Origin of the sequence: Pseudomonas sp. NPDC079367 (genome assembly GCF_044542195.1) — a bacterium.
In the GTDB taxonomy this organism is placed as follows: Bacteria; Pseudomonadota; Gammaproteobacteria; order Pseudomonadales; family Pseudomonadaceae; genus Aquipseudomonas.
The window spans coordinates 56797-111627 of record NZ_JBITTW010000014.1 but is presented as its reverse complement, the minus strand read 5'-3'; the positions used below and the strand labels follow the sequence as shown (position 1 = coordinate 111627).

Sequence of the window (54831 nt, the reverse complement as noted above, 5' to 3'; positions counted from 1 at the left end):
ATAACGGCGTTTCTGATCAACCGCGAACGCCGAAATGATCGGCGAGTGATTGAACGAGAACACCATCACCGTAATTGCCAGCCAAAGCGTGTGCAGCAGCGCGGACGGCGCCGGCACTTGCGAGGCGGTGGTGAGGATGCCGCCGTTCCAGTGCGGAATCAGGTACACGGCGAGAAACAGCAGCGCAACGATGAACGGATAGACCATCAGGCTCATGGCCTTGACGATCGCCTGTTCACCGCAGCGCACCACGGCCAGCAGGCCGAGAATCAACACGAACGACAGCAGCACGCGCGGCGGCGGCGTGATGTGCAGTTGGTGTTCGAGGAAACTGGCGACCGTGTTGGTCAGGCCGACGCTGTAGATCAACAGGATCGGGAAGATAGCGAAGAAGTAGAGCAACGTGATCAACGCGCCGGCCTTGATGCCGAAATGCTGCTCGACCACCTCGGTGATATCGGCGCCTTCGCGGCCGGACAGCACAAAACGGGTCAGGCCACGGTGTGCGTAGAACGTCATCGGGAACGCCAGCAGCGCGAGGATCACCAGCGGCCAGAAGCCCCCCAGCCCTGCGTTGATCGGCAAAAACAGGGTGCCGGCGCCAATTGCCGTCCCAAACAGTCCCAGCATCCAGGTGGTGTCCTGGCGATTCCAGCTCGAAAGTTCAGCAGGTGCTGCTGCGTCGAAGCGCTTTTCGAGGCTATTGGCCTGATCATTCATCCGGTCGGATCTCCGCATTCCGGTCACTTGCCACTCGGTCAGGACGCGTCGGAAAAAACCGACAGACATGCTCCGGCCGAAACAGGGGCGCGATTCTCCGTGATAAATCAACACAAGCAAAGACTTAGCTGAGGAATGGTTGTGCGGAGCAGATTGATGGGTAGTCGTTTTCAGCAATGTTTTTGCCGTTTTCAGCCACGTTAAATGTCGTTTTCCGACTCCGCTTACAAATTCCACGTAGTCCGCTTCATACACGGAATCCGACATATTCCGGACCAACCACCTACCAGAATCCCGCCGTTGATCTAGCGTGATAGAAGCCACAACCCAAGGAGGCTGTCATGCCACTGGTTCGTATTGATATCCAGCGAAACCCCGACCCCATTTTCGCCAGACGCATCGGCGAACAGATCTACGCCGCCCTGCGCACCTGTATTGATGTGCCGGAGCACGACAATTTTCAGATTCTCAACGAGCACGACAGCCAGCACTTCGTGTATGACCCTCACTACCTCGGCATCCCGCGCACCGACGGCGTGGTGTTCATCCAGATCACCATCAGCGAAGGCCGCAGCGTGGAGAAGAAACAATTGCTGTTCAAAACCATTGCTGAAAGTCTGCATGCGCAATTGGGCATCCGACTGGAGGATGTGTTCATCAATTTGCTGGAGGTAAAGAAAGAGAACTGGTCGTTCGGCAATGGCGTCGCGCAATACGTCACATAAAATCTTGAACCAACTTGAAACATTACCAGCAATAACTTTCAGACTAATCCTACAAATTAGAACGCGATTAATTTAGCGACAAATTAATACAAAAAACACAGATCACTTAGTTTGTTACAAGCAGCTACCTCACTCTTGAGCTACTTTCAAATCTCTGCCTATATTGCCTGCGCTTGAACCTGAATGACCACACTCTGTATTCACGCGAACTGATAACGAGGATGACTCATGATTAAACACAACAAAATCCGATTACTATTTGCAGCGCTGTTGATACCCATTGCGAGCGCCCAGGCCGACATCCGCGATCTAGGCTCCTCTCCCCGCTGGCTGACCACCAAGGTGTACATCGAAGGCGCTCCGCAGACTGACGTGAAAGAGAAATACCCTGGCGTCGTTGGAATATCGACTTGGGACCCCGAAACAAACCGCTACGAATTCTTCTATACCGACACTGGCGAATCCAAATACAACAACGGTGGTGGCGGTTATTTCTTCGTGACCGGCGATCAGAAAAAGCATGTTCTGGTACCGGACATCGGCCCAACCAAATCTATTGTCCGACGCCTGGAGACCCTGAATAAAAACGAATTTACCTATTCTCGCGAAGTGCCTCGCGACATGATTGAAAGCAATCCACCTGTACGCATTCATGTAGTTCACGCGCCCTATACCGGAAGCGTAAAAACAAACTCAGCCCTGCCGAAGTAACTACTGGAATTCAATATGAGAAAGACATTCAAGTCACTGCTGTTATCCACGGTACTGATGGCCGCTAGCCTAGTCGCTGTCAGCAGTGCGCAAGCCACCACGGCCCCGGTCAAAGAAGCCGCCACTCATAACACCATGATGCTCACGGTGTTTCTCAAACATGATCAGTCGCGCCCGCTCGGCGAACTCAAGGCACAACTTGCCCAGCAAGGCTTTTATAAAACCTTCCCGCCAGCCGGCGTCGAAGTGGTGAGTTGGAACATCATGATGGGCATCGGGCAGGTCGTTACCGTGCGCTTCCCGGCCTCTCGACTCGCAGAAGTGAACCTGGCGCTGGAAAATACCGCGTGGGGGACCTACCGCACCGAGTTCTACCCCACCTATGATTTCAAACCGATCGCCCTGGCCGAACAGAGCAAAGCGCAAGCTGCCCAATGAGATCGCCCGCACACCGGATCACCGGTGTGCGGGTTCTTGCTTCTTGCTTGAAGCCGTCCAGAATCAGAGCATCACCGCACGAATGCAACGATTGCCAAGCCGCTGCGGATTCAGCACTCTGAGCCGACGTTCGCGACCTACCCGCCGCCAATCACAGGAGCCGCGCAATGCCCGCAACCGTTCTGGTACTGGTTGAAACGATCAATGACTATCTGCCGATTCTCGAACATCAGGGGTTCCATCTGATCCTTGCACCCACGCCCGCCGAGCGGGCGCAGGCCATCTTCACCCATGGCAGTCGCATCGACGCTGTGCTCACTCGTGGTCCGCTGGGCCTGACTGCCGACGAGATCAGCGCCCTGTCCGCCTTGAAAATCATTACGGTAATCGGCGCAGGCTATGAACAGGTCGATCTACAAGCCGCCAGCGACCGTGGCATCACTGTCACCAACGGCGCCGGGGTCAACGCCTCGTCGGTGGCCGATCATGCGATGGCGCTGCTGCTCGCGCTGGTTCGCGATATCCCGCGCTGCGATGCAGCTGTACGCCGCGGTGAATGGCCGAAAATCATGCGCCCATCGTTGGCGGGCAAACGTCTCGGAATACTCGGGCTGGGCGCAGTGGGCATGGCGGTCGCCAAGCGCGCTGAACTGGGCTTCGACATGCAGATCAGCTACCACAACCGCCAAGTGCGCAGCGACGTCCCTTATTCTTTCTGCTCGACACCGACCGATCTGGCTCGAGCTTCGGATTTTCTGGTGGTCGCCACGCCCGGTGGCATTACAACGCAGCATCTGGTGACGCGAGCAGTGCTCGATGCGCTCGGGCCAAATGGATTCATCGTCAATGTCGCAAGAGCCAGTGTGATCGCTACGACAGACCTGATTACCGCACTTGAACAACGGCGTATCGCCGGCGCCGCCCTGGATGTGCTCGATCACGAGCCGGAAGTGCCCGATGCCCTGAAAAGTCTCAGCAATGTTGTCCTGACGCCACATGTCGCGGGACTCTCCCCTGAGGCTACACAAGGCACGGTGGAACTGGTTGGCAAGAACCTGATGGCGTTTTTCTCCGGGCAACCGGTGCTGACGCCCGTCGCTTTGCCGCCAAGACTGAGAAACCAGCGCGTGCACTAACCGGCGCGGCCTTCCCAGGTCTGCGCCGATCCTCGCCCATTCCCAGAGTTGATTATCCGGCAACACGCTGACCTATAAGACCGACCCGCACTTGTGAGCACCCGAGCGCGCCATTAGATTAGCCAATGATGTCTGGCCTCCAAAATAAGCAGAAGGGATAAGCATGGCGCTTACTGACCAGTCCACCCGGATCCGCTCTGGCGAAGAACTTGATGCCAGCCTGATCGATCCGTATCTCAAGGCGCACATCCCGGGCCTGACCGGCAGCCCACAGATCAGCCAGTTTCCCGGCGGTGCCTCGAACCTGACTTACCTGCTCGAATACCCGGAACAGGAGTTTGTCCTGCGCCGACCGCCGTTTGGCCACAAGGCCAAATCCGCCCATGACATGGGCCGTGAATTCCGCATCCTCAATCAACTGCGCGACGGCTTCCCGTATTGCCCGAAGGCGTACGTGCACTGCACGGACGAATCGGTGATGGGCGCCGAGTTCTACGTGATGGAACGGGTCAAGGGCATCATCCTGCGCGCCGAACTGCCGCCGGAACTGGGCCTGGACTCAGCGAAGACCGAAGCACTGTGCAAAAGCTTCATCGACCGTTTCGTCGAACTTCACCGCGTTGATTACAATGCCTGCGGCCTCGGCGATCTGGGCAAGCCCGAAGGCTACGTCGCGCGGCAGATCAAAGGCTGGAGCGAGCGCTACGAAAAAGCCCTGACCCCGGATGCGCCGCACTGGGAAGCCGTGAAAGCCTGGCTTGCCGACAAGATGCCGGCCGACCACCCGACATCGAGCATCGTCCACAACGATTACCGCTTCGACAACGTCATCCTCGACCCGGACAACCCGATGCAGATCATCGGCGTGCTCGACTGGGAACTGACCACCCTCGGCGACCCGCTGATGGACCTGGGCAATACCCTCGCCTATTGGATCGAAGCCGGCGACCCGGCGCCGGTGCAATTGATGCGCCGCCAGCCAAGCCATGCACCGGGCATGCTGACGCGCCGCGAATTCGTCGACTACTACGCCGAGCGCTCGGGCATCAGCATCGACAATTTCGATTTCTACTACACCTACGGCCTGTTTCGCCTGGCCGGCATTGTCCAGCAGATTTACTACCGTTTTTACCATGGCCAGACCCAGGACAAACGCTTCGCGCAGTTCATTCACATGAACAAACTGCTGGAGCAGATGAGCCTGCAGGTGATTCAGAAATCCAGCCTCTGATCCGGGCAATAACAAGACTTTTTACAAGGGAATCCCATGTCCAAGACTCAGTTGTTCGACCTCGACGGCAAAATCGCTTTCGTCTCTGGCGCCAGCCGTGGCATCGGCGAAGCCATCGCCAAACTGCTGGCCCAGCAAGGCGCCCACGTGATTGTTTCGAGCCGCAAGCTCGAAGGCTGCCAACACGTCGCCGACGCCATCACCGCCGCCGGCGGCAAGGCGACTGCCGTGGCCTGCCACATCGGTGAAATGGAGCAGATCAGCCAGGTCTTCGCCGGGATCAAGGAACAGTTCGGCCGCCTCGACATCCTGGTCAACAACGCCGCGACCAACCCGCAATTCTGCAACGTGCTCGACACCGATCTCGGTGCGTTCCAGAAGACCGTCGATGTGAACATTCGCGGCTACTTCTTCATGTCGGTAGAGGCCGGCAAGCTGATGCGCGAAAACGGTGGTGGCAGCATCATCAACGTCGCGTCGATCAATGGCATCTCGCCGGGGATTTTCCAGGGCATTTATTCGGTGACCAAAGCGGCGGTCATCAACATGACCAAAGTCTTCGCCAAGGAATGCGCGCAATTCGGCATCCGCTGCAACGCCCTGCTCCCCGGCCTGACCGACACCAAATTCGCCTCGGCCCTGGTCAAAAACGATGCGATCCTGAAACAGGCACTGACCCAGATTCCGCTCAAGCGCGTGGCCGATCCGAGCGAAATGGCTGGCGCGGTGCTGTATCTGGCCAGCGATGCGTCGAGTTACACCACGGGTGTGGCACTGAATGTGGATGGCGGGTTCCTGTCCTGATTTCCACGGCAGATTGCTAACCCGTGTGGGAGCGAGCCTGCTTGCGAAAGCGCCGCGTCAGTCAGCTGGTTTCGACTGATACCACGCCTTGGCGAGCAGGCTCGCTCCTACAGGGTCACAGCAGGATTCCAGGCCTCGTGCAATCGAGCAATCGCGATTCTTATTGTGTAATGCAACGGGTAGTGGTGATCTGGCGTGTCACCTGCCCATCCACATACATGTCCCCAACCACCTCAGTATTCTCCAGCACTTCACACCGGCGTTCCGGCGGTGGCGGCGGCGCGGCAGGCGCAGGAGGCGGCGCACTGGCACAACCGGCCAACAGCACAGCAAGAAAAGCCAACGGCAAGACGCGTTTCCCAGGATTATTCATAGGACGATCCGCGGTAATGAGAGACAAACTCCCGCAACCCAACCGGCCGCGGAAGACCTGACCACTCATTCTTTATAGCTGAGCGCCTTGTTAGCGCCAGTGGATGGAGGTGATTGGGGGATTGGCTGTCGGTTTTGCGGGGATTTTTCAGCAGAAGGCTGGATTGAGATCATCGTTGCCGGCAAGGGCCTCATCGCGAGCAAGCCCGCTCCCACAGAAAAGCAAAAGCAAAGCTCATCCGCTCTTCACCACTCAAAACAATGAGCGTGAGCTCGAGTACCGCTTTTGATCTTGATCTCAGAGCCCGTCGGCAGGCTGAGTGGAGAGATTGATCCCGGAGCGAAAGAACCCCGAGCCTCAGCGAGCGAGCCGACGTCAGAGCATGGCCGGCCCAAAGGCCGCCAAGACCAAAGCGCGCTAAGCCAGATCCGGATCTCGCGAGGAGCGCAAAGAATTGCTCTCAAGCTCATACCGCAACTCACCCACCAGCGCTTCAAGCGCCTGCGGCGTTCGCAGCGAAGCCAGATCCAGGCCACTGATCACCAGATCCACCTGCCCGGAATCCGGGTGATACAACTTGACCGTCAGCGAATGGTCACCATCGACCGAACACTCACAAGCGAGCGGCGCAAAACTGTGCTCGAGCCGAGCGCGCAACTGCGCAAGATTCATCATTGACGTTGTTCCTATGGCTGCTTCAAGGGGGCGCGATCGCAAGCCCGAAATGGCTTACACCGCACCCCACCAGCCTAAGAACACAGCGCCTGCGCCAATACATGAATTTGCACCTATGCAATTAGTGCATTTGCACCCTTAGCGCTGCCCCTTGGTGCTCCACTCTCCGGAAAACAAGCCCCGCTCACGAGCCCAGACAATCGCCTCGCTGCGGCTGTGCACGTCGAGCTTCGAATACACCGTGGCCACGTGATTGCGCACGGTATTGGGCGCCAGTTTCAACCGCGCCGCGATCTCCTTGTCCGCCAGCCCTTCACAGATCAAACCCAGCACATCGCGCTCGCGCGCCGTCAGATCAGTGAACGAAGCGCTGGGCAGCTGCGGCGAATTGATTTTCTTCACGTTGGCCAGTTTTTCGATCAGCGTGCGGCTGAACCACGAAGCATCCTTCATCACCTCTTCAATTGCCGCTACCAATTCAAGCTCTGTGCGCTTGCGCTCGGTCATGTCCATCAACACCAGCAGATAGCAGGACGTGTCATGGATGTTAACCGTGTCAGCGGACACCGCGCATTCCAGCAACTCCTCGTCCTTCTTGCGCACCGGCACGTCGACGCGATCCACCCGACCGTTCTTCGCCAGGGCCGACAACAGCCGCGTGCGGGCGCCGTCATCGTGAATGAAGCTCAACTGCGTGACAGTCTTGCCGAGCACCTCGTCGCTGTCGTAAGCGAGGGTATCGAGGAACGCCTGGTTGACGTCGATGACCTCCTGCTTGTCAGCCGTACAGATCAGAATCGGCACCGGCGTCAGGCGAAACGCCTTGGCAAACCGCTCCTCACTCTGACGCAAGGCCAGTTCGACACGGCGCCGTGGCTCCATATCGACGAAAGAGAACAACATGCAATTCTCGTCATTGAGCAGCAACGGTTGCCCGGCGACGATCACCTGTTTGCTGCCCCCGTCCGGAAGGCTCAATTGCGCCTGCATCTGCGGGATGGTCGCGACATCGCGCAAGCGCTGAATCGCCAGATCGCGCTGATCAGCCTGTTCGAAGATGTCGATTTCATAGGCTGAGGTGCCAATCACCTGATCGCGCGTATAGCCGGTCATTTCCAGAAAGCCCGGATTGACCTTGATGTAACGCAGATCGCTGAGCCGGCAGATCACCGCTGGCGCAGGGTTGGCGTTGAAGGTTTTTTCGAAACGCAGTTCGGCGTTGGCCCAGTCGGTGACGTCACTCATGATCAGCACCAGCGACTCGGGCTGCCCCACGCGGTCGGTCAGTACCATGCTGCGCACACTATGTACCCAGACATGCTCCGGATCGGCCACGGACGAGACTTCGATCAACACATCATTGAACACCTCGCAGCGCGCCACGCGGCTGATCGGGTAGTTCTCGGGCGGCAAGACATGATTGTTGCGATAGCGCAGCGTGAAGCGCTTTGCGTACTCGTCGGCGTTGGTGCCCAGATCACCGATGGTGCTGACGCCATGCATGGTCAACGCCGCTTCGTTGGCCCAAAGGATGCTTTGGTCGAGCTCCAGCAGAATCACCCCGTCCGACAGCCCGGCGATGATCTGCTGCAACTGGCGACGGTTGGTTTCGGTAGTCAGGACTTCCTGGCTCATTGGATCTCCACACTGTGATGCGGCTAGGTGATGAGTACGACCGCAGCGGCTCGGGATCGTGCGGCGCCCCTGAAATCGCCGAAAACCCTATATCGGGTGTAGAGCTCAGTGGGGTTGGGTATCGCCTGCGGCAGTGTCAATGCTGACGACCACCGACATCCCCGGACGCAGACGTTCCTCCTCGTGCTGATCCGGGTCGATGGTGATGCGTACCGGCACGCGCTGAGCGATCTTGACGAAATTGCCAGTGGCATTGTCGGCCTGAAGCAAGGCGAATTCCGAACCGGTGCCCGGCGAAATATGCTGCACATGCCCGGTGAATCTGCGGTGGTTCAAGGCGTCGACGGTGAAGCGCACCGGCTGCCCGACACGCACGTTGGCCATCTGCGTTTCCTTCATGTTGGCGATCACCCATTTCTGATCCGGCACCAATGCCATCAACTGCGCGCCGGAGTTGACGTAGGCGCCGAGGCGCACGCCGATCTGCCCGAGCTGGCCGTCGCGCGGGGCGACGATGCGCGTGTTCGACAGGTCGATCCGCGCCAGTTGCACCGCCGCTTCCGCGCTGGCCACGGCGGCCTCCAGCGAGCCGCGATTGACGATCACCGTTTGCAGATCCTGGCGGGCAATTTCCAGATTGGCCTTGGCCTGCGCCACCGCCGCCGTGCTCTGCGCATTGGCAGCGAGGGTCACGTCGAACTCGCGTTTGGACACCGAACCGTCGCGCACCAGTTCCTGATTACGCCGCAGATCGGCCTCGCTCTTGCGCAACTGCGCCTGGCTGTCGGCCAATACCGCCTGGCGCAATTTGATCGTTGCCTCGGCGCTGTTGCGCTGCTGCACGACGTTGGCCAACCCGGCCTTTTGCACCGCCAGTTGCGCCAGGGACTGGTCGAGGCGTTGCTGATAAATGCGGTCGTCCAGACGCACCAGCAGATCCCCGGCCTTGACGTACTGGAAGTCCTGCACCGGCACCTCGAATACATAACCGCTGAGCTGTGGGCCAATAATCGTCACCTGCCCGCGAATCAAGGCGTTTTCAGTGGTTTCCACAGCGCTGCTGAACGGCGGCAATTGCCAGGCATACAACACGATCAGCACGCCAACGATAGCGATCGCGGCAAAGCCCAGCGAAGAAATGATCCGCACCCGTAGCGAACGTGGTGCGGTGTTGGCTGATGCAGGCGGCGCCTCCCCTTCAGGTGTGGCGGCGATGGCGTTGGTGGTTGTGGTGGTCGGTTCGGTCATGAAGAAGTGGCACCGCTGGGTGGTACGGAAGGTGTCGGCTCAATGGCTTTGGTGGTGCTCACCAGCCACAACGCACGAATCGAAAGCCAGATCATGGTCAGGACGGCAATGACCGCAATCAGCATGAAGACATCGTTATAGGCCAGCACGTTCGCTTCGCGTGTCGCCGCATTGGCGAGGCTGCGAATGCCGGCCAGATTGCGCAGGCTCGGGTCGGCGAGCAACGAACCGAAGGCCGAGCCGCCGCTCTGCACCCGCGCGGCCACCAACGGGTCGGACATCACCAGATGATCGACGATGTGGCTGGAATGGTACTTCTCCCGCACGATCTGAAAAGTGCCGAGCAACGCCGCGCCGAGCAGTCCGCCGAGGTTGTTGCAGATCCCGAACAGTACGGAAAAACTCACCAGGTTGCGCGGATTGGTCAGCACGTTGCGCGTGCCGAAGACCATGGTCGGGCCGAGAAAAAACGTACTGCCGAACGCCAGCAGGAACTGGCTGAAATACATGTTGGCGGGACGGGTCAGGTTGTTGGAAAAGCTGTCCATCACCGAACCGGTGGCCATCAGCGCCAGCGAGATGATCAACGGCATCAACAAGTGTTTCGGGTCGATGGTCAGCGCGCTGGTGGCAAGCCCGGCAATGCTGCCGATCAGCATCACCACGTACAGACTGTGCAACTGCTCATAGCCCATGTTGAGGTTCTGCATGAAGCCAACCGCGCCGGTCGATTGCTCCGAGGTGACCATGCGAATCAGGGTCACCGCCAGCGCCAGGCGGATCATCGTTCCGCTGCCGAGCCAGCGGGTCATCAGCATCGGGTTACTGCGGTTGTGCTCGATGGCCAGCCCCATGATGATCAGCGCGATCGAGCACGCCAGCGCCACGCCGATCCAGTCCGCCTCCAGCCACCAGTCGATCCGCCCCAGCGACAGCACTGCGCACAACAATGCCACCCCGGTGGCGAGGATGGCGAAGGTCAGGAAGTCGAGTTTTTCAAAGGTTTTGAAGCGGTCACCGGGCGGAAGCTTCAGCAGCAAGACACAGCCCAGTGACAGCAGGGCCATGCCCAGTTCGAACAGGTACAAGCCGCGCCATTCGGCGATCTGCAACAGGTCTTCAGAGAACAACCGCGCCAGCGGTAACGCCAATTGCGAAGTGCCGAGGCCGAGCACCAACGCTTTGAGCCGCCACTTTGCCGGGAACGCCTGGACCATGTAATACAAACCCAGCGAACTCAACGCGGCACCGACCATGCCGTGGGCAGCACGCACCGCCACCGCAGAATTCAGATCGTTGACGAACAAATGGCCGAAGGTCACCAGCGCGTAGAGCACCAGGAATACCTCGGTGAACGCCCGCAACCCGAACTGCTGGCGAAACTTCACCAGCAGCAGGTTCATCGACACGTTGGTCATCACGTACGCCGCCGGCAGCCAGGCCATTTCCGCTGTGGTCGCGCCGAGCGAGCCTTGCAGATAAGGCAGGTTGGCTACCACCAGTGAATTCCCCAGCCCACCGGTTACCGCCACCAGCACACCAACCGCCGCGTAGGCCAGGCGCTTGGGCGTGGAGTGCAGCGGCGTCGAAGGAGAACCGGGCAGGCTGGGCTTTTCGTGGGGCTGCCAGTTGCGCGGGGCGTATTTATCCATGGTTCGGCCTGGTGCTGGGGGTGGAGGAAGTTTGCCGCAATTTCACGAGCAACACACACTCCATGGCATTGAAAATACCCCTGCGGGAGCGGGCTTGCTCGCGAAGGAGTCAGGTCATACGACTCGTCTATGGCTGACATACCGCTTTCGCAAGCATGCCCGCTCCCACAGGGTTTCGTACGCGGCTCGCATATCAGCGAGTGCCGGGTCTTGCCGTAAAAGGTCACGTCTGTAAGAGAACGCGCCGATTTGCAGGGTCGTCGTATAACTTCCAGTTGACATTCCCTGTAAATCTGGGAAATATCCGCATCGATGTTGTACGACGACGTATGACAAATAATAAAAACAACAACGATCCAGGGAGCATCACAGTGAGCCCACTCGCCCGCAATTCCGTCCGCCCTTCACGTTTTGCCAGTTTCAAGCCGCGTTCGACCCTCAGCCTGCTCGGCTGCAGCAGCCTCGCCCTGGCCTTGCCGATGAGCGCCGGTGCTGAAGGCTTTCTGGAAGACAGCAAAGCCACGCTGAACCTGCGCAACGCCTACTTCAATCGTAACTTCGTCAACCCGGCCAACCCGCAAGGCAAGGCTGAAGAGTGGACACAGAGCTTCATCCTCGACGCCAAATCCGGCTTCACTCAAGGCACGGTCGGCTTCGGCCTGGACATCCTTGGCATGTACTCGCAGAAGCTCGATGGCGGTAAAGGCACCGGTGGCACGCAGTTGTTGCCGATCCACGATGACGGCCGCCCGGCCGACAACTTCGGTCGACTCGGCGTGGCGCTGAAAGCCAAGGTGTCGAAGACCGAACTGAAAGTCGGCGAATGGATGCCGGTGTTGCCGATCCTGCGCTCCGACGATGGCCGCTCCCTGCCGCAGACCTTCCGCGGCGGCCAGATCACGTCCACCGAAATCAACGGCCTGACCGTTTACGGCGGCCAGTTCCGTGGCAACAGCCCGCGCAACGACGCGAGCATGGAAGACATGTCGATGAACGGCCGCGGTGCATTCACCTCCGATCGCTTCAACTTCGGCGGTGGCGAATACAGCTTCAACGAAAAACGCACCATGGTCGGTGTGTGGTACGCCGAGCTGACTGATATCTATCAGCAGCAGTATTTCAACCTCAGCCACAGCCAGCCGATGGGCGACTGGACTCTTGGCGCCAACCTCGGGTTCTTCACTGGCAAGGAAGACGGCAGCGCCCAGGCCGGCGACCTCGATAACAAGACCGCATTTGCCCTGCTCTCGGCCAAATACGGTGGCAACACTTTCTACGTCGGCCTGCAGAAACTCACCGGCGATGATGCCTGGATGCGTGTTAACGGCACCAGCGGTGGCACCCTGGCCAACGACAGCTACAACGCCAGTTATGACAACGCCAAGGAGCGCTCCTGGCAGTTGCGTCACGACTACAACTTTGCCGCACTCGGGGTGCCTGGCCTGACCCTGATGAACCGCTACATCAGCGGTGATAACGTGCACACCGCCACCACCGATGACGGCAAGGAATGGGGCCGCGAATCGGAACTGGCCTACACAGTGCAGAGTGGGCCGCTGAAAAGCCTCAACGTGAAATGGCGTAATGCGACGATTCGCCGGGACTTCAGCACCAACGAATTTGACGAGAACCGGATCTTCATCAGCTATCCGATTTCGCTGTTGTAACGGGTCCGAAAATCGCGCATCTCCCTGTGGGAGCGGGCTTGCTCGCGAAAAGCGGCGTGTCAGTCATGAATGTGTTCACTGATACGCCGCATTCGCGAGCAAGCCCGCGCCCACAGGAGAATCGCATTGCAGCGCAGTCGACGACGGAAATTGAATCGCCCCTTCCGTCATCTACACCAAAAGTCGCGTTGACAAGATCCGGAAACCCTACCGATACTTCAGCGCAGTCATACGACAACCTACAACAAACCTAATAACAATGTGTTCAGGGATTGCCATGACGTCTACTTCTACCCCCCGCGCTCCTTTCAATCGCCTGCTGCTGACCGGTGCCGCCGGAGGCCTGGGCAAAGTCCTGCGCGAACGCCTGCGCCCTTACGCCAACGTGTTGCGCCTGTCCGACATCGCCGCACTCACCCCGGCCGTGGATGAACACGAAGAAGTCGTGCTCTGCGACCTCGCCGACAAGCAAGCCGTGCATCAACTGGTCGAAGGCGTCGATGCGATCCTGCACTTCGGCGGCGTTTCGGTGGAGCGTCCGTTTGAAGAAATTCTGGGCGCCAACATCAGCGGCGTCTTCCACATTTACGAGGCCGCACGCCGCCATGGCGTCAAGCGCGTGATCTTCGCCAGCTCCAACCACGTCATTGGTTTCTACAAGCAGGACGAGAAGCTCGACGCCACGTCTCCACGCCGCCCCGACGGTTACTACGGCTTGTCCAAGTCCTACGGCGAAGACATGGCCAGTTTCTACTTCGACCGCTACGGCATAGAAACTGTCAGCATCCGCATCGGCTCTTCGTTCCCCGAGCCGCAGAACCGCCGGATGATGCACACCTGGCTGAGCTTCGACGACCTCACGCAACTGCTCGAACGCTCGCTGTACACACCGAATGTCGGCCACACCGTGGTCTATGGCATGTCCGCCAACAAAGACGTCTGGTGGGACAACCGCTATGCCAACCACCTCGGTTTCGAAGCCAAGGACACCTCCGAGGTGTTCCGCGACAAGGTCGAAGCGCAGCCGATGCCGGCCGACGATGATCCAGCGCGGATCTACCAGGGCGGCGCCTTTGTTGCAGCAGGGCCTTTTGGCGCTTGACCGCTCGACTTGATCCCCCTCCAATAAAAACCATGGGAATGAGTATGCAAGCCGAATTGATCGTCGACGCCCGCAATGCGGTCGGTGAAAGCCCGGTCTGGGTGCCGCAGGAAAACGCGCTGTACTGGGTGGATATCCCCAACGGCGGACTGCAACGCTGGAGCGCCGACACCGGGCATGTTGCGTCGTGGAAAGCCCCGCAAATGCTCGCCTGCATCACGCCCCACCGCAGCGGTGGCTGGGTGGCCGGCATGGAAAGCGGTTTCTTTCGCCTGCACCCGCACAGCGACGGCAGCCTCGACAGCGAATTGCTCGCAACCGTCGAGCACAGTCGCCCCGACATGCGCCTGAACGATGGCCGCTGCGACCGTCAGGGGCGTTTCTGGGCCGGCAGCATGGTGCTGGACATGGGCCTCAACGCGCCTGAAGGCCGGCTCTATCGCTACAGCGCTGGGGAGTCTGGCGTGATCGAAGCGCAACTCGACGGCTTCATCGTGCCCAACGGCCTCGGCTTCAGCCCTGACGGCAAAACCATGTACCTGTCGGATTCGCACCCCAACGTGCAACTGATCTGGGCTTTCGATTACGACAGCGAAACCGGCACGCCATCGAATCGCCGAATCTTCGTCGACATGAATCATTTCCCCGGCCGCCCCGATGGCGCCGCCGTGGATGCCGAAGGTTGCTATTGGATCTGTGCCAACGACGCGGGACTGATCCACCGCTTCGCCCCGGACGGGAGCCTGGATTTTTCACTGCAAGTGCCGGTAAAGAAACCGACCATGTGTGCCTTCGGCGGCAGCGACATGAGCACCCTGTTCGTCGCCTCGATTCGCCCCGGCGACGACCATGATCCGCAATCCCTGGCCGGCGGCGTGTTCGCCCTGAAGCCTGGCGTCAAGGGCCTCGCCGAACCGCAATTCAACGATTTGCTTTAGACCCTCTGCTGCACCGCTGCGCCCTGAACACAAAAATAACAAGACTGGAGACTCACCCCCATGAACTTCAAACGCACCTTGCTCGCCGCTGCACTCCCGCTGATGTTCACCTTTGCTGGTGGCGCTCAGGCAGAAATGAAACTCAAATTTGCTGACATTCACCCCGCCGGTTATCCAACCGTAGTGGCCGAAAAATCCATGGGCGATACCCTGACCAAGGAAACCAACGGCGAGCTGACGTTCCAATACTTCCCGGGCGGCGTGCTGGGTTCGGAAAAGGAAGTCATCGAGCAGATGCAGGTCGGTGCTGTCCAGTTGTCGCGCGTCAGCCTGGGGATCGTCGGCCCGGTGGTGCCGGACGTGAACGTGTTCAACATGCCGTTCATTTTCCGCGATCAGCAACACATGCGTAACGTCATCGATGGCCCGGTGGGCGACGAGATCCTCGATAAAATCACCCACTCCGAATTCGGCCTGGTGGCTCTTGCGTGGATGGACGGCGGCACGCGCAACATCTACACCAAAAAACCAGTGCGCAAGCTCGAAGACCTCAAGGGCATGAAAATCCGTGTGCAGGGCAACCCGATGTTCATCGACATGATGAACGCCATGGGCGGTAACGGCATTGCCATGGACACTGGCGAGATCTTCAGCGCCCTGCAGACCGGCGTGATCGACGGCGCTGAAAACAACCCGCCGACCCTGCTCGAACACAACCACTTCCAGAACGCCAAGTTCTACAGCCTGACCGGTCACCTGATCCTGCCAGAGCCGATCGTGATGTCGAAAATCACCTGGGAAAAACTCACCCCGGATCAGCAGACCCTGGTCAAGAAAGCCGCCAAGGCTGCCCAGGCTGAAGAACGCGTGTTGTGGGACAAGAAGTCCGCTGCCAGTGAAGAAAAGCTCAAGGCCGCCGGTGTCGAGTTCATCGAAGTCGACAAGAAACCCTTCTACGACGCCACCGCTCCAGTACGGGAAAAATACGGCGCGAAATACGCCGACCTGATCAAGAAAATCGAAGCCGTTCAGTAACGCCCCCCGCTCGTACTTTTGAAATAGGCCCGGCGCACCTGATGACTCAGGCGCGCCCGGTTACGGTGGAACCCGATGAAGAATTTGCTGCTGCGTATCAACGACAAGATCTACATGACGTGCATCTGGGTCGCCGGCCTTTCCGTCCTGGCGATTTCCCTGATGATTCCCTGGGGCGTGTTCGCCCGCTACGTGCTCGGCACTGGCTCGAGCTGGCCTGAGCCCACGGCGATTCTGCTGATGATGGTGTTCACCTTCATCGGTGCTGCCGCCAGTTACCGCGCCGGTGCGCACATGGCCGTGGCCATGCTCACCGACCGTATGCCAGCGCAGCTGAAATCCGCAGCGGCGATTTTCTCCCAACTGCTGATGGCGGCAATCTGCATCTTCATGACCATTTGGGGCGCCAAGTTGTGCATGTCCACCTGGAACCAGTTCATGGCCGCCCTGCCCGATCTGCGGGTTGGCGTGACCTACCTGCCGATTCCGCTGGGCGGCTTGCTGACGCTGATTTTCGTCCTGGAAAAACTCCTGCTCGGTGACCAGAGCAAACGTCGGGTCGTGCAGTTCGACCTGGTTGAAGAAAGTGAAGGTGCCGTTTAATGGACGCTCTGATTCTGCTGGGCAGTTTTATCGTGTTGATCCTGGTTGGCATGCCCGTCGCCTACGCGTTGGGCGCCGCCGCGCTGATCGGTGCATGGTGGATCGACATTCCATTCCAGGCGGTGATGATCCAGGTTGCCTCGGGGGTAAACAAATTCTCGCTGCTGGCCATTCCGTTCTTCGTACTGGCCGGTGCGATCATGGCCGAGGGCGGCATGTCCCGCCGTCTGGTGGCGTGTGCCGGGGTGCTGGTCGGTTTCGTGCGCGGTGGCCTGTCACTGGTCAACATTGTCGCGTCAACCTTCTTCGGTGCGATCTCCGGCTCTTCGGTGGCCGACACCGCTTCGGTGGGTTCAGTACTGATCCCGGAAATGGAACGCAAGGGCTACCCACGAGACTTCTCCACCGCCGTGACCGTCAGCGGTTCGGTGCAAGCCCTGCTGACGCCGCCAAGCCATAACTCGGTGCTCTACTCGCTGGCTGCCGGCGGTACGGTGTCGATTGCTTCGCTGTTCATGGCAGGTATTGTGCCGGGCTTGATGATGAGCGCGTGCCTGATGGTGCTGTGCCTGATCTTCGCGAAAAAGCGCAACTACCCCAAGGGCGAAGTGATCCCGATGCGCCAGGCGCTGAAAATCGTCGGCGAAGCGCTGTGGGGCATGATGGCCATGGTGATCATTCTTGGCGGCATCCTCTCGGGGATTTTCACCGCCACTGAATCGGCAGCCATCGCGGTGCTGTGGTCGTTCTTCGTGACCATGTTTATTTATCGCGATTACAAATGGAGCGAGCTGCCCAAGCTGATGCACCGCACCGTGCGGACGATTTCGATCGTGATGATCCTGATCGGTTTCGCCGCCAGCTTCGGCTACATCATGACGCTGATGCAGATCCCGGCGAAGATCACCACGCTGTTTCTGACCCTGTCGGACAACCGTTACGTGATCCTGATGTGCATCAACGTCATGCTGCTGTTGCTGGGCACGGTGATGGACATGGCGCCGCTGATCCTGATCCTTACACCGATCCTGATGCCGGTGATTCTGGGGATCGGAGTCGACCCGGTGCAGTTCGGCATGATCATGCTGGTCAATCTGGGGATCGGATTGATAACACCGCCGGTGGGAGCCGTGCTGTTCGTCGGTTCGGCGATCGGCAAAGTCAGCATCGAAAGCACCGTCAAAGCGCTGCTGCCGTTCTACGCCGTGCTGTTCATGGTGCTGCTGCTCGTCACCTACGTGCCGGCCATTTCGCTGTGGCTGCCGCACCTGGTGTTGTAAACCGCTGAAAAGATCGCAGCCTCCGGCAGCCCTACAGAACCGCAATCTATTGTAGGAGCTGTCGAGTGCAACGAGGCTGCGATCTTATAATCGTCACGCCCGCAACAACATGTACCCCGCCACCACCAGACAGACACTGGCAAATCCCACCTGCAACGCCCGCGCCGGCACCTGCGCGCACAGCCTGCGGCCGATGATCATGCCGACGATGCTGGCGACAATGAAGGCTGCGCCCTGGTTGTCGATGCGCACGCCCGCCTGAAACGAGCCGATCACGCCGATCGCTGAAATCAGACTGATCACCATCAAGGACGTGGCGACGATACCGCGCATTTGCACATCGGTCAGTTGCTTGAAGGCCGGGACGATCAGGAACCCGCCACCGACGCCGAGCAATCCCGAGACCACACCGGTAATCGCCCCCAGAGCAGCCAGCGTGGCGGTGCATTTGGTGGTCCAGTCGAAGCGCCCGGTCTGCTCGTTGAGCATGCAGTTCTTCTGGCCCCAACTGGCATGGCCGTGATCGCTCGGTCCCGCTTGCTGACGCTCTTTACGCAACATTCGCCAGGCCACCAGGACCATCAGCAGGCTGAACAGGATCATCAGAACCTTCTCCGGCAACTGATGTGCAAAGTAGATCCCCAGCGGCGAAAACACCGCGCCCAATGCTGCGATCAATAACGCCGCACGGTAACGCACCAGACCACGTCGCAAACCGTCAATGGCCCCGATCGCCGCCGCGCTGCCGACCGCAAACAGGGCCACCGGCGCCGCTTGCGTCATCGTCCAGCCGAGCCCGAGCACCAGCGCCGGCACCGCGAGAATCCCGCCGCCCGCGCCGGTCAGGCCGAGGACCAACCCCATCACCACGCCAAACAGACTTGCCAGCAACATAGGGGTTTTCTCAGTCGATCCTGGACAGACGCGTCAGCCACTCGCGGCCCTTGAGCATGCCGTGCCAGTAGAACCACGGCAGCAGCGTCGCTTTCAGCCACCATGCCGAACGGCGGGCCACGGTCGGGTCCAGCGGGAAAGTCGGCAGCAGTTTGCCGCCATAGCCGAACTCGGCGAGGATCACCTTGCCCTTCTCCACCGTAAGCGGGCACGAGCCGTAGCCGTCGTACTTGAGCGGCAGCGGCTGTTGTTTGCGCGCGGCCAGCAGGTTCTGCGCAACGACGACCACCTGCTTGCGCACCGCCGCCGCGGTTTTCGCGTTGCTGGTGCCGCAGATATCGCCCAATGCAAACACGTCTGGATAGCGCGGATGCTGCAGGCTGTGCGGATCGACTTCGCACCAACCGCCGGCATCGGCCAGCGGGCTCTGGGCGATGAAATCCGGCGCGACTTGTGGCGGCACGACGTGCAGCAGATCGAAGGTTTTTGCCACGCGGCTGACATTGCCGTCGGCGTCCTTGACGTCAAACCACGCGGTTTTCGCCGGGCCGTCGACCTTGACCAGATTCGAGTTGAACGCCAGTTGCGCGTCGTACTGTTCGATGTACTTCATTAGCGGCGGCACGAAGGTCGGCACGCCAAACAGTGCGGCGCCGGCGAGATTGAATTCAACATTGATGTTGTGCAGCACCGCGCTTTTGCGCCAATGGTCGCAGGACAGGTACAGGGCTTTTTGCGGCGCGCCGGCGCATTTGATCGGCATCGCCGGCTGGGTGAACAGCGCCCGGCCGTCGCGCAGTTTCTGCACTTGATCCCAAGTGTATTGGGCGTGTTGATAGCTGTAGTTGGAAGTGACGCCGTGCTGACCGAGGCTTTCCTGCAAGCCTTCGATTTTCTCCCAAGCCAGGCGCAGGCCGGGGCAGACGATCAGGTTCTGATAGCTGACGGTGCGTTGATCGTCGAGGGTGAGCTGGCGGCTTTGCGGGTCGATGGCGCTGACGCTGGCCTGAATCCAGGTCGCCTGTCGCGGCATGACTTTGCTCATCGGTCTGACGGTGTCTTTCACATCGAAAGCGCCGCCGCCGACCAGCGTCCATGCCGGTTGGTAGTAGTGCTGTGAGCTCGGTTCGATCACGGTGATGTTGAGATGCGGGTCACGCTTGAGCAGGCTGGCGACTAGACCGATGCCGGCCGTCCCGCCGCCGATGACCACGATGTCTGCACTGATGGATGGGCCCCAGTGTTGATCGTTCATTGCTTGTTCCTTTTGCTGCACGCAAGGGTTTCAGTCTTCACACCTCAAAGCAGTGTGGGAGCGGGCTCGCTCGCGAAGGCGTCGTGTCAGGCAAAGAATGTTCGACTGACACGCCGCTTTCGCGAGCAAGCCCGCTCCCACGACTGAAAAGGTGTGATAGCTGGCATTTATGGCTGTTCCCAGCTTTTAAGAACCGCTCCGCAATAAAGCCCCGAGAGGGTTTTCATCACCTGGATTACTTCGTGACTGGCCAGGCCGTAGAAAATGTATTTGCCTTCCCGGCGAGTCGCGACCAGCCCTTCGTCGCGCAAGATACCCAGTTGCTGGGACAGCGTCGGCTGGCGTACGCCGGTCATCGTTTCCAGCTCGCCGACGTTGCGTTCGCCTTGAGTCAGTTGGCAGAGAATCAACAAGCGATCCTCATTGGCCAGCGCTTTGAGCAGCGCGCAGGCTTTGGACGCCGAGGCGCGTAGTTGGGCGACTTCACATTCGGTCAGACTGGATTGCATTTGCACGAGGCCTTGAAGGTCACTTAAGCTGCGAACATTATGTTTTTACATAAACTGTTGCAACCCGAAATTCCCCAGCACAGGTTTCTGCCATGCCCGCCCTGATTGAAGCGTTTCTCGACCCCGCCTCCTCGACCTACAGCTATGTGGTCTACGAAGCCGACGGCGGGCATTGCGCAGTCGTCGACCCGGTGCTCGATTACGACGGAGCCGCCGGGCGCACCGGCACTGTGCAGGCGGACAAGATTGTCGCGTTCGTGCGGGCACACCGCCTGCAGGTGCAGTGGTTGCTGGAAACTCACGCTCACGCCGATCACCTGTCAGCCGCGCCTTATTTGCGTCGGGAGCTTGGCGGCAAGATCGCCATTGGCGAATCGATCAGCAAAGTGCAGAACGTGTTCAAAGCGCTGTTCAATCTCGAGCCGGAATTTCGCGTCGATGGCTCGCAGTTCGATCACCTGTTTGCACCGAATGAGTCGTTCATGATCGGCAATCTCAAGGCCACTGCCCTGCACGTGCCCGGCCATACCCCAGCGGACATGGCCTATCTGATCGACGGTGAACAGATCCTCGTCGGCGACACGCTGTTCATGCCCGATGTCGGCACCGCACGCTGCGATTTCCCCGGCGGCAATGCGCAGCAATTGTTCAAATCGATCCAGAAGCTGTTGGCTTTCCCGGCCAGCGTGACGCTTTACGTCTGCCACGATTACCCGCCCGAGGGCCGCGCCTCACAATGCCGGACCACGGTCGGCGAACAGCGCAAAAACAATATTCATGTACACGACGGCATCGATGAAGCGGCGTTTGTCCAGATGCGTAACCAGCGTGATGCCGGGCTTGGAATGCCGACGTTGCTGCTGCCGGCCATTCAGGTAAATGTGCGCGCGGGAAACCTGCCAGCGGCCGAAGACAACGGCGTTGTGTACTTGAAAATCCCGCTCAACAAACTCTGACACACGACATCGCAGCCGGTCCGCTTCATCCCCCGCGTGTCACCAGCTTTCGGTGGCAATCGGCCGGAGTCAGCACTGCGCCGGCCGCCGAACGCACCGCTATGGTTTCGACGGGCTCGGCCCGCTCGTTGTCGAGCAACACCGAATGCTCCTCGCCTTGCGCGAACAGGAAGCGCTCGCCCCACTGGCGCAGGCTGACGACGATCGGAAACACCGCGCGGCCCATGTCGGTGAGCACGTATTCCTTGTAAGCACTGCCGTCGGACGCCGGTTGAATCTGCAATACACCGAGCTCGGCGAGCATTTTCAGTTTGACCGAGAGGATGTTCTTCGCCAGGCCCAGTCGCTTCTGGAATTCGCTGAACCGGCGTACGTCATCGAACGCATCGCGAATGATCATCAAGGCCCAGCGATCGCCGATCGCTTCAAGGGTCCGGGCGACGGGGCATTCGCTCTGAGCCAGTAATTGCTGTCGGGCCATGTTGCTCCTGGGGTGGTCGCTGAATGTGGTTGCATTTAACAACTCGAATGGATAAAGATCAATGCATCGGTCTCGTTTCAAAACCACATTACGAGGATGCAAGGATGCCCTGCCAGACGCAAACCCTGATCACTGCGCACACCGCAGCTGACAGCACAATGATTGGCCTGAGTCGCCTACAGACGTTTCTCTTTGCAATCACCTGCGCCATGGCCGTGGCCAACGTTTACTTCGCTCAGCCGTTGCTCGAAACCATGGCGCAAAGCCTCGGTGTTTCATCCGGTGCAATCGGCGTTGTCGTCACAGCCACACAAGCCGGGTATGCCCTCGGCCTGTTGTTCATCGTGCCGCTGGGTGATCTGCTCGATCGCAAGAAACTCATCGTCAGCCAATTGCTGTTGTCGGCGGTGGCGCTGTGTGCAGTCGGCTTGGCCGAGAGCTGGGGCGTGCTACTCGGTGCGATGGCGTTGGTAGGTCTGCTGGCGGTGGTGGTGCAAGTAGTGGTCGCCTGCACCGCCAGCCTGGCGAGCCCGGATGAGCGTGGTGCAGCCGTGGGCACCGTCACCAGCGGCGTGGTGCTCGGCATCCTGCTGGCGCGTTTCGCCTCCGGGGTAGTTGCCGATCTGGCGGGCTGGCGCGCTGTCTATCTGGTCTGTGCAGCACTGATGGTCGGCATGGCGCTGCTGCTATGGCGTACCCTGCCCGCCACGGCGAAACCTCCCGCGCAGCGCGGTTACTGGCGATTGCTGCGCTCGGTGTTTCAATTGTTTTTGACTGAGCGCGTATTACGCATCAGAGGCACGTTCGCCCTGCTGATCTTCGCCGCATTCAGCGTTCTGTGGACATCGATGGTGCTGCCACTCAGCGCGCCGCCACTGTCGCTGTCGCATACGCAGATCGGCCTGTTTGGTCTGGCCGGGGTGGCGGGCGCGCTTGCCGCTGCGCGGGCCGGGCATCTGGCGGATCGGGGTTTGGGCAATCGCACCACCGGCATCGCCTTGGCAGTGTTGACCCTGTCCTGGCTGCCTATCGCGCTTGTCGAGCATTCGCTGCTGGCGATGGCCGTTGGCGTGATCCTGCTCGACTTCGCCGTGCAAGCAGTGCATGTGACCAATCAGAGCCTGATCTTCGCCGCACGACCCGACGCCCAGAGCCGACTGGTCGGCGCTTATATGTGTTTTTACTCGGTAGGCAGCGGCTTGGGCGCCATCGCGGCGACCTATAGCTACGCGCTGTTTGGCTGGGTGGGGGTGTGCACACTGGGCGCCGGGATCAGCACTGTTGCGTTGGTGTATTGGCTCTGGCTGGCGCGGGGTTGTTTGCGCGACTGAACGCCTGTGGGAGCGAGCCTGCTCGCCCCCACAGGTTTTTACCAAGGGAGCTACTTGCCCTCCTCGGGCTTTTCGGTCTGCATTTGCACCGACGGCTTGCTCTTGTCGCTGTCCTTGTTGGGTGCGTCGTTGGAGTCAAAGCAGCCGCTCAACAGAAACATTGAACAGAGCCCCAGACATGCACAGATTTTTTTCATGACGATCTCCTGTCAGCAGTGGTATCGCTACCCGGTTCAAGCTTGACCTTGATCCATCCGGATTGATGTTGATCAAACGCCTTGAATGCGGAAATCGCATCAGTCAACGGCTCATCCTGAGTCAGCACTTTCCCAGGATCGACGCGCCCGGCCAGGGTCATTTCGATCAGCTTGGGAATGTATTTGCGGTGATGACAGTTGCCCATGTTGATGCGTACGTTCTTGTTCATCGCCTCGCCGATCGGGAAGCTGTCGAACCCGGCGGGATAGACCCCGATGATGGAAATCGTGCCGGCCTTGGCCACAGCCTTCACCGCCCATTCCAGCGCTTGCGACGGCGCGTCTCCGGGTTGCCACTGCGCAGGGTGATGATGGCCGTGATGGCAATGGTTAGCGTCGATGCCCACGGCTTCGATCACGCGATCCACGCCAATTTCCGCCGTCAAGCGAGCGATGGTTTCAACTGGATCTTCTTTTTCGAAGTTGATGCACTCGGCACCCAGCGCTTGAGCGCGAGCGAGGCGATCATCCAGCCCGTCAATGGCGAACACGCGACCCGCGCCCATCAGCTTCGCGCTGATAATCGCAAACAGTCCGACCGGCCCACAGCCGAACACTGCCACCGTGTCGCCGTCCTTGATTCGCGCCATGTCGGCGCCAAACCAGGCTGTAGGAAATATATCCGACATGGCGATTGCCTGGTCGTCGGTGATGGCATCCGGCAGTTTGATCAGGCCGATGTTGGCAAATGGAATTCGCGCTTTTTCGGCTTGCAGGCCATCGAACGGCCCGGTGGTTTTCGGCCCGCCGAAGAATGAAGTGCCAGCGGTTTTTCCGTTGGGGTTGGCCACATCGCACTGGGCGAAATAGCCGGCACGGCAGTACGAGCAATTGCCGCAGGCAATGGTCGAAGGAATCAGCACGCGGTCGCCAATCTTGAGATTACGCACGTCTTCGCCAAGCGCTTCGACGATGCCCACGCCTTCATGTCCGAGAATCGTACCGGGCTGCATGTCCGGCGCGCTGCCACGAATGAAATGCAGATCGGTGCCGCAAATAGCCGATGCGGTGAGCCTGACAATGGCATCGGTTGGCGCTTGAATGGTTGGCTCGGGCACATCGTCCAGCCGAATATCACCGACGCCATGAAATACAACAGCTTTCATCGTTCACCTCCAATTTTCCGGATGGCGCTAATCCGCGTTCTCAGCCCTTGCTGTGCTCCGGCGACGAAGGCCCTTCCTTGACGCCGCGCGGGCCAGCGATGCCCCACACGATCAGGCCGAGCACCGGGAACACGATCAAGCCGATCGCCCAGGCGGCTTTGACGCCGACGCTCTTGTTGCTGCGAAACACGCTGACAATCGCCCACAGGTCGACCAGCAGAATGATCACCGCCACGGCGATGGAAAAATAACTCGCTGCCTCGTTCATTTCGCGATCCTCCAATGACTGGTAAGGATTGGGCTTTAGGGGCGATTGAGCGTTCAAAAAAATTGCCGGCGAACATCACCGGCGGCTCAACCTTTTCCTGAATCCTGCGGGATCACCGAAATCTTGCCGTTGCGTTCGATGATTGCGAATTTGATCTGCTCAATCGTTTCAATGCCTTGGCTGGAGCGGGCCGCCTCCATGATATCCGCCTCGACCAGCCGCGCATGGCGCAGCCGTCGGTGCAACAGCTTGCCATTCTCGACAATGATCGTCGGCTCGCCATCGATTAGCCGCGACACCCAGCCGGAACGTTGCTTGAGCAGGGAAAAACCGACATCCACGGCGATCAGCGTGATGATCACCAGAAACGCGTTGGTCAGCGAGAAATCATCGCCCAGCAATGCTTGCTGGGTGGCTTCGCCGATGATCATCAGCAAGACGAAATCAAACGTCGTCAGCTCGGCCAGCGAACGCCGGCCGGCAATTTTGAACAGCACCATCAGTGCCAGATACATCGCGAGTGCGCGCAAGACCGAATCCATGGGTCACCTATGGATAAATGAATTGATTGAGCTTCACGTCGCTCGAGCCGGGCATGCGGATATGGCTGCGAAACAGGCCCAGTCCGTCGCCGCGCAGCGTCAGGTAAAGCGTTGCCTGGCCCTGCGCATCCGCCTGCAACCACAGGCGCATGCCCTGTTTTGAGCTACGCATGCGCACTGGCGCCGGCTGCAGCGTTTCAATGCTGAAGCCATCGAGCAGTTCGCCGCCGATGTCCAGTTCGACGGTGGCTTCAGGCGCCACATGCACGCTGAGTTTCAGCGGATTGGTCGAGCCGTTGCGGTGGAACATCTCGTATTCGACCTGAACCCTGCCATCGGCGCTGCGGGCGTCCTGCGAACTCAGCACACCACGGGAAAACAGCCCCAACAGGCCCAAGAGCATGCACACCACCAACAGGTACCAACCGATGTGTTCGAAGCGCCAGACCTTCAGTTGATAAGCCATGTCCTCCTGTACCGGGAACTGCCTGCTACGCAGATCGGGATGGTCAGTATCATCCTTCATTGGCGCCACCCTCCTTCACCGCGCAAGGCACGACGGTGAAAATCCGGCAGTTGCTGCAAGGCGAATTCCGAGGCTCGGGTCTGCACTTCGCTGCGTGACCCGGGAAACCATTGCTGGGTGCTGAACAGAAAATGTCGCTGATCGAACTGAAATGCCCAGGCGAAACATACCGTTCCCGCTTTGATCCCATCCATATCGTCGGGACCGAGAATGCCGGTGGTGGCGACTGCTACATTGGCCGTGCTGTCGCGCAGCGCACCGATGGCCATTTCACTGGCGACTTCAACGCTGGTCAGGTTGAAGGTTTCCATGGTCGCCGGGCTGACGTGCAGCAAGCGCTGCTTGGCCTGCGGCGAATAGACCACGTAACCGCATTCGATCAGTTTGCCGCTGCCGGGCACTTCTGACAGCAGCATGACGATTTCCCCCGCCGTACAGGACTCGGCGGTGGTGATCATCAACGACTGTTGACGCAGGTATTCAATCGTTTCCTTGGCAATGGACATGGCGTGCTCTCGAAGCTGTTATTGCCGGTTGACCGTGCGCTGCGCTGATCATTCCGCTGGATTGGATGAGCGTATGAAGCCTCTTGCAGAGAAAGTTTTCCGCCCTGTCCAGCGCGATCACCTACCCTCATAGACTGTGTGAACCACTTGAGTCCGCCGTCCCCATGCGCTGTTCATTCAAGCCACTGTTTTTCATCCTGTTCCTGCTGCTGATACCGGGCAGCGCTGCGCTGTGGGCGGCGGACCTTGCAGCGCCGGCCAACTCAGGCGCAGCGCCGTTGCCGGTGATTTCGCAAAGCGATCTGCAAGCCCTGCAACAACGCCTCGATGGGCTCAAGCAGCAGATTTCGGCTGCAAACAACTACAACCAGCTCGAAGGTCCGCAGGATCGGGTCCAGGCGTTCATTCTCGATGTCGACCGATTGTCAGCTGCGCTGTTGCCGCAGCAGGCGCAACTGGCCGTGCAACTGGGCGTGCTCGGCACGGCGCCAGACGCCGAGGTGGCCGCCGAGCAAGCCGATATCGTCGCGCAGCGGGCGGCACTGGCGGAGCAGAAAAGCAAGGTCGATGGCACGCTCAAAAGCCTCGCCGCACTGAAACAGAATGCCGCCGATCTGATCACGCAAATCGCGGGCATCCGTCGCACGCTGCTGGAAAGCGAACTGACCTTGAGTACCCGCAGCGTATTGAGCCCGAATTTCTGGGCGCCACTGGCCAATCCAAGCGAGGACGACCGCCAGCGGCTGCGACTGTTCGTTGCGCAGGTGAGTGACGTCTGGGCCACGGTCTGGGCGCCGGGCGAACGTTTTTTTACCTGCGTACTGGTGCTGTTGGCGCTGCTGGTCTGGACGCTCGGCCGGCGTTTGGCTGAGCGCGGGCTGACCTGGTTCTGCATTCACCGGGTGGCGGAAGGCCGCCTGCGCCGCAGTGCCTTGGCATTCGCCTCAGCCATCGCGACCTTCATCACCACCGCCATCGCCCTGAAACTGCTGTTCTACGCCTGCACTCGCCACGAAGCCCTGCCGCCGGTGTTGGAAACGTTTTCCGAAGAGTTCGAAAAAGTCGTGTATGCCTGCGTACTGATCACCGGGCTCAGCCGCGCGCTGCTGTCGACCGAGCATCCGTCGTGGCGCCTGCCGGCCATTGCCGATCCGGTGGCGCTCGCCCTCAAGCCTTATCCGCGAATCCTCGCCTGCTCTCTACTGGTCTTGGTGACGCTGGTACAGGTTGGCAACGCCACGGGCATGAGCAGCCACATCGTCATGGCCGGGCGCGGCGTTATTTCGATGGTGGTACTGGCGATCATCGGCACGATGTTGTTGCGCGTCGGCAACGTGCGCAAGGCGCTGGTCGCGGCCAATGACGCCACGGCGGTCAACAGCGTGTTCGCCGGGCTGATCTACAGCGTTGCCAGCGTTTCGATGTTTGTCTCGGCCATCGCGTTGCTGGCGGGGTATGTCTCGCTGGCGCGGTTCATCAGTTATGAATTGGTGTGGGGCTACATCGTGCTGTCGGGCTTCTACCTGCTGATTCAGCTGGTCAAGGACGCCTGCGAACACCTTTTTTCGCCCAAACACGCGAGCGGCAAAGCACTCAAGCAACTGCTCGGCATCAGCGATCGGCGCCTCGATCAGATTTCGATTCTGCTGTCCGGATTCAGTCGCGCCGGACTGATGTTGATGGCCCTGATTTCATTGTTCGTCGGCGGCATCGGCACCACGCTCGGCCAGTTGCTGACCAACATCATGTCGATCCTCGGCGGCGCGGGTTTGCGCAAGCTGAACATCGTGCCGGGGCATCTGCTCAACGCGCTGCTGGCGCTGCTGATCGGCATCTGGCTGATCCGCGCATTGAGCCGCTGGCTCGACAATGAATTTTTGCCCAAGACCGACATGGACCCGGGCATGTGCGCGTCGCTGAGCACGCTGTTTTCCAACATCGGCTACGCCTTTGTGATTCTGCTGACGCTGTCGTCGTTGGGTGTGCAGTGGACCAACCTGGCGTGGATTGTCAGTGCGCTGTCGGTGGGCATCGGCTTTGGCTTGCAGGAGATCGTCAAGAACTTCGTCTCCGGCCTGATTCTGCTCACCGAGCGCCCGGTCAAGGTCGGCGACCTGATCAGCATCAGCGGCGTCGAGGGCGATATCCGGCGGATCAACGTGCGCGCCACGGAAATCCAGCTCAGCGACCGCTCGATCGTGATCGTGCCCAACTCACAACTGATCTCGCAGAATCTGCGCAACGTTACCCTCGGCGGCAGCGCTCAGGGCGTGGCGTCGCTGGAGCTGGTGTTTCCACTGGATATCGATCCTGAGGAGGTCAAACAACTGCTGCTCGACATCTATCACGAGAACGAAACCATCCTCGACAAACCCGGGCCGTTCGTGCGTTTCAGCAAATTGTCCCCGGACGGCATCACGTTGACGGTCACCGGTTATGTCGGCAGCCCAAGGATCGTCGGGCTGACCAAAAGCGACCTGTTGTTCGAAGTGCTCAAGCGCCTGGGCGCCGCTGGAATTGTTCTGGCGAAGCCGCCAGCGACGTGATTCGGTTACCGCTCGCCCGAACTGTCGATGCCGATCGTGCTGGTGCGTGGCGTCAGCTCGAACGGCAGGATCACGTGCCTGTCTGGCAGCGGCTGTTTTTCGATCAGGGCAATCAGCATCTCGACCGCTTTTGTTCCAAAGGCCTCGGCCGGTTGCGAGATGGTGGTCAGCGGCGGATCGCAGTACGCGGCCATGGGAATGTCGTCGAAGCCGACCAGTGAAATGTCCTCGGGCACCCGCAGCCCCGCTTGCCGGATGCGCTTGAGCGCGCCGATGGCCATTTCATCGTTTTCACAGAACAGCGCAGTGGGTCTGTTGGTCAGCGCAAGCATCTTTTCCGCTCCGGCGAAACCGGCTTCAAGGCTGAAGTTGCCGTGACAGATCAGTGCCTCGTCGAAGGCGATAGCGCCTTCACGCAATGCCGCTTCGTAGCCCTCCAGACGATCACGCGTCAGCGGGCTGTTCTTCGAGCCTTTGATCAGGCCGATGCGTCGATGCCCCAAAGTGATCAGGTGCTCGGTCATGGCTTTGGCAGCGGCGACGTTGTCCAGGCTGATGGTCGGATAACGCCCTGCCTTGATCACTTCACAAGCGTTGACGAGCGGCGGCAGATCGACGTCTGCCGGCGCGTTTTCAAATGGATCGTAGGCGCGCAACTGGATCACACCGTCGGCTTGATGGGCGTACACCAGCTCGGCGAACTGCCGCTCCAGCTCTTCCCGCCCTTGGGTGTCGCAGAGCAGCAAGCGATAGCCGGCGGCCTGCGCCGCTTGCTGCGCGCCGCTGATCACCCGGGCGAAAAAGGTGTTGGCGATGGTCGGCACCAGAATCACCAGATTGCCGGTGCGCCGCGAGCGGAATTGCACCGCCATGAGGTTCGGCCGATAGCCCGCCTGCTCCACCGCGGCCATCACGCGCTCACGGGTTGGCGCGAGGACGCGCTCGGGCGATTTCAGCGTCCTCGACACCGTCGCCACGGAAACGCCTGCCAGCCGAGCCACTTCGCGAATATTGGACAAAACCACCTCGTTGTTTAACACCGATCAGGCGCGGAGCTTACCGCAGGCGACGACCGATCGAAATGCTGTCAATCATCCGCTCTCGTTTGACACCCGGCTGTTTCGCGCCTAGATTTTGCTCCACGATGTAACCGGTTACATCATTGATCAGAATCGCATCCAGCTACCGAGACGACTGCCATGTACGCTGCCGCAACAAAAATAAGAATGGGTTTTGTCGGAGGCGGTGAAGGCGCCTTCATCGCCCGCGCCCACCGGCAAGCTGCCGGCCTGGATGGACGCTTCGAACTGGTCTGCGGCGCGTTCAGCCGCGACTGCGAGAATAATCAGCGCACCGCTGCTGCACTGGGTGTGCCCGCCGAGCGTTGTTACGACGATTGGCAAACACTGCTCACCGGCGAGGCCGCACTGCCCGCCGAACAGCGCATGCAACTGCTGATCATCGTCACGCCCAATCATCTGCACGCACCGATTGCCCGTGAAGCATTGAGCGCCGGTTTTCACGTGTTCAGTGAGAAACCCGCGGCGCTTAACCTGGCCGAGGTGCAAGCGCTGCATTCGGTGGTCATCAATAGCCAGCGCATTTACGCGCTGGCGCACACCTACCTCGGCTATGCGATGGTCTGGCAGGCCCGCGAGATGGTCGCCAGCGGCGTGCTCGGGCGCGTGCGCAAAGTCATCGTCGAATACCCGCAAGGCTGGCTCAGCACCGATGTCGCCGGGCAAGGCAACAAACAGGCCGGCTGGCGCGACGACCCGGCGCAATCCGGGATCGGCGGCTGCATCGGCGACATCGGCACCCACGCATTTTCCCTGGCCGAATTTGTTGCCGGTCAGCCGATCCAGTTCATCAGTGCAATGCTTGGTTCGCATGTCGATGGCCGGCAGTTGGATGACGATGTGGCGTTGCTCTTCAAGATGAGCGACGGCGCCAGCGGCGTATTGCTTGCCAGTCAGGTTTGCGCCGGTGAAGAAAATCCGCTGAAGATCCGCGTCTACGGGGACAAGGGTGGGCTGGAGTGGCGGCAGGAAGAGCCGGCCAGTCTGATTCATCGGCCATTGAATGAATCGATGCGCGTGCTGCGATCCGGGGTCGGTCAGCCGTGGTTGTGTGCCGCCGCAAACCAACGCATGCGCCTGCCTGCCGGGCATCCTGAAGGTTATCTGGAGGCCATGGCCAATCTGTACGGCGATCTCGCAGAGGCAATTCTTCACGACACCGGACGCCATCAGGCGCCGGGTGTACCGGGTATCGAGACAGGCCTGCGCGGCATGGCTTTCATCGAAACCGCCATTGCCAATCACCTGGGCAACGCAAAGTGGAGCGAGATCCCGGGCCAACTGACAGGAGCCACGAACAATGATGAATGATCAGCAGACCGCTACGGGCCTGAAAGGCCCGGGCATCTTCCTCGCACAGTTCATCGCTGATGAAGCGCCCTTCGACTCGCTCGCCAACATCGCCAAATGGGCGGCGTCGCAAGGTTACAAAGCCATCCAGGTACCGACCCTCGGCACGCGGTTCATTGATTTGCAGCGCGCTGCTGAAAGTCAGGATTACTGCGACGAACTTATCGGCGTCTGCGCCCGCGCCGGTGTAGTCATCAGCGAGTTATCGACGCACCTGCAAGGGCAACTGGTCGCGGTGCATCCGGCATTCGACAGCCTGTTCGACGACTTCGCCCCAGCGGCACTGCGCGGCAAACCCGGCGAGCGCACCGAGTGGGCCATCGAACAGCTGAAACTGGCTGCCCGTGCCAGTCAGCGCTTGGGAATCACCGCCCACGCAACTTTTTCCGGCGCCCTGCTCTGGCCCTACGTCTATCCGTGGCCGCAACGCCCGGCTGGATTGGTCGAGCAAGGCTTCGCTGAACTGGGCAAACGCTGGCTGCCGATACTCGACTGCTTCGAAGAGGCTGGCGTTGATCTGTGCTACGAAATCCATCCTGGCGAGGACCTGCATGACGGCGCGTCGTTCGAGCAGTTTCTCGAAGCGGTGAATCATCATCCTCGCGCTGCGATTTTGTATGACCCGAGCCATCTGTTGCTGCAGCAGATGGACTACCTCGGCTTCATCGATCGCTACCACGACCGCATCCGCATGTTCCACGTCAAGGATGCCGAATTTCGCCCCGATGCGCGTTCCGGCGTCTACGGCGGTTATCAGGGCTGGGTCGAACGCCCCGGGCGCTTCCGTTCGCTGGGCGATGGCCAGATCGATTTCAAATCGATCTTCAGCAAATTGTGCCAATACGACTTCAACGGCTGGGCGGTGCTGGAGTGGGAATGCTGTCTGAAAGATTCCGCGCAGGGTGCGGCTGAGGGTGCGGCTTTCATCGAGCGGCACATGATCCGCAAGACCGCCAAGGCGTTCGACGATTTCGCCGGGGTCAGCGCTGACGCCGCTTCCAATCGGCGCCTGCTCGGCCTGGCCGACGACTGATTCAGCCGCGTTTACCGACATAAAAACAATACGGTGATCTGAAATGAACGTAATGAATGCGCGACTCAGCGTGATGATGTTTTTGCAGTTTTTTATCTGGGGTGGCTGGTTCGTCACCCTCGGCACTTTTCTGGCTACGACGCTCGCTGCCAGCGGTGCGCAGGTCGGCATGGCGTTTGCTACGCAATCCTGGGGCGCGATTGTGGCGCCGTTTGTCATCGGCCTGATTGCCGATCGGTTTTTCAATGCCGAACGCATTCTTGCGGTGCTGCATCTGCTCGGCGCGGTGCTGCTCTATCAGCTCTATCGCGCAGCGGACTTCAGCGTGTTTTATCCCTACGTACTCGCCTACATGATGGTCTACATGCCAACGCTGGCACTGGTCAACGCCGTGGCGTTCCGCCAGATCAAAGATCCGGCGCTGGAGTTCTCGCGCATTCGCGTGTGGGGCACGGTGGGCTGGATTGTCGCCGGCGTGGTTATCAGCTTCGTATTCGCCTGGGACTCGCAACAAAGCATCGTGGCGGGAGGCTTGCGCAATACTTTCCTGATGTCCGCCGTGGCGTCGCTGCTGTTGGGGCTTTACAGCTTCAGCCTGCCGAACACTGCGCCGCTGAAGAACGCCGCAGGCGCATCAAGCCTCAAGCAGATGCTCGGCGTCGATGCGCTGGGTTTGCTCAAGGATCGCAGTTATCTGGTGTTCTTCCTTGCCTCAATCCTGATCTGCATCCCACTGGCGTTCTATTACCAGAATGCCAATCCGTTTCTGGCCGAGATCGGCGTGCCCAACCCAACGGCAAAGATGACCATCGGTCAGGTGTCGGAAGTGCTGTTCATGCTGCTGTTGCCGCTGTTCATCCATCGTTTTGGTATCAAGATCGCCCTGCTGGTGGGCATGGCGGCATGGGCGTTGCGTTATGTGCTGTTTGCTTTCGGCAATAACGACGATCAGGCATTCATGTTGCTGATCGGCATTGCCCTGCACGGCGTGTGCTACGACTTCTTTTTCGTTTCCGGGCAGATCTACACCGACGCAAAGGCACCGGAACGCTTCCGCAGCTCAGCGCAAGGCTTGATCACCTTGGCCACGTACGGGTTGGGCATGTTGATGGGTTTCTGGATTGCGGGGCGGATCACTGACCACTTCACTTCGAGTGCGGGCCATGACTGGAGAAGCATCTGGCTGTTTCCTGCCGGTTTTTCCGTGGCGGTATTGCTGTGTTTCTGGGCAACGTTCAAGGGTCGCAATCGCGACAAGGCCGTACTGCCGACGACGATTTAACTGAAGATCGTGGCGCTTGAGCCAAACGAATGCCGCTTGTGTTTGAGGCGGCATTCGCTGTCGATGCTCATTGTTGCACTCAAGCTGTACGGCGTTCGAGCAGGCGGTCGGCACCGCCTTCAGCGACCAGGTTACCTTTCAGGCGATCGGAGCCGTCGGCAGCGACTGCATCGCTGAACAATGGATCGGTTTCGGTCGCGGCTACGGCGTCACTGAACAGTGGGTCGGTTTCAGTGGCAGCGAAGGCATTCAGTGCAAAAACCGAGAAAGCGATACCGAGGATAGTCTGGCGTTTCATGATGGTGTGCTCCGAGGTGCAGTGGTTGGGAATGGAACCGATCTTACGCCGCACCGTGGATATGAGAACTTCATTGACTTAATGGTTGTTATTGACGCAATCAATAGCTGGTCGAGCATGAGCCACCATCGGGTCGATATTCGTGATATTGCTTACGTCTCCAAGCGAAACGCCTTACAAAGTCGAAAAGCATACAACCGAAAATCTTATATTTGACAGCCTTATGCACACGAAAAAGACCCGTCCAGTCGAAACCGAAACGGGTCTTTCCTCACTCAGACAACCTTTGCAAGTCGTCAAAGTGATCTCGCAGGAACTCGTAAAAGCGCAAGGCTTTCAACAATCCCCATTACAAGGCTCAGCGTTCGCAGCAAAAGCTTCAAACGTTTAGGCCTCCAGGGCTGGCGGCCAAACCTGCAGCAAACTTACCGGACCATGCGTGCCTTCAGCCGACTGGTTAAGGTGGCTGGTGAAGCACATGGCTTCGATCGCAAATCGAGGCCAACCAAAAACCGCCCCGCGAAGGCGGTTTTTTTTCGTCTGCATTTTCTTGCGAAACCCTTCTCCCATCACATCACCCAGCTCGAGCTCCCCTCCTCACCTGCACAAATCTTCTAAACACTCTCCAGCTCCACGCGGTATCGTAAAAACGCCCCTGCTCAACCGCCCCTGGAGTACTCCCATGGACAAACGCAACTGGATCTCCCTGTCCCAGGATATCGATACCGGGATCGAGTCGATTCGTGCGCATTTCCGTGGGCATGCTTACGATCCGCACTGGCACGACAGTTTTCTCGTCGGCGTTACCGAGCAAGGCGTGCAGCAGTTCAATTGTCGACGTGTGCGTCATCGCAGTACGCCGGGGCATGTGTTTTTGCTCGAGCCGGGTGAAATCCACGACGGCCATGCGCCGACCGAGGATGGCTTTACCTACTCGATGCTGTACCTCGATCCGCACTGGCTGGAGCGCGAACTGCACGCGCTGTTCGAAGAGGCGCCCGCCGACAGCCAGCCAGGCTTTGCCGACACACTGAACCACGATCCGCGCCTGTCGACTGCGATCGTGCAAGCCTTCCACGCGTTACATGACGGCGATCTGCGCATCGTCCGGCAGACTGCGCTGGATGGCCTGCTGGCGTCCCTCACCCGCCATCTCGACTGGCGCAAGCGTCAGGACTTCGATCCGCGCCTGCCACTGGTTGCGCAGGTTGCGCGCGACTATCTGCATGCCCACACCTACGAAGACATCGGCCTCGACCACCTTGCGCAAGCCTGTGGTGTCGATCGTTTTCGCCTGACCCGCGCGTTCAAGGCCGCTTTCGGTCTGGCACCCCACGCCTACCTGATCCAACTGCGCTTGGCCAAGGCACGGCAATTGCTCGCGCGCGGCGAGACGCCAGCGCAGGTGGCCAGCGTGCTTGGTTTTGCCGATCAGAGTCATCTGGGGCGCTGGTTCCGCCGCGCCTATCAATTGACCCCGGCGGACTACCGCAGACGCTGCTCAAATCTTCCAGACTGAGGCCCGCCCGCTGACGATCATGGTGTCCTGTTTCGACTTTCAGGAATTTGCACCATGGCTTCTTTACTGCCCTTTCTGCTGTTTGCTTTCGTCGCCTCGATCACGCCGGGGCCGACCAATATTCTGGTGCTGAGCCACAGTTCGCGGCGCGGACTGATTGCCACGCTGCCGATCATTTTCGGCGCCTGTGCGGCGGCGGCGCTGATTGTGCTGGTGGTCGGGCTCGGCGCTGGCGAAACCCTGTTGCGCTTTCCGCGCGTGCAGCAAGCCATGGCTTGGGCTGGCGTGCTCTGGTTGAGCTGGCTGGCGTGGCAGATCTTTCGCAGCCAGCCGCCATCGCTGGACCCGAATGCCGCCCAGGAACAAGGCTTGAGCGTATTCGGCGCGGCGCTGCTGCAACTGGTCAACCCGAAGGTGTGGATGATGGCTGTGGCCGTGGTCAGCGTATTCGTTGGCGGCGGCGACAAGACGCTACGCCTGCTGGTGTTGTCGCTGGCATTTCTGCTGGTGTCGCTGCCGTGCATGACGCTCTGGGCGCTGCTCGGCGTCGGCAGCGCGCGGTTGCTCGGTTCACCGCAAGCGTTCAAGCGAATGAACGCGGCACTGGCCTTTCTTCTGCTGCTTTCGGCCTGGTTGGCCGTGTTGGTCTAATGCCCGGTCGCCTGCCGGTATTCGCGCGGTGTAAACCCGGTCGAGGCCTTGAACTGACGGGTAAAAGCGCTGTGATCGGTGTAGCCGCATTGCAGCGCAACCTCGGTGATCGGCAAGTCGCTGTGCAGCAAGCGATGCGCATGCTCCAGCCGGACTTTCTGAATCATCTGCCGTGGCGTCAGGTGAAAAACGCGTTTGCAGTAGCGCTCCAGTTGCGCCACGGAAATCCCGGCGATGCGCGTCAGTTCACCCAGCGTCACCCGCCGGTTGAAGTTGCCGCGAATGTATTCATCGACAGCCGCCAGGCGCTCGAAAGCCGGATGGGTTTCGCTGGCTGACTGCAGATCCACCGAGATCCCCACCAGGCCGATGATCGTCCCGTCACGGTTGTGGATCGGCCTCTTGTGGGTCAGGCACCAGCCCGGCTCGCGACTGCCATACAGATGCAGTTCGAGCTGATCCTCCAACACGAAACCTTCCTCCAGCACTTTGCGATCCTGTTCGGTGTATCCCGGGCCCAACTGCGCCGGGAAAACCTGCGCACTGGTTTTGCCGAGCAACGGGCGCAGGTCCTTCAAGCCACAACGCTGCACCAGCGTGCGGTTGGCCAGCACATAGCGCGCTTGCAGATCCTTGATGAAGATCGCCGCATTGGGGATCACATCGAGTATCGGCAACAGTTGCGCGACACCCGCGACCATCTCTTCGAGAGTCTGCGCACGCAAGCCGTCAGTGCCCTGGCACAGGATCGAAAACGCTGACTGCATCAAAGACTCTCCTCGAACTGAACCACCACAGACGCCACTCGCCAGCAGATTGCAGCAACGTCGCCGCCCTGTCGAGGCCGTGCATTCATCGGCGCCATTGTGCTGAATTCGTCATCGATCCCGGCATAAAACATCAATCGCCATCGGCGTCGAGCGGTGCAAAGTCTGGTCGTCCCCGTGACACAACTGCCTATCCAATAACTCACAAGAAGGCGATGCCATGTCAGGCCAAGGCAAGTTCAAAAAACAGCTTTCATTGATCGACCTCACCTTTATCGGACTCGGCGCGATCTTCGGCTCCGGCTGGTTGTTCGCCGCCAGCCATGTCTCGGCGATTGCCGGGCCGGCGGGGATTTTCTCCTGGCTGCTGGGCGGTTTCGCCGTGTTGCTGCTGGGCATCGTCTACTGCGAACTGGGCGCCGCATTGCCCCGTGCCGGTGGCGTGGTGCGCTACCCGGTTTACTCCCACGGCCCGCTGCTCGGCTACCTGATGGGCTTCATTACCCTGATTGCGTTTTCCAGTCTGGTAGCGATCGAAGTGGTCGCCTCGCGCCAATATGCGGCGGCGTGGTTTCCCGGCCTGACCAAGGCTGGCAGTGGCGACCCGACGATCCTTGGCTGGCTGGTGCAGTTCGGCCTGCTTTGCGTGTTTTTCCTGCTCAACTACCGCAGCGTGAAAACCTTCGCCAAGGCCAACAATCTGGTCAGCGTATTCAAATTCATTGTGCCGCTGCTGGTGATCGGCGTGCTGTTCACCTTTTTCAAACCGGAGAATTTCCACGTTCAGGGCTTCGCTCCGTTCGGACTGTCCGGCGTCGAAATGGCCGTCTCCGCTGGCGGGATCATCTTTGCCTACCTTGGCCTGACGCCGATCATTTCAGTGGCCAGCGAAGTGAAAAATCCCCAGCGCACCATTCCCATCGCGCTGATTCTGTCGGTGCTGCTGTCGACCCTGATCTACGTGCTGCTGCAAATGGCCTTCCTCGGCAGCATTCCGACAGAAATGCTTGCCAACGGCTGGGCCGGCATCAGCAAGGAATTCGCCCTGCCTTATCGCGACATCGCCCTGGCGCTTGGTGTCGGCTGGCTGGCGTATCTGGTGGTCGCCGATGCGGTGATTTCGCCGAGCGGCTGCGGCAACATCTACATGAACGCCACGCCGCGCGTGATCTATGGCTGGGCGCAGACCGGCACCTTCTTCAAGGTCTTCACCCACATCGATGAAAAGTCCGGCATCCCGCGTCCGGCGCTGTGGCTGACCTTCGCCCTGTCGGTGTTCTGGACCCTGCCGTTTCCATCGTGGGAAGCGCTGATCAACGTGGTCTCCGCCGCGTTGGTGCTGAGCTATGCGGTAGCGCCGGTGTCGGTGGCGGCGCTGCGCCGCAATGCGCCGGACATGCCGCGCCCCTTCCGGGTCAGAAGCATGGGCCTGCTCGGGCCAGTGTCGTTCATCATCGCGGCGCTGATCGTCTACTGGTCGGGCTGGAACACCGTGTCGTGGCTGCTCGGCCTGCAAATCCTGATGTTTGTCATCTACCTGTTCTGTGGCCGCTTTGTGCCCACCGCGCACTTGAGTCTGGCGAGTCAGGTGCGTTCATCGGCGTGGCTGATCGTGTTCTACGCGGTGACCATCGTGCTGTCGAAACTCGGCACCTTCGGTGGTCTGGGCATCCTCGCCCATCCGTTCGACACCATCGTCGTTGCCGCTTGCGCCACCGGTATTTACTACTGGGGCGCAGCGACCGGCGTGCCTGCCCATCTGCTGCGTCTGGACGACGAGGACGAAGAAAGCGAAAGCCCCGCGGCCTCGCCCACCGTCAACGCCCGACCTGCCGGTGCCTACTGAAATCATCCAACGGGATCTCTTCATGAAACGAGTACACGTCATTGATTCCCACACCGGCGGCGAACCGACGCGGCTGGTCATGAGCGGCTTCCCCGAGTTGCCCGGCAAGAGCATGGTCGAGAAACGCGACGCCCTGCGCAGCCAGCACGATCAGTGGCGCCGCGCCTGTCTGCTGGAACCACGCGGCAACGATGTGCTGGTCGGCGCGCTGTATTGCCCGCCCGCCTCGGCGGACGCGACCTGCGGGGTGATTTTCTTCAACAACGCCGGCTACCTGGGCATGTGCGGCCACGGCACCATCGGCCTGATCAACTCGTTGCAGCATTTGGGGAAAATCCAGCCGGGCCTGCACAAGATCGACACGCCGGTGGGGCAAGTCAGCGCGACGCTGCACGACGATGGCTCGGTCACCGTGGGCAACGTGCCGGCTTACCGTCATCGCAAACAGGTGCCAGTGGACGTCCCCGGTTTTGGCCGCGTAGTCGGCGATATCGCTTACGGCGGCAACTGGTTTTTCCTCGTTTCCGAGCATGGCCAGACATTGACCATGGACAACGTCGAGCACCTGACGGCGTACACGTGGGCGATGCTCAAGGCGCTGGAAGATCAGGGCATCTCTGGGGAAGACGGCGCGGTCATCGACCACATCGAACTGTTCGCCGATGACGATCAGGCCGACAGTCGCAACTTCGTCATGTGCCCCGGCAAAGCCTACGACCGCTCGCCGTGCGGCACCGGCACCAGCGCCAAACTCGCCTGCCTGGCGGCCGACGACAAACTGCAACCGGGCGCGCCGTGGGTGCAGGCGAGCATCACTGGCAGCCAGTTCGAAGGCCGTTTCGAATGGGAGGGCGAACGCATTCGCCCGTTCATCACCGGCCGCGCCTTTATGACCGCCGACAGCACCTTGCTGATCGACGACAGCGACCCGTTCGCGTGGGGCATCTGAGCCGCCGCGCCGACCTTTCACCTCGAATCAAACGAAATGCCAAGGAGTTGAATCATGAGCGACAACATCTTCACCGGTTGCATGCCGGCCCTGATGACCCCGTGCACCACCGAGCGCAAACCGGACTTCGACGCGCTGGTGACCAAGGGACGCGAGCTGATCGATGTCGGCATGAGCGCCGTAGTCTATTGCGGCTCGATGGGCGACTGGCCGCTGCTCACCGAAGCCGAGCGCCAGGAAGGCGTGGCACGGCTGGTGGCTGCCGGGGTGCCGACCATCGTCGGTACCGGTGCGGTGAATACCCGTGAAGCGGTTTCCCACGCAGCGCATGCGGCGAAAGTCGGCGCGCAAGGCTTGATGGTCATCCCGCGCGTGCTGTCCCGTGGCGCTTCGGCGACGGCGCAAAAGGCTCACTTCGCCGCCATCCTGCAAGCCGCACCGAACTTGCCGGCGGTGATCTACAACAGCCCTTATTACGGCTTCGCCACCCGCGCCGACCTGTTTTTCGAACTGCGCCGTGAGTACCCGAACCTGATCGGTTTCAAGGAATTCGGCGGCGGCGCGGACCTGCGCTACGCAGCTGAGAACATCACCTCAAAGGATGACGACGTGACGTTGATGGTCGGCGTCGACACGCAAGTGGTGCACGGTTTCGTCAACTGCAACGCCACCGGCGCCATCACCGGCATCGGCAACGCCCTGCCCCGCGAAGTGCTGCAACTGGTTGCGCTGAGCAAGCAGGCCGCGCAAGGCGATGCCAAGGCCCGGCGCCAGGCGCGGGAGCTGGAGTCGGCGCTGGCGGTACTGTCGTCGTTCGACGAAGGTTGCGATCTGGTGCTGTATTACAAGCATTTGATGGTGCTCAACGGCGACAAGGAATACACCCTGCACTTCAACGAAACTGACGTGCTGAGCGACTCGCAACGGCGCTATGCCGAGAAGCAATATTCGCTGTTCCGTCATTGGTACGAAAACTGGTCGGCCGAGCAGAACTTCGCCTGACTACTACCTGCCGCGAGTCAACACGATTCGCGGCAGGCCTCGTTGATTTTCACAGGAAGACACCATGACTCTGACGGGCAATATGCTGATCGGCCAGCAAGCCGTGGCGGGCAATCGTCCAGCCTTTTGCGGGATCAATCCGGCGACTAACCAGGCACTCGAACCGCAGTACGCCGGGGCGTCAGCCGAACAGGTCGAACAGGCCAGCGCCCTGGCCTGGGCGGCGCAAGACGCCTATCGCGAAACCAGCCTGAGCACCCGTGGCGCATTCCTCGACAGCATTGCCGAGCACATCGAAAACCTTGGCGACGAACTGATCGAACGCGCCCACGCCGAAACCGGTTTGCCGCGCGCACGCCTTGAGGGTGAACGCGGGCGCACTTGCCAGCAATTGCGCCTGTTCGCTCGCACGGTGCGCGCCGGTGAATGGCTCGACGTGCGCATCGACAACGCGCAACCGCAACGCCAACCGTTGCCCCGTTCTGACTTGCGGCAACGGCAGATTGCCCTGGGGCCTGTGGCGGTATTTGGCGCGAGCAACTTTCCGCTGGCGTTTTCCGTGGCCGGTGGCGATACCGCTGCAGCACTGGCGGCCGGTTGCCCGGTGATCGTCAAGGCGCACAGCGCCCATCCCGGCACCAGTGAACTGGTCGGCCGCGCAGTGGCTCAAGCGGTCAAGGCCTGCGGTTTGCCCGAGGGCGTGTTTTCCTTGTTGTTCGATTGCGGGTACGAAGTGGGTATTGCGCTGGTCGGCGACTGGCGCATCAAAGCCGCCGGTTTCACCGGCTCGCGCAGCGGCGGGCTGGCCTTGATGAAAGCCGCGCAAGTGCGGCCGGAGCCGATTCCGGTGTATGCGGAAATGAGCTCGATCAACCCGGTAGTGCTGTTTCCTGCCGCGCTGGAAAATCGGCCGCAGGCGTTGGCCGAAGGATTTGTCGCGTCGCTGACATTGGGCGCCGGGCAGTTCTGCACCAACCCGGGGTTGCTGATTGCCCGTCACGGCCCAGCGCTCGATAAGTTTCTCAGCGCGGTGGCTGATCTGATCCCCCGCAGCCCGGCGCAAACCATGCTCACACCCGGCATTTTCGGCGCCTATCAAGCAGGCGTGACGGCTTTGCAAGACAATCCTGGTGCACGCGCGGTAGCGGCTGGCCAACCCGGCAACGGCCCGAATCAGTGTCAAGCGCAAGTCTTCAGTACCGACGCGGCGGATTTTCTTGCCGATCAGCGTTTGCAAGCCGAGGTCTTCGGCGCTGCATCGCTGATCGTGCAATGCAGCAGCGAGGAAGAAATTCGTCAGGTCTGCGCACACCTTGAAGGCCAACTGACGGCGACGTTACACATGGATGACGCCGACCTTGCTTTGGCGCGCACGTTGCTGCCTACCCTGGAACGCAAGGCTGGGCGCCTGCTCGTCAACGGCTGGCCGACCGGCGTGGAAGTCTGCGAGGCGATGGTTCATGGCGGGCCTTACCCGGCGACCTCGGATGCGCGCAGCACCTCGGTCGGCACTGCGGCGATCCTGCGTTTCCTGCGGCCGGTGTGCTATCAGGACTTCCCCGACAGCTTGCTGCCGACGGCGCTGCAACAGACCAATCCACTGCACCTGCGACGTCTGCTTGATGGCCATCGGGAAGCGACACGCCATGGCGAATAACCCTTCGCACGACGTCGCCGTGGTCGGCGCTGGAATCATTGGTGTGGCTTGCGCACTGCGCCTGGCGCGTCAGGGTTTGCGCGTGGTGGTCATCGATCAGCAGGAACCGGGGCATGGCGCTTCGTTCGGCAATGCCGGGCATCTGGCCACCGAGCAGGTGTTCCCGATTGCTGACGCGTCGATCCTCAAACGCTTGCCGGCCATGCTGATGGACCCGATGGGGCCGCTGCGCCTGGACTGGAAATATCTGCCGCGCGCCCTGCCGTGGTTCACCCGGTTGCTGCTGAATCTGCGGCCTGAGCCTTTCCAGAAAACCGTTGCAGGCCTGCGCGCGCTCAATGACAGCAGCCTGGATGCGTGGCAGCGCTTGCTCGGTGATATCCAGCGCGCGGATCTGCTCAGGGTTGACGGCTCGTTACTGGTCTTTGAAAAACCCGAATCCCGGCAAGCCATCGAAGCCTTGCAGGCACGACTGCATCAGCAGCAGGTACCGGTCGATTACTGGCAGGCCGGGGCGATCCGCGAAACGGCGCCGCAGCTGAGCGAACAGATTCAGGGCGGACTGTTTTTCCCGCGCACCGGGCACTTTCTCGACCCGTATCGGGTGGTGTGTGCGCTGGTCGAGGCGGCTCGCAGCAGCGGCGTGAGTTTTCTCAAGCAACGGGTTCAGGGCGGCTACGTGCAGGAAAACGGCGTTCTACTGGTGACCGGCAACGGCGGTGTAACGGCCAGCCGCGTGTTACTGGCTTGCGGTGCGCATTCGGCGAAACTCACCGCCGCGCTGACCGGCAAGCAGGTACCGCTGGACACCGAGCGAGGCTATCACCTGATGCTGCCACACGAGCATGATCGCCTGCCCTTCCCCGTCACCTCGCTGGAACGCAAGTTCATCATGACGCCGATGGGCGAAGGCCTGCGCCTGGCCGGCACGGTCGAGTTCGCCGGGCTGGAGCGGCCAGCAAACATGGCACGCGCCTGGCAGTTGCAGCGCCTTAGCCAAGGCCTGTTTCGCAAGGATCTGAACGCTGATGGCGCGACGCCGTGGATGGGGTTTCGACCATCACTCCCGGATTCGCTGCCAGTGATCGATCAGGTCTGCGACGGCAAGGTCTTGCTTGCCTTCGGTCATCAGCATCTTGGGCTGACCCAGGCGGCGGTCACAGCTGAGATGATCGGGAAAATGGTTTCAGGCGCCACCCTCGCGTTGCCCAATACCGAGCCCTACCGACTGGCGCGTTTCTAAACGTGCTTCAGCGCGTCGCCGTGATGCATGGCCAGATGGCCGGTCTTGTCGCTCTTGACCTCGTACTGCGGCGCGTCTTTCGAGGCCGGGCGGTGGCGGCCCATGAACTCGGTGTCGCGGGTGTGCACCTTGACCACTTTGCCGTGAATCTCGCCGGCCTCGGAATTCCAGCGCACCGCATCGCCGACCTTGAATGAGCTGCTCATCATTGCGTCCTCGCCTCTGGCTTGTTGGTTTATGGAGCCGTGCGCGCTGGAGAAATTCCGCATTTCTGCGAGGCGACCATCGGCAGGCAAAAAAATCGAACGGCGAAAATTGTCCGCACCTCCAACGTGCACGAGCCGTAAAACCGTAACGAGGAGGTGTGAGATGAATAATGATCAAGGCAAGCAAGGTGACGATCCACTCCCAACCACACCGGATCCGCTGAGTCCGGGGCGTACCGAGGTGGATCCGATGAAGGAGCGCGGCATCGACGAACTGCCCGACAACGAAGGTGAAATCCCGCTGGATAATGACGATGCCGGATTGGACCCCGAGCAGGTGCGGCAGGAAACCGATAACGCCGAGATGGACGATCAGCCCAATCCGCGGTGAGCCTTCAATCGCAGCCGTCGCCCTACGGCTGCCTTTGGCTTATGCGTCAACGGCAGAATCAGGCAAGCATTTCACAGAAATGCACTACCTCGCGCTCGGACCCCCGCGCAACAATGAGCGTCCGACAACCCATGGAGGATGCTCACATGCTGGTACAAGCTTACGGCGCCCACGCTGGCGACAAACCTCTTGAGCCGATGCAGATCAACCGCCGAGCCCCGGCGGCGCATGACGTGCAGATCGATATCGCCTTCTGCGGCATCTGCCATTCCGACCTGCATCAGGTGCGCGCGGAATGGGCAGGCACGCAATTCCCCTGCGTCCCCGGCCATGAAATCGTCGGCCGCGTCTCAGCGGTTGGCAATCACGTCAAAGACTACAAGGTCGGCGACCTGGTCGGTGTCGGTTGCATCGTCGACAGCTGCCAGCACTGCGACGACTGCGACTCCGGCCTGGAAAATTACTGCGACGGCATGATCGGTACTTACAACTTTCCGACCCCCGACGCACCAGGCTGGACCCTCGGCGGATACTCGCAAAACATTGTCGTGCACGAGCGCTACGTGTTGCGTATTCGTCATCCCGAAACGCAACTGGCCGCCGTCGCGCCGCTGCTCTGCGCTGGCATCACCACTTATTCGCCGCTACGCCAGTGGAACGCCGGCCCCGGCAAGAAAGTCGGCGTGGTCGGCATCGGTGGTTTGGGGCACATGGGCATCAAACTGGCCCACGCCATGGGCGCCCACGTCGTCGCATTCACCACTTCCGAATCCAAGCGTGAAGCCGCCAAGGCACTGGGCGCGGACGAAGTGGTGGTGTCGCGCAATGCCGAGGAAATGGCAGCACACGCCAAGAGCTTCGACTTCATCCTCAACACCGTCGCCGCGCCACACGATCTTGACGCGTTCCTGGTTCTGCTCAAGCGTGATGGTGCCTTGACCCTGGTCGGTGCGCCTGCTTCGCCGCATCCTTCGCCAAACGTGTTCAACCTGATCACCAAGCGGCGGACCATTGCCGGCTCGATGATCGGCGGCATTCCCGAGACTCAGGAGATGCTCGATTTCTGCGCCGAGCACGGCATCGTTTCCGACATCGAATTGATCCGTGCCGACCAGATCAATGAGTCCTACGAGCGTATGCTCAGGGGCGATGTGAAATATCGCTTCGTCATCGACAACGCAACCCTCGCCGGCTAATCGCCAACGTCCATCGGCAGCGACGTGCTGCCGATGGCTTAAGGGATTCCATCGGCGCGATTTGACAGCGCCAGCGTTGCTCGCCAGAGTCGCACCCCTTTTTCCACCGTTGGGTGAACAGGGGTCGCCGTTGAACCAACAGACATTGTCCATGCGCCTTGAACGCGTCGCTGCCCATGTGCCGGTCGGCGCACGGCTGGCCGATATCGGCTCCGATCACGCTTATCTGCCGGTAGCCCTGATGCGCCGGGGCCTGATTACAGCGGCGGTGGCTGGTGAGGTCGCGCGCACGCCGTTCCATGCAGCGCAACGCACCGTCAATGACAGCGACCTGCACAGCCACATCAGTGTGCGCCTGGCTGATGGTCTGGCAGCGATCAAACCTGAAGATGCGATCACCACCATCACCCTGTGCGGTATGGGCGGCGAAACCATTCGCGATATTTTCCAGAGCGGCAAAGCTCACCTCAATGGCCACGAACGGCTGATCCTGCAGCCCAACGGCGGCGAGCAAGCGTTGCGTCAGTGGTTGATGGATAACGGCTACCGCATCGTCTGTGAGGAGGTGCTGCACGAGAACCGCTTCGACTACGAAATCATCGTTGCCGAGCGTGCCTCTGATCCGGTGACTTACGATGCCAGGGAACTGTTTTTCGGCCCCCTGCAGCTGCAGATGCGCACCCCTGCCTTTGTGCGAAAGTGGCAACGCAGGCTGAGTCAGCGGCAGAAGACGCTGGGGCAGTTCACGCAAGCGCAACAGGCGTTGCCCGAGGACAAAATCGGGGCGCTGAGGCAAGAGGTGCAGTGGATCAGCGAATTGCTTGGGTGACTGTGGCGACGTCTTCGCGGGCAAGCCCGCTCCCACAGGGGTTTCGGGATTGGCGTGAAATTTTGCTGCAGCACCTGCCAACTGTGGGAGCGGGCTTGCTCGCGAAGGCAATGTCAGTTGCCATCGTTGGTGACTGTGCCGCCGTCTGCGCGGGCAAGCCCGCTCCCACAGGGGTTTCGGGATTGGCGTGAAATTTTGTTGCAGCACCTGCTCGCTTCCACAGGGCTAGTCGAACTCTGGTTTCCGTTTGAAAAATGAAAAGCCTGCTGTTGAAAGCAGGCTTTTTCGTGGGCGGTGTCTTACTTCTGTTGCGTCAGCGCTGAGTAGCTGTTCATCAGGTTGCGGTAGTTGGGGATGCGCTGCGACAGCAGGTTGCCCAGGCCTTCGATGTCGTTGCGCCAGTCACGGTGCAGCTCACAGGCCACCGAGAACCAGTTCATCATCTGCGCGCCGGCCTGAGTCATGCGGCTCCACGCGGCTTGCTGCACGGTGGTGTTGAAGGTGCCGGAGGCATCGGTCACCACAAACACGTCAAACCCTTCTGCCAGTGCCGACAGGGTCGGGAACGCGACACACACATCCGTCACCACACCGGCAATGATGATCTGCTTGCGGCCGGTAGCCTTGATCGCCTTGACGAAATCTTCGTTGTCCCAGGCGTTGATCTGGCCAGGGCGAGCGATGTACGGCGCGTCCGGGAACATCTCTTTCAACTCTGGCACCAGCGGGCCGTTCGGGCCTTGTTCGAAACTGGTGGTGAGGATGGTCGGCAGGTCGAAAAACTTGGCCAGATCCGCCAGTGCCAGCACGTTGTTCTTGAACTCGTTCGGCGAGAAGTCCTGCACCAGTGAGATCAGACCGGTCTGGTGATCAACCAGCAGCACGATAGCGTCGTCTTTGTTCAGGCGGTTGTAGGTTGGAGTGGTCATGGTGTACGTCCCTTTTCAAGATTGAAGTTTTGTTGTTGCGTTCAAGTTGGGTACAGATTACTGACGCACAGCAAAGGGATAAATCGGCTGAAAAGCGTTTCACCGTCTACTTGAACAGGACAATCACTACAGCCCCACCCAGATTCGATACACCGCAGTACAAATGAAGTACCTCAGCCCCCATTTATCAACTCCTCGCAACTTCCTAAAGTCGCCTCCAACAGCCACCCGCCATCCCGACGGGGCCGGCGACAGAGGAAACCATCATGAGCACATCGAAAAAAGTAGTTGTCATCACCGGCGCCTCGCAAGGCATCGGCGCAGGTCTGGTCGAAGGCTTTCGCGCCCTTGGCCATCAAGTGGTCGCAACCTCGCGCTCGATCAAAGAGTCGAGTGACCCGGATGTTCTGACGGTCGCTGGCGACATCGCCGATCCGCAAACCGCCGAGCGAGTGATTCGCGCTGCAGTAGCCCGGTTCGGTCGTGTCGATACGCTGGTCAACAATGCCGGAATCTTTCTGGCCAAGCCGTTCACCGCTTACAGCCAGGCGGACTATGCCCAAGTCGTGGCGACCAACATGAGCGGCTTCTTCTACATATCGCAACTGGCCATCGCCGAGATGGAAAAACACCGCAGCGGCCACGTCGTCAGCGTGACCACCAGCCTGGTTGATCATGCAATCGATGGCGTGCCTTCGGTATTGGCATCGCTGACCAAGGGCGGCATCAACGCCGCGACCAAATCCCTGGCGATCGAGTACGCCAAGCGCGGCATTCGGGTCAACGCGGTGTCGCCGGGCATCATCAAGACGCCGATGCACGCCGAGGACACCCATCAGGCCCTGGGCAGCCTGCATCCGGTCGGCCACATGGGGGAAATCGACGACATCGTGCAAGCGATCCTCTACCTCGACGGCGCAAATTTCGTCACGGGCGAGATCCTGCATGTCGACGGTGGTCAGAGCGCCGGCCATTGAGCAAAACCGGCAATGCCGCCGGTGGATACCGGCGGTGTCGCTGGTTGTGGTACACAGAGGATGAACGTCCGTCGAACCTCGGTGCGAGCCACAATGAAACGCCATTTTGAAGACTTGCAGTTAGGCAGTATCGAACTGTTCTGCCTGGCTGCCGAAGCCGGCAGCTTCACCGCTGCCGCGCAACGGGCCGGGGTCACGCCGGCGGCTGTCAGCCGGTCGATTTTGCGTCTGGAACAACGCCTCGGTTCGCGACTGTTCGCCCGCACCACGCGCAGCATCCGCCTCACCGACGCCGGGCGCAGCTTCTTCGAACAATGCAGCCAGGCCTTGACGCAACTGGTCGAAGCGCAGCAGGAAGTCATGGGCGCGCAGACCTCGCCGTCGGGGCGACTGCGCATCAGCCTGCCTACCACCTACGGACATCACCGCATCCTGCCGCTGCTGCCGAAGTTTCGTGCGCTGTACCCCGAGGTCACGGTCGACGTGCATTTGGGCAATCGCAATATCGACTTCGTCGAAGAGGGCTACGACCTGGCGATACGCGTTCGCGCGCAACCGGACTCGACCCTGATCGCTCGCCTGCTGGAAGATGCCAGCCTGGTGGTGGTCGCCACCCCCGAATATTTGCAAAGAGCCGGCACGCCACAGACGCTAAAGGATCTCATCGGGCATGAGTGCATCCAGTTCGAATTGCCCAGCAGTGGTCGGCGGATTTCCTGGCTGTTTCAGGAAAACGGCCGAGACCTGGAAGTGATTTCCGACGGCGGCTATTCCTGCTCCGACGATGTGCTCGGCGGTGTGACGCTGGCCAAACACGGCGCCGGGCTGTTTCAGACTTATCGATTCATCGTCGAGCAGGAACTCGCCGATGGCCGCCTGATTGAAGTGCTGCAGCCGTACGCCGGGCGTTCACGGCCGTATACCCTGCTCTACCCGCACGGCCGCTATGTGCCGCAGCGGGTGCGGGCGTTTGTGGATTTTCTGCTGGGATTTCGTGATGAATGGGCTGGCTCTTACAGTGCGTCGTTGCTCACTGCGCCGGATCGTACTCGTTAACGTTCGGCACCTGCGCATGCAGGCGCCCCAGCAGTTCGATCAGCGTATCGACTTCCGCTTCCGACAAGCCGCTGAGCAAACGCCGCTCACGCTCCAATGCCACTTTCAGCACACGTGCATGCAGTGCCTTGCCGCTGGCGGTGAGGCTGACCGTATTGCGCCGCGCATCCTTCGTGTCGACCTGACTGCGGATATGCCCGGCTTTCTCCAGCGCCTGCAATGAGCGGCTGACCGCGCTCTTGTCGAGGCCGATGGTTTGCGAAATGCGGTTGGCGGTGATGTCGTTTTCCACCGCCAGCATCGAGAGCATGCGCCACTCGACCACGCCAATACCGAAGTGCTTGCGATAGCACTGCGAAGCGCCCGCCGAGAGCTTGTTGGAAAGGAAATTCAACAACGCGGGAACATAACGAGACAGGTTCAATTGCGGTTCTGCAGACATCGAAGATTTACCCGAAAACGACGAAACGCCAGATTATTGGTTGACACCGCAACTAAATAATCAGAGGATTTCCCTGCCGAACGTTGCGGGCGATTCTGGCTGAATGATAGGCCGTCGCTCGCGTCATAAAAATAATTATCAGGTGTTGGTCATGAATCCTTTCATTTGCGCGGGCGTCGATTGGCCAAATTCGGCGATCACCTTGCCGCCGCCTGCCCCCGGCTGATCCTTCCCCCCGCTAATCCCACGAGTCTTTTTTCAGCAGCCACTTCAGTGTGGAGGGACAGGTCATGCTCAACGTCATCGTCACCGGCAAAACCTGCGAAGCCGAAGGCATCTGCAGTTTTGAATTAAGCGCCGCGGATGGCACCGTGTTGCCGCCGTTTGAAGCGGGCGCGCACATCGATGTTCATCTGGCCGGCGGCATGGTCCGCCAGTATTCCTTGTGCAATGACCCCAGAGAGCGCCAGCGCTATCTGATCAGCGTGCTCAAGGACCCGCAATCCCGTGGCGGCTCGCAGGCCATGCACGAGCAGATCCTCACCGGGCAAATGCTGACGATCAGCGCCCCGCGCAACCTGTTCGCGCTTGAGCCCACCGCCTCGCGACATTTGCTGTTTGCCGGCGGCATCGGCATCACCCCGATGCTGGCGATGGCTTATGCCCTGGCTCCGCAAGACGTGCCTTTCGAGCTGCATTACTGCTTTCGCTCCAGCGATCGCGCAGCGTTTCTGCCGCTGCTGGCACAAGCCCCGTTCGCTGAGCGGGTCATCCTGCATGACGACAGTGGCACGCAGGCGCAGAAGCTCGACGCCGCGGCGCTGCTCGCCTTGTCCGACGCAGGCAGTCACCTGTACGTCTGCGGCCCAGGCGGATTCATGAGTCACATCATCGACACCGCGCAGCATGCAGGCTGGCCTGCCCACAGAGTTCATCGGGAGTTCTTCGCCGCCGCGCCCATCGATCACAGGGCCGATACGGCCTTCGAAGTCGAACTCGCCCGCAGCGGGCAGATCTTCCAGATCCCGGCCGACCGCAGCGTGTTCGAAGTGCTCGACGAGGCCGGTGTGGCCATCGACTCATCCTGCGAGCAAGGCATTTGCGGAAGCTGCATGACCCGCGTGCTCAGCGGCATCCCCGAGCATCGCGACCAGTTCCTCAGCGCCGCCCAACAGGCCGCCAACGATCAATTCACCCCGTGCTGCTCGCGGGCCAGGACGACGCGCCTGGTGCTCGATCTTTGAACAACAAAAACAATTGGCTCGACAGGAGAAGCTCATGATCACGTCCACGCCCGAATCACTCGCCAGCGAACTTGCAGCCTCTGCTCTGCCCGAGTATGCGCTGAATCAATGGTACGTCGCCGCCCTCGGTTGGGAGCTTGAAGACAAACCGCTGGGTCGGACCTTGCTGAACCACCCGGTGGTGCTGTTTCGCAAATCCGACGGAACCGTCGCTGCCCTCGAAGACCGTTGCTGCCATCGCGCCCTACCGTTATCCAACGGCACGCTTGAAGCCTCCGGCATCCGTTGCGGCTACCACGGCCTGCTGTTCGACGACGCCGGCAGGTGCGTGGAAATACCCGGGCAGGACAAGATCCCAAGCAAGGCCAAGGTGCCGGCCTATCATGTGCGCGAACAGGACCAGATCGTCTGGATCTGGTTCGGCAGCGCGGCGCAGCCCGAGCCCGATTGCGAACCGCCGCCCTACGCCGTACACAGCAGCGGCCAATACCTGTTCGACGGCAGCGTCTATCACTACGAGGCGCCGTATCAGCTGATTCACGACAACCTGATGGACCTGAGTCACTTGGGCTATGTGCATCTGCGCACAATCGGCGGCAACGCCAGCATCCATATGAACGCGCGGATGACAGTGGAAAGTGAAGGCAACGTGGTCCGCGTGGTGCGCCATATGCCGGATTCGGTGCCACCGCCGACCTATACCGCCGCCTACCCGTTCAAAGGCACCGTCGACCGTTGGCAGGAAATCGAATTCCACGTCAGTCATCTGCGCATCTGGACCGGTGCGGTAGATGCCGGCAGCGGCTCGCTGGACGATCCCGAGCGCGGTGGTTTTCATATGCGCGGCTTTCATGGCGTGACACCGGAAACCGCGACCACCAGTCATTATTTCTGGACCATCGCCACCAATCCGGCGAGCGATCCGCAGGCGATCAAGGACAAAGTCGTCGAGCAGACCATCCTGACCTTCGATGAGGACAAGCAAGTGATCGAAGCGCAGTACCGCAACCTCTGCCGGTTCGGTGCACGACCGATGATCGACATTCACGTCGACGTCGGCGCCAACCGCGCCCGGAGAATCATCGAGCAACTGCGTCAGGCGTGAGCCCCTTCAGCCAGTCTGGCGCAGGCGACTGAGTTCCTTCGACGGCGGGCAGCCGAACTGGCGGTTGTATTCGCGGCTGAACTGCGAAGCGCTTTCGTAGCCAACGCGGTAACAGGCGCTGGATACGTCCAGCCCTTCATTGATGATCAGCCGCCGCGCCTCCTGCAGGCGCAGCTGTTTTTGATATTGCAGCGGGCTCATCGCGGTGACGGCTTTGAAGCGATGGTGCAGCGCCGAATTGCTCAGGTTGGCCACCTGCGCCAGCGCGTCGATGCGCAGCGGTTCGGTAAAATTTCTGTTCAGCCAGTCGATGGCCCGCGTGACCCGGTGCGTCTGCGAATCGCTGACGGCGATTTCATACAGCAGATGCCCGTGCTGGCCGCGCAGCAGGCGGTAATACAGCTCGCGCAACGCCATCGGCGCGAGCATGCCGATGTCGCGCGGATTATCCAGCAGACGCACCAGACGCAGCATGGTGTCGAGCAGGGTCACGTCGATCTTGTCGAGAAACATCCCGCGCCCGGTTTCCTGCGGCACCCCGGTCGGCGGCGACTCGGCAATCAGTTGCGTCAGTTGCGCCGGGTCGAAATCCAGCCGTACGCAAAAGTAGGGTGCTTCGGGCGAGGCTTCGATCACTCGGCCAGACACCGGCAATGTCACCGAGACCACAAGATAATTCAGCGGGTCGTAGAGGAAACGTTCGTCACCCAGCCCGACTTCCTTGCGCCCCTGCACGATCAGGCACAGCGCTGGCCGGTGCACAACGTGAATCAGCTCGGACGGGCCATCGAGACGGATCACGTGCAGCGGCGCAATCGCGGTTTCGTAGGTGCCCGGCGCATCGAAGCGCTGAGTCAGCAGGCGCACCAGCTCGGCGCGATAGACCGCCGTGTCGTGGAGGATGGAAGCGTCGTTGTCCATGCAAAAGGCCTCGCAAGCAGACGAAAGGTGGGTCAACTGCGGATGAAGATTAGCCAGTTTCAGCAAAGGGCGGCTAGATCAAAGATGCTGCAGATTTGCCTGATTCTGCGTTAGTCAGAACAGGGTAAACCTTGGGCGCGTGATCCCGCGCGCCCAGGGTTTACCGCATAACTGTCAGCCCGCCGTGACCGTCATGCCGCCATCAGCCATGACCACCGCGCCGACCATGAAACTGGCACGGTCGGAGGCGAGAAAGGCCACGATCTCGGCAATTTCCTTCGGCTGCGCCGCACGGCCGATCGGCGCCGCCTCGCCGTGCTGCGCGAGGAAGCCCGGGCCGTCCTCGACGACATCATTGAGGATATTGGTCACCACATCGCCGACGCCGATGGCGTTGACGCGAATGCCGTGCTCGATGACCTCCAGCGCCAGCGTGCGGGTCAGTTGTGCCAGCGCGCCTTTCGAGGCGGTGTAGGCGGCAATCGTGGGGAAGGCGAAGTACGAGGCATAGGAAGCGATATTGACGATCGCACCGGACTTGTTCGGGATCATTGCCCTGACCGCTTCGCGGCAGTGCAGGAAGGCTGCCGTGGCATTCACTGCCTGGATCTTTTCCCAGTCGTCGCGGCTCATGTCGATCACCGCTTTGTTGATGATGATTCCGGCGTTGTTGACCAGAATATCGAGGCGGCCGAAGTGCTCAACGGCAAGGCCCACCGCGCGTTCGGCGGCGCCGTCCTCGGTGATGTCCGCCACCAGCGGCACCAGATCGGGACGGGCCAATTCCTCGACAGCCGGGTTGAGGTCTTCGGCAATCACCTTGGCGCCGCGGGCATGCAGCATCAGCGCAATCGCCTTGCCGATGCCACTGGCTGCCCCCGTGACCAGTGCGACTTTACCGGCAACTTCTTGTGGCAGGGTGTGATTGAAATCAGTCATGGTCTTGACTCCTCGATAGCGAATCGGTGTTGCACCTGATGGCGCAGTCGTGAACACGGCTTCACTGTCGCGCACTGTCCGCCGCCGGGCTTTCGGGCGATTGCCGGGACTGTCGGAGTTTTGCGCTGGAGTTTCTCGTTTACCCGCCCTAACCTTCAAAATCATTCGCAGCCGAAGCTTTTGATGGAGCGTCCTGTGCCCTCTGCCAGCTCTGCTACACCGACAATCAGCCAACCCGCGCGCATCGCCGCCGAAGCCATGCCGAAGCATTTGCCCGGTGTCGCGGAAACGACGCCGCCCCGGCCGCAGCTCAAGGATGCCGTGGTGCAGTTGTTCCGCCATCAGACTCTGCTCGAGCCGATTCGCGTGCCCTGCGTGGCCGAACCGCTGCTGGTCCTGGTTCTGGCCGGCACTGCGCGGGTCGAGGAGCGTTCATTGGGTGGCGAATGGCAGGCGAGCCAGGTCACGGCGGGCGATTTCTTCCTGACCAACACCCGCGAACCCTACGAAATGCGCTGGCAGACCGAAGGCTGTGAAGTGTTCGAAGTGATGCACCTTTATCTCGGCCTGGGCCTGATCAAAGAAGCGGCGCGCGAAGCTTTCGGCGAACAGGCCGGAGCGGTGACCTTCGCTGACGTTTCCGGTGCGCGTGATGAACACGTCAGCTTCATCCTTGAGCAACTGCGAGTCGAACTTACAGAACAACGCCAGCCCAGCGCACTGTTGGTGCACTGCCTGGCTCAGGCTTTAGCGATCCATCTGCTGCGTCA

The 54831-nt window shown here is 60.3% G+C and carries 56 protein-coding genes (2 of these 56 cut by a window edge); 33 read left to right on the top strand and 23 right to left on the bottom strand.

The genetic code is table 11. The features are described from left to right. A protein-coding gene (locus ACIGDJ_RS14235; protein ID WP_101155231.1) for an HAAAP family serine/threonine permease crosses the window boundary here: on the bottom strand, positions 1 to 720 show its 5' portion. It extends 561 nt beyond the left edge of the window; 720 of the gene's 1281 nt are visible here — the first part of the coding sequence; its start codon is at positions 718 to 720; its stop codon lies beyond the left edge, outside the window. Between the two features lie 341 nt (positions 721 to 1061). Here ACIGDJ_RS14235 and ACIGDJ_RS14230 point away from each other — a divergent pair, with 341 nt between their 5' ends. The 6 genes from ACIGDJ_RS14230 (at position 1062) to ACIGDJ_RS14205 (ending at position 5765) form a co-directional block, all read left to right on the top strand. Then, positions 1062 to 1445, top strand: coding sequence for a tautomerase family protein (locus ACIGDJ_RS14230; RefSeq protein WP_101155233.1), 384 nt, complete (start codon positions 1062 to 1064; stop codon positions 1443 to 1445). 228 nt (positions 1446 to 1673) lie between these two features. Beyond that, positions 1674 to 2156, top strand: coding sequence for a DUF4822 domain-containing protein (locus ACIGDJ_RS14225; protein ID WP_397478878.1), 483 nt, complete (start codon positions 1674 to 1676; stop codon positions 2154 to 2156). A 15-nt stretch (positions 2157 to 2171) separates the two neighbouring features. Further along, positions 2172 to 2594, top strand: coding sequence for a hypothetical protein (locus tag ACIGDJ_RS14220; protein ID WP_397478879.1), 423 nt, complete (start codon positions 2172 to 2174; stop codon positions 2592 to 2594). 167 nt (positions 2595 to 2761) lie between these two features. Continuing rightward, the gene (locus tag ACIGDJ_RS14215; protein ID WP_397478880.1) at positions 2762 to 3730 is read left to right on the top strand and encodes a 2-hydroxyacid dehydrogenase; all 969 of its coding nucleotides are present in this window, start codon (positions 2762 to 2764) and stop codon (positions 3728 to 3730) included. A 163-nt stretch (positions 3731 to 3893) separates the two neighbouring features. Next, entirely contained in the window at positions 3894 to 4961 is a 1068-nt protein-coding gene (locus ACIGDJ_RS14210; protein WP_101155241.1) for a phosphotransferase family protein, read from the top strand. A 36-nt stretch (positions 4962 to 4997) separates the two neighbouring features. Continuing rightward, the gene (locus ACIGDJ_RS14205) at positions 4998 to 5765 is read left to right on the top strand and encodes an SDR family oxidoreductase (protein WP_024013283.1); all 768 of its coding nucleotides are present in this window, start codon (positions 4998 to 5000) and stop codon (positions 5763 to 5765) included. A 790-nt stretch (positions 5766 to 6555) separates the two neighbouring features. Here ACIGDJ_RS14205 and ACIGDJ_RS14200 read toward each other — a convergent pair. From ACIGDJ_RS14200 to ACIGDJ_RS14185, 4 genes are all read right to left on the bottom strand, one after another. Next, positions 6556 to 6813: a DUF1652 domain-containing protein gene (locus ACIGDJ_RS14200; RefSeq protein ID WP_101155245.1), complete on the bottom strand. Its 258-nt coding sequence runs from the start codon at positions 6811 to 6813 to the stop codon at positions 6556 to 6558. A 138-nt stretch (positions 6814 to 6951) separates the two neighbouring features. Further along, on the bottom strand, positions 6952 to 8448 hold the full coding sequence (locus ACIGDJ_RS14195) for a helix-turn-helix transcriptional regulator (RefSeq protein ID WP_101155247.1): 1497 nt from the start codon (positions 8446 to 8448) through the stop codon (positions 6952 to 6954). Positions 8449 to 8553: 105 nt separating this feature from the next. After that, positions 8554 to 9696 carry an HlyD family secretion protein gene (locus ACIGDJ_RS14190; protein WP_397478881.1) on the bottom strand — a complete coding sequence of 381 codons (1143 nt, stop codon included), beginning with the start codon at positions 9694 to 9696 and terminating at the stop codon, positions 8554 to 8556. After that, positions 9693 to 11348 (bottom strand): MFS transporter, encoded by a 1656-nt coding sequence (locus ACIGDJ_RS14185; RefSeq protein WP_101155250.1) that lies wholly within the window; start codon positions 11346 to 11348, stop codon positions 9693 to 9695. The genes ACIGDJ_RS14190 and ACIGDJ_RS14185 overlap by 4 nt, the downstream gene beginning before the upstream one ends. A gap of 371 nt (positions 11349 to 11719) precedes the next feature. Between ACIGDJ_RS14185 and ACIGDJ_RS14180 the strand changes: the two genes are divergently transcribed. The 6 genes from ACIGDJ_RS14180 to ACIGDJ_RS14155 all read left to right on the top strand — a co-directional run bounded on the left by ACIGDJ_RS14180 (position 11720) and on the right by ACIGDJ_RS14155 (position 17973). After that, entirely contained in the window at positions 11720 to 13015 is a 1296-nt protein-coding gene (locus tag ACIGDJ_RS14180) for an OprD family porin (RefSeq protein ID WP_101155252.1), read from the top strand. 277 nt (positions 13016 to 13292) lie between these two features. Beyond that, positions 13293 to 14117, top strand: coding sequence for an NAD-dependent epimerase/dehydratase family protein (locus ACIGDJ_RS14175; protein ID WP_397478882.1), 825 nt, complete (start codon positions 13293 to 13295; stop codon positions 14115 to 14117). Between the two features lie 44 nt (positions 14118 to 14161). Continuing rightward, entirely contained in the window at positions 14162 to 15055 is an 894-nt protein-coding gene (locus tag ACIGDJ_RS14170) for an SMP-30/gluconolactonase/LRE family protein (RefSeq protein ID WP_397478883.1), read from the top strand. A 60-nt stretch (positions 15056 to 15115) separates the two neighbouring features. Then, complete coding sequence (locus ACIGDJ_RS14165) at positions 15116 to 16090, top strand: TRAP transporter substrate-binding protein (RefSeq protein WP_313004747.1); 975 nt, start codon at positions 15116 to 15118, stop codon at positions 16088 to 16090. A gap of 75 nt (positions 16091 to 16165) precedes the next feature. After that, the gene (locus ACIGDJ_RS14160; RefSeq protein ID WP_101155260.1) at positions 16166 to 16693 is read left to right on the top strand and encodes a TRAP transporter small permease; all 528 of its coding nucleotides are present in this window, start codon (positions 16166 to 16168) and stop codon (positions 16691 to 16693) included. After that, positions 16693 to 17973, top strand: a complete 1281-nt coding sequence (locus ACIGDJ_RS14155) for a TRAP transporter large permease (RefSeq protein WP_397478884.1) — start codon at positions 16693 to 16695, stop codon at positions 17971 to 17973. The genes ACIGDJ_RS14160 and ACIGDJ_RS14155 overlap by 1 nt, the downstream gene beginning before the upstream one ends. 93 nt (positions 17974 to 18066) lie before the next feature. On the opposite strand, the gene ACIGDJ_RS14150 is transcribed toward ACIGDJ_RS14155, so the two are convergent. The 3 genes from ACIGDJ_RS14150 to ACIGDJ_RS14140 form a co-directional block, all read right to left on the bottom strand. Then, positions 18067 to 18867: a sulfite exporter TauE/SafE family protein gene (locus tag ACIGDJ_RS14150; protein WP_101155264.1), complete on the bottom strand. Its 801-nt coding sequence runs from the start codon at positions 18865 to 18867 to the stop codon at positions 18067 to 18069. 10 nt (positions 18868 to 18877) lie between these two features. Beyond that, complete coding sequence (locus ACIGDJ_RS14145) at positions 18878 to 20122, bottom strand: FAD-dependent oxidoreductase (protein ID WP_397478885.1); 1245 nt, start codon at positions 20120 to 20122, stop codon at positions 18878 to 18880. Positions 20123 to 20289: 167 nt separating this feature from the next. Beyond that, a complete protein-coding gene (locus ACIGDJ_RS14140; RefSeq protein ID WP_008086967.1) occupies positions 20290 to 20631 on the bottom strand; it encodes a helix-turn-helix transcriptional regulator in 342 nt (113 codons plus the stop codon). A 92-nt stretch (positions 20632 to 20723) separates the two neighbouring features. Here ACIGDJ_RS14140 and ACIGDJ_RS14135 point away from each other — a divergent pair, with 92 nt between their 5' ends. Further along, on the top strand, positions 20724 to 21587 hold the full coding sequence (locus ACIGDJ_RS14135) for an MBL fold metallo-hydrolase (RefSeq protein ID WP_397478886.1): 864 nt from the start codon (positions 20724 to 20726) through the stop codon (positions 21585 to 21587). A gap of 25 nt (positions 21588 to 21612) precedes the next feature. Here ACIGDJ_RS14135 and ACIGDJ_RS14130 read toward each other — a convergent pair whose 3' ends face one another. After that, positions 21613 to 22068 (bottom strand): helix-turn-helix domain-containing protein, encoded by a 456-nt coding sequence (locus ACIGDJ_RS14130; protein WP_101155272.1) that lies wholly within the window; start codon positions 22066 to 22068, stop codon positions 21613 to 21615. 158 nt (positions 22069 to 22226) lie between these two features. Here ACIGDJ_RS14130 and ACIGDJ_RS14125 point away from each other — a divergent pair, with 158 nt between their 5' ends. Then, a complete protein-coding gene (locus ACIGDJ_RS14125; RefSeq protein WP_313004950.1) occupies positions 22227 to 23399 on the top strand; it encodes an MFS transporter in 1173 nt (390 codons plus the stop codon). Positions 23400 to 23449: 50 nt separating this feature from the next. Here the strand turns inward: ACIGDJ_RS14125 and ACIGDJ_RS14120 are convergent, their stop codons facing one another. The 6 genes from ACIGDJ_RS14120 to ACIGDJ_RS14095 all read right to left on the bottom strand — a co-directional run bounded on the left by ACIGDJ_RS14120 (position 23450) and on the right by ACIGDJ_RS14095 (position 26604). Then, positions 23450 to 23596, bottom strand: coding sequence for a hypothetical protein (locus ACIGDJ_RS14120; protein WP_178081127.1), 147 nt, complete (start codon positions 23594 to 23596; stop codon positions 23450 to 23452). Further along, positions 23593 to 24762, bottom strand: coding sequence for a zinc-dependent alcohol dehydrogenase (locus ACIGDJ_RS14115; protein ID WP_101155275.1), 1170 nt, complete (start codon positions 24760 to 24762; stop codon positions 23593 to 23595). Before ACIGDJ_RS14115 ends, ACIGDJ_RS14120 begins: the two co-directional genes overlap by 4 nt. A gap of 40 nt (positions 24763 to 24802) precedes the next feature. After that, on the bottom strand, positions 24803 to 25030 hold the full coding sequence (locus ACIGDJ_RS14110; protein WP_024012535.1) for a PLD nuclease N-terminal domain-containing protein: 228 nt from the start codon (positions 25028 to 25030) through the stop codon (positions 24803 to 24805). 86 nt (positions 25031 to 25116) lie between these two features. Beyond that, complete coding sequence (locus tag ACIGDJ_RS14105) at positions 25117 to 25572, bottom strand: DUF421 domain-containing protein (RefSeq protein ID WP_101155277.1); 456 nt, start codon at positions 25570 to 25572, stop codon at positions 25117 to 25119. A gap of 7 nt (positions 25573 to 25579) precedes the next feature. Next, positions 25580 to 26098 carry a hypothetical protein gene (locus ACIGDJ_RS14100; protein ID WP_101155279.1) on the bottom strand — a complete coding sequence of 173 codons (519 nt, stop codon included), beginning with the start codon at positions 26096 to 26098 and terminating at the stop codon, positions 25580 to 25582. Further along, complete coding sequence (locus ACIGDJ_RS14095) at positions 26095 to 26604, bottom strand: CinA family protein (protein ID WP_101155281.1); 510 nt, start codon at positions 26602 to 26604, stop codon at positions 26095 to 26097. Before ACIGDJ_RS14095 ends, ACIGDJ_RS14100 begins: the two co-directional genes overlap by 4 nt. A gap of 164 nt (positions 26605 to 26768) precedes the next feature. Between ACIGDJ_RS14095 and ACIGDJ_RS14090 the strand changes: the two genes are divergently transcribed. Then, positions 26769 to 29150, top strand: coding sequence for a DUF3772 domain-containing protein (locus tag ACIGDJ_RS14090; RefSeq protein ID WP_397478887.1), 2382 nt, complete (start codon positions 26769 to 26771; stop codon positions 29148 to 29150). A 5-nt stretch (positions 29151 to 29155) separates the two neighbouring features. Here ACIGDJ_RS14090 and ACIGDJ_RS14085 read toward each other — a convergent pair whose 3' ends face one another. Continuing rightward, a complete protein-coding gene (locus ACIGDJ_RS14085) occupies positions 29156 to 30169 on the bottom strand; it encodes a LacI family DNA-binding transcriptional regulator (RefSeq protein ID WP_101155285.1) in 1014 nt (337 codons plus the stop codon). A 180-nt stretch (positions 30170 to 30349) separates the two neighbouring features. Here ACIGDJ_RS14085 and ACIGDJ_RS14080 point away from each other — a divergent pair, with 180 nt between their 5' ends. The 3 genes from ACIGDJ_RS14080 to ACIGDJ_RS14070 are packed head-to-tail and all read left to right on the top strand — an operon-like array spanning position 30350 to position 33894. Continuing rightward, positions 30350 to 31540, top strand: coding sequence for a Gfo/Idh/MocA family protein (locus ACIGDJ_RS14080; RefSeq protein ID WP_397478888.1), 1191 nt, complete (start codon positions 30350 to 30352; stop codon positions 31538 to 31540). Beyond that, on the top strand, positions 31530 to 32612 hold the full coding sequence (locus ACIGDJ_RS14075; protein WP_397478889.1) for a sugar phosphate isomerase/epimerase family protein: 1083 nt from the start codon (positions 31530 to 31532) through the stop codon (positions 32610 to 32612). The genes ACIGDJ_RS14080 and ACIGDJ_RS14075 overlap by 11 nt, the downstream gene beginning before the upstream one ends. Positions 32613 to 32655: 43 nt before the next feature. Further along, positions 32656 to 33894, top strand: a complete 1239-nt coding sequence (locus tag ACIGDJ_RS14070; RefSeq protein WP_313004712.1) for a nucleoside permease — start codon at positions 32656 to 32658, stop codon at positions 33892 to 33894. Positions 33895 to 33973: 79 nt separating this feature from the next. Here ACIGDJ_RS14070 and ACIGDJ_RS14065 read toward each other — a convergent pair whose 3' ends face one another. Next, positions 33974 to 34192, bottom strand: coding sequence for a hypothetical protein (locus ACIGDJ_RS14065; protein WP_101155291.1), 219 nt, complete (start codon positions 34190 to 34192; stop codon positions 33974 to 33976). Between the two features lie 682 nt (positions 34193 to 34874). Between ACIGDJ_RS14065 and ACIGDJ_RS14060 the strand changes: the two genes are divergently transcribed. Then, positions 34875 to 35711 carry an AraC family transcriptional regulator gene (locus ACIGDJ_RS14060; protein WP_397478890.1) on the top strand — a complete coding sequence of 279 codons (837 nt, stop codon included), beginning with the start codon at positions 34875 to 34877 and terminating at the stop codon, positions 35709 to 35711. 54 nt (positions 35712 to 35765) lie between these two features. Beyond that, complete coding sequence (locus tag ACIGDJ_RS14055; protein ID WP_101155297.1) at positions 35766 to 36362, top strand: LysE family translocator; 597 nt, start codon at positions 35766 to 35768, stop codon at positions 36360 to 36362. Here the strand turns inward: ACIGDJ_RS14055 and ACIGDJ_RS14050 are convergent. After that, positions 36359 to 37129 (bottom strand): AraC family transcriptional regulator, encoded by a 771-nt coding sequence (locus tag ACIGDJ_RS14050; RefSeq protein WP_313004695.1) that lies wholly within the window; start codon positions 37127 to 37129, stop codon positions 36359 to 36361. The genes ACIGDJ_RS14055 and ACIGDJ_RS14050 overlap by 4 nt on opposite strands. 220 nt (positions 37130 to 37349) lie before the next feature. On the opposite strand from ACIGDJ_RS14050, the gene ACIGDJ_RS14045 reads away from it, so the two are divergent. The 5 genes from ACIGDJ_RS14045 (at position 37350) to ACIGDJ_RS14025 (ending at position 43826) form a co-directional block, all read left to right on the top strand. Further along, on the top strand, positions 37350 to 38975 hold the full coding sequence (locus tag ACIGDJ_RS14045; RefSeq protein ID WP_397478891.1) for an APC family permease: 1626 nt from the start codon (positions 37350 to 37352) through the stop codon (positions 38973 to 38975). Positions 38976 to 38997: 22 nt separating this feature from the next. Beyond that, on the top strand, positions 38998 to 39924 hold the full coding sequence (locus ACIGDJ_RS14040; protein WP_313004686.1) for a 4-hydroxyproline epimerase: 927 nt from the start codon (positions 38998 to 39000) through the stop codon (positions 39922 to 39924). 54 nt (positions 39925 to 39978) lie between these two features. Further along, entirely contained in the window at positions 39979 to 40926 is a 948-nt protein-coding gene (locus ACIGDJ_RS14035) for a dihydrodipicolinate synthase family protein (protein ID WP_101155305.1), read from the top strand. A gap of 64 nt (positions 40927 to 40990) precedes the next feature. Beyond that, positions 40991 to 42583 (top strand): aldehyde dehydrogenase (NADP(+)), encoded by a 1593-nt coding sequence (locus tag ACIGDJ_RS14030; protein ID WP_397478892.1) that lies wholly within the window; start codon positions 40991 to 40993, stop codon positions 42581 to 42583. Then, a complete protein-coding gene (locus ACIGDJ_RS14025) occupies positions 42573 to 43826 on the top strand; it encodes an FAD-dependent oxidoreductase (protein WP_397478893.1) in 1254 nt (417 codons plus the stop codon). Before ACIGDJ_RS14030 ends, ACIGDJ_RS14025 begins: the two co-directional genes overlap by 11 nt. Here ACIGDJ_RS14025 and ACIGDJ_RS14020 read toward each other — a convergent pair. Next, on the bottom strand, positions 43823 to 44032 hold the full coding sequence (locus ACIGDJ_RS14020; RefSeq protein ID WP_076563378.1) for a DUF2945 domain-containing protein: 210 nt from the start codon (positions 44030 to 44032) through the stop codon (positions 43823 to 43825). The genes ACIGDJ_RS14025 and ACIGDJ_RS14020 overlap by 4 nt on opposite strands. Positions 44033 to 44195: 163 nt before the next feature. Between ACIGDJ_RS14020 and ACIGDJ_RS14015 the strand changes: the two genes are divergently transcribed. The 3 genes from ACIGDJ_RS14015 (at position 44196) to ACIGDJ_RS14005 (ending at position 46448) form a co-directional block, all read left to right on the top strand. Next, positions 44196 to 44423 carry a hypothetical protein gene (locus ACIGDJ_RS14015; RefSeq protein ID WP_101155310.1) on the top strand — a complete coding sequence of 76 codons (228 nt, stop codon included), beginning with the start codon at positions 44196 to 44198 and terminating at the stop codon, positions 44421 to 44423. Positions 44424 to 44569: 146 nt separating this feature from the next. After that, complete coding sequence (locus ACIGDJ_RS14010; protein WP_101155312.1) at positions 44570 to 45619, top strand: NAD(P)-dependent alcohol dehydrogenase; 1050 nt, start codon at positions 44570 to 44572, stop codon at positions 45617 to 45619. A 130-nt stretch (positions 45620 to 45749) separates the two neighbouring features. Next, positions 45750 to 46448, top strand: coding sequence for a tRNA (adenine(22)-N(1))-methyltransferase (locus tag ACIGDJ_RS14005; RefSeq protein ID WP_397478894.1), 699 nt, complete (start codon positions 45750 to 45752; stop codon positions 46446 to 46448). 299 nt (positions 46449 to 46747) lie between these two features. Here ACIGDJ_RS14005 and ycaC read toward each other — a convergent pair whose 3' ends face one another. Then, the gene (gene ycaC / locus ACIGDJ_RS14000) at positions 46748 to 47377 is read right to left on the bottom strand and encodes an isochorismate family cysteine hydrolase YcaC (RefSeq protein WP_016774235.1); all 630 of its coding nucleotides are present in this window, start codon (positions 47375 to 47377) and stop codon (positions 46748 to 46750) included. Positions 47378 to 47643: 266 nt separating this feature from the next. On the opposite strand from ycaC, the gene ACIGDJ_RS13995 reads away from it, so the two are divergent. Next, complete coding sequence (locus tag ACIGDJ_RS13995) at positions 47644 to 48354, top strand: SDR family NAD(P)-dependent oxidoreductase (protein ID WP_397478895.1); 711 nt, start codon at positions 47644 to 47646, stop codon at positions 48352 to 48354. A gap of 93 nt (positions 48355 to 48447) precedes the next feature. Next, positions 48448 to 49410 carry a LysR family transcriptional regulator gene (locus ACIGDJ_RS13990; RefSeq protein ID WP_397478896.1) on the top strand — a complete coding sequence of 321 codons (963 nt, stop codon included), beginning with the start codon at positions 48448 to 48450 and terminating at the stop codon, positions 49408 to 49410. Here the strand turns inward: ACIGDJ_RS13990 and ACIGDJ_RS13985 are convergent. Next, the gene (locus ACIGDJ_RS13985; protein ID WP_101155322.1) at positions 49385 to 49852 is read right to left on the bottom strand and encodes a MarR family winged helix-turn-helix transcriptional regulator; all 468 of its coding nucleotides are present in this window, start codon (positions 49850 to 49852) and stop codon (positions 49385 to 49387) included. The two genes, ACIGDJ_RS13990 and ACIGDJ_RS13985, sit on opposite strands and share 26 nt — an antisense overlap. A gap of 290 nt (positions 49853 to 50142) precedes the next feature. Between ACIGDJ_RS13985 and ACIGDJ_RS13980 the strand changes: the two genes are divergently transcribed. Together ACIGDJ_RS13980 and ACIGDJ_RS13975 are read left to right on the top strand one after the other, a co-directional pair. After that, a complete protein-coding gene (locus ACIGDJ_RS13980; protein WP_101155323.1) occupies positions 50143 to 51096 on the top strand; it encodes a PDR/VanB family oxidoreductase in 954 nt (317 codons plus the stop codon). Between the two features lie 34 nt (positions 51097 to 51130). After that, entirely contained in the window at positions 51131 to 52201 is a 1071-nt protein-coding gene (locus ACIGDJ_RS13975) for an aromatic ring-hydroxylating dioxygenase subunit alpha (RefSeq protein WP_313006144.1), read from the top strand. Between the two features lie 6 nt (positions 52202 to 52207). Here the strand turns inward: ACIGDJ_RS13975 and ACIGDJ_RS13970 are convergent, their stop codons facing one another. Next, positions 52208 to 53122 (bottom strand): AraC family transcriptional regulator, encoded by a 915-nt coding sequence (locus ACIGDJ_RS13970; RefSeq protein WP_313006142.1) that lies wholly within the window; start codon positions 53120 to 53122, stop codon positions 52208 to 52210. Positions 53123 to 53296: 174 nt separating this feature from the next. Next, positions 53297 to 54061: an SDR family NAD(P)-dependent oxidoreductase gene (locus ACIGDJ_RS13965; RefSeq protein WP_101155329.1), complete on the bottom strand. Its 765-nt coding sequence runs from the start codon at positions 54059 to 54061 to the stop codon at positions 53297 to 53299. Between the two features lie 258 nt (positions 54062 to 54319). Between ACIGDJ_RS13965 and ACIGDJ_RS13960 the strand changes: the two genes are divergently transcribed. Further along, on the top strand, positions 54320 to 54831 hold the 5' portion of the coding sequence (locus ACIGDJ_RS13960; protein ID WP_313006153.1) for an AraC family transcriptional regulator. It continues 370 nt past the right edge of the window; only the first 512 of its 882 coding nucleotides appear in the window; it begins with the start codon at positions 54320 to 54322; its stop codon lies off the right edge, out of view.

Bases quoted from the DNA above. Each gene is read 5' to 3' on its own strand.
- ACIGDJ_RS14210 (WP_101155241.1), top strand. From the start codon at position 3,894: ATGGCGCTTACTGACCAGTCCACCCGGATCCGCTCTGGCGAAGAACTT.
- ACIGDJ_RS13995 (WP_397478895.1), top strand. From the start codon at position 47,644: ATGAGCACATCGAAAAAAGTAGTTGTCATCACCGGCGCCTCGCAAGGC.
- ACIGDJ_RS14145 (WP_397478885.1), bottom strand. From the start codon at position 20,122: ATGAACGATCAACACTGGGGCCCATCCATCAGTGCAGACATCGTGGTC.
- ACIGDJ_RS14100 (WP_101155279.1), bottom strand. From the start codon at position 26,098: ATGAAGGATGATACTGACCATCCCGATCTGCGTAGCAGGCAGTTCCCG.
- ACIGDJ_RS14090 (WP_397478887.1), top strand. From the start codon at position 26,769: ATGCGCTGTTCATTCAAGCCACTGTTTTTCATCCTGTTCCTGCTGCTG.
- ACIGDJ_RS14215 (WP_397478880.1), top strand. From the start codon at position 2,762: ATGCCCGCAACCGTTCTGGTACTGGTTGAAACGATCAATGACTATCTG.
- ACIGDJ_RS14135 (WP_397478886.1), top strand. From the start codon at position 20,724: ATGCCCGCCCTGATTGAAGCGTTTCTCGACCCCGCCTCCTCGACCTAC.
- ACIGDJ_RS14230 (WP_101155233.1), top strand. From the start codon at position 1,062: ATGCCACTGGTTCGTATTGATATCCAGCGAAACCCCGACCCCATTTTC.
- ACIGDJ_RS13990 (WP_397478896.1), top strand. From the start codon at position 48,448: ATGAAACGCCATTTTGAAGACTTGCAGTTAGGCAGTATCGAACTGTTC.
- ACIGDJ_RS14065 (WP_101155291.1), bottom strand. From the start codon at position 34,192: ATGAAACGCCAGACTATCCTCGGTATCGCTTTCTCGGTTTTTGCACTG.
- ACIGDJ_RS14200 (WP_101155245.1), bottom strand. From the start codon at position 6,813: ATGATGAATCTTGCGCAGTTGCGCGCTCGGCTCGAGCACAGTTTTGCG.
- ACIGDJ_RS14190 (WP_397478881.1), bottom strand. From the start codon at position 9,696: ATGACCGAACCGACCACCACAACCACCAACGCCATCGCCGCCACACCT.
- ACIGDJ_RS13965 (WP_101155329.1), bottom strand. From the start codon at position 54,061: ATGACTGATTTCAATCACACCCTGCCACAAGAAGTTGCCGGTAAAGTC.
- ACIGDJ_RS14095 (WP_101155281.1), bottom strand. From the start codon at position 26,604: ATGTCCATTGCCAAGGAAACGATTGAATACCTGCGTCAACAGTCGTTG.
- ACIGDJ_RS14015 (WP_101155310.1), top strand. From the start codon at position 44,196: ATGAATAATGATCAAGGCAAGCAAGGTGACGATCCACTCCCAACCACA.
- ACIGDJ_RS14010 (WP_101155312.1), top strand. From the start codon at position 44,570: ATGCTGGTACAAGCTTACGGCGCCCACGCTGGCGACAAACCTCTTGAG.
- ACIGDJ_RS14075 (WP_397478889.1), top strand. From the start codon at position 31,530: ATGATGAATGATCAGCAGACCGCTACGGGCCTGAAAGGCCCGGGCATC.
- ACIGDJ_RS13975 (WP_313006144.1), top strand. From the start codon at position 51,131: ATGATCACGTCCACGCCCGAATCACTCGCCAGCGAACTTGCAGCCTCT.
- ACIGDJ_RS13970 (WP_313006142.1), bottom strand. From the start codon at position 53,122: ATGGACAACGACGCTTCCATCCTCCACGACACGGCGGTCTATCGCGCC.
- ACIGDJ_RS14035 (WP_101155305.1), top strand. From the start codon at position 39,979: ATGAGCGACAACATCTTCACCGGTTGCATGCCGGCCCTGATGACCCCG.
- ACIGDJ_RS14020 (WP_076563378.1), bottom strand. From the start codon at position 44,032: ATGAGCAGCTCATTCAAGGTCGGCGATGCGGTGCGCTGGAATTCCGAG.
- ACIGDJ_RS14080 (WP_397478888.1), top strand. From the start codon at position 30,350: ATGTACGCTGCCGCAACAAAAATAAGAATGGGTTTTGTCGGAGGCGGT.
- ACIGDJ_RS14070 (WP_313004712.1), top strand. From the start codon at position 32,656: ATGAACGTAATGAATGCGCGACTCAGCGTGATGATGTTTTTGCAGTTT.
- ACIGDJ_RS14050 (WP_313004695.1), bottom strand. From the start codon at position 37,129: ATGCAGTCAGCGTTTTCGATCCTGTGCCAGGGCACTGACGGCTTGCGT.
- ACIGDJ_RS14195 (WP_101155247.1), bottom strand. From the start codon at position 8,448: ATGAGCCAGGAAGTCCTGACTACCGAAACCAACCGTCGCCAGTTGCAG.
- ACIGDJ_RS14125 (WP_313004950.1), top strand. From the start codon at position 22,227: ATGATTGGCCTGAGTCGCCTACAGACGTTTCTCTTTGCAATCACCTGC.
- ACIGDJ_RS14140 (WP_008086967.1), bottom strand. From the start codon at position 20,631: ATGCAATCCAGTCTGACCGAATGTGAAGTCGCCCAACTACGCGCCTCG.
- ACIGDJ_RS13980 (WP_101155323.1), top strand. From the start codon at position 50,143: ATGCTCAACGTCATCGTCACCGGCAAAACCTGCGAAGCCGAAGGCATC.
- ACIGDJ_RS14205 (WP_024013283.1), top strand. From the start codon at position 4,998: ATGTCCAAGACTCAGTTGTTCGACCTCGACGGCAAAATCGCTTTCGTC.
- ACIGDJ_RS14160 (WP_101155260.1), top strand. From the start codon at position 16,166: ATGAAGAATTTGCTGCTGCGTATCAACGACAAGATCTACATGACGTGC.
- ACIGDJ_RS14120 (WP_178081127.1), bottom strand. From the start codon at position 23,596: ATGAAAAAAATCTGTGCATGTCTGGGGCTCTGTTCAATGTTTCTGTTG.
- ACIGDJ_RS14040 (WP_313004686.1), top strand. From the start codon at position 38,998: ATGAAACGAGTACACGTCATTGATTCCCACACCGGCGGCGAACCGACG.
- ACIGDJ_RS14165 (WP_313004747.1), top strand. From the start codon at position 15,116: ATGAACTTCAAACGCACCTTGCTCGCCGCTGCACTCCCGCTGATGTTC.
- ACIGDJ_RS14045 (WP_397478891.1), top strand. From the start codon at position 37,350: ATGTCAGGCCAAGGCAAGTTCAAAAAACAGCTTTCATTGATCGACCTC.
- ACIGDJ_RS14155 (WP_397478884.1), top strand. From the start codon at position 16,693: ATGGACGCTCTGATTCTGCTGGGCAGTTTTATCGTGTTGATCCTGGTT.
- ACIGDJ_RS14150 (WP_101155264.1), bottom strand. From the start codon at position 18,867: ATGTTGCTGGCAAGTCTGTTTGGCGTGGTGATGGGGTTGGTCCTCGGC.
- ACIGDJ_RS14220 (WP_397478879.1), top strand. From the start codon at position 2,172: ATGAGAAAGACATTCAAGTCACTGCTGTTATCCACGGTACTGATGGCC.
- ACIGDJ_RS14060 (WP_397478890.1), top strand. From the start codon at position 34,875: ATGGACAAACGCAACTGGATCTCCCTGTCCCAGGATATCGATACCGGG.
- ACIGDJ_RS14030 (WP_397478892.1), top strand. From the start codon at position 40,991: ATGACTCTGACGGGCAATATGCTGATCGGCCAGCAAGCCGTGGCGGGC.
- ACIGDJ_RS14175 (WP_397478882.1), top strand. From the start codon at position 13,293: ATGACGTCTACTTCTACCCCCCGCGCTCCTTTCAATCGCCTGCTGCTG.
- ACIGDJ_RS14130 (WP_101155272.1), bottom strand. From the start codon at position 22,068: ATGGCCCGACAGCAATTACTGGCTCAGAGCGAATGCCCCGTCGCCCGG.
- ACIGDJ_RS14225 (WP_397478878.1), top strand. From the start codon at position 1,674: ATGATTAAACACAACAAAATCCGATTACTATTTGCAGCGCTGTTGATA.
- ACIGDJ_RS14105 (WP_101155277.1), bottom strand. From the start codon at position 25,572: ATGGATTCGGTCTTGCGCGCACTCGCGATGTATCTGGCACTGATGGTG.
- ACIGDJ_RS14170 (WP_397478883.1), top strand. From the start codon at position 14,162: ATGCAAGCCGAATTGATCGTCGACGCCCGCAATGCGGTCGGTGAAAGC.
- ACIGDJ_RS14055 (WP_101155297.1), top strand. From the start codon at position 35,766: ATGGCTTCTTTACTGCCCTTTCTGCTGTTTGCTTTCGTCGCCTCGATC.
- ACIGDJ_RS13985 (WP_101155322.1), bottom strand. From the start codon at position 49,852: ATGTCTGCAGAACCGCAATTGAACCTGTCTCGTTATGTTCCCGCGTTG.
- ACIGDJ_RS14025 (WP_397478893.1), top strand. From the start codon at position 42,573: ATGGCGAATAACCCTTCGCACGACGTCGCCGTGGTCGGCGCTGGAATC.
- ACIGDJ_RS14115 (WP_101155275.1), bottom strand. From the start codon at position 24,762: ATGAAAGCTGTTGTATTTCATGGCGTCGGTGATATTCGGCTGGACGAT.
- ACIGDJ_RS14185 (WP_101155250.1), bottom strand. From the start codon at position 11,348: ATGGATAAATACGCCCCGCGCAACTGGCAGCCCCACGAAAAGCCCAGC.
- ycaC (WP_016774235.1), bottom strand. From the start codon at position 47,377: ATGACCACTCCAACCTACAACCGCCTGAACAAAGACGACGCTATCGTG.
- ACIGDJ_RS14110 (WP_024012535.1), bottom strand. From the start codon at position 25,030: ATGAACGAGGCAGCGAGTTATTTTTCCATCGCCGTGGCGGTGATCATT.